Consider the following 57,671-nt stretch of genomic DNA (forward strand, 5'->3'; position numbering starts at 1 on the left):
AGAAGTGAAACATCATCGCGCCAATGGTAGTGTGGCTCCGGCCATGTGAGAGTAGGTCATCGTCAGCTCTCTATTCCTGAATCGCCCCTCAACTTAATTGTTGAGGGGCTTTTCTTTGTCCAGAAGTTGCGGTTCAATACCTATTAGTTCCTACATTATCAACAAGTGTAGAATAGTGTATGATATGCTGTTGATTGAGATATTATTACTAGATTTTCAGGATAATAGATCATTAGTATTACAAGGAAGATTCCGTGGATTGTAAGAATATAAAGTTAATTTTAGCTATAGTATTTATCGTTATAACCTCAGCCCTTAGCTTCGTAATTGGGGTTAGTGTAGGGGTTAATTCTGACCAAAGCTTTTTAACGGAAGTAATTATTCCTTCTTTAAGTGCAATGGGAAGTTGGGTTGCAGGACTCGGTGCTTTGGCGGCAGTGTTCACTTCACTTTGGCTAGCTGAACAACAAAAAAAGATTAACGGTGAGAATCTTACAAGTGTATTTGATGTTTTTGTCTTTCTACCAGATATGACAGAGCGATTAGCTGTCAAGGTTACTTCAACTGGTAACAAACCAAGTAATCTAAACTCACTTTCTATTTACTCTAAAGATTCAGATGTTGCTTTAATGGTTGCACAATTAGATCATAATGGTAATCAGCTCCCGATGCAATTATCCTATGGACAGGAAACAATATACATACTTCCTTCAAATACTGTAGATAGTATTAATGACTATGTTCAAAAAAACTGTTCTGGGTCTTATGAAAATCTAATGCTATCAGTTAATACATCAATAAATAGTTTTAATATTCCTTTTAATGAAAAAGTAATTGAGTATTTAGAGGTAAGTGGTACTAATAAGTGATTTAACCAACATAAATAACACTTGGTTTTTGTTTCTTCGTCGCTTAATTCATCTAACTAGTATTGAATTTTTGACTAGGTGTTATAATTTTAGGGATTAATTATCATTGATTTTTTAACTAAATATGCTTTTTTAGCTCCGTATGCAACTACTTTTGGTGTCATTGTTGCTGTTTGGCAAATAATTCGAAGTAACATACAGCAGAGAGTGATATTCGAGGATTCAATTAATAAAGAGTATCGTAATATAATTCAACGTATACCTTACAAAGCATTAATTGACGAAGAGCTTTCTCCTTCTGAAATATTTAGTACTAATAATGAAATATACAATTATATAGATTTGTGCAATGAACAAATCTATTTACGCATGTCTAATCGAGTGAGTAAAAAAACTTGGGAAAATTGGCAAGATGGTATGAGTACAAATTTTGCTTTGAAAGCATTTAATAATACTTTGACTGAAGTATTCGAAAAACTATCTTCTAATTTCAATAATTTACGAAGAGTTCAGGCGTTAGGTTTTAGAACTGACCCTAAGAAATGGAAGAACATATAATAAATTACTTAAACTGACAATTTTTTTGTTATCGCTCCTCGATTGTATTCCAATATTTTTGCTGGTTAGCAGGACGTTAAATATAAACCCTTCTTCTAAAAGCCTCTAAGACTAAAATCTCACTTTTAACTAACAAATCTGAAATATTTATTGTCTATTAGCGGGCTCTTTAAAGTTTTTAAAGAGCGGTAATCCAACAACTATAACTATCTAGGAGAATCCTATGACAACCTCAAAAGTAACTTATCAAGGCGATTTGCGTACTAGCGCCATTCATTTGCAATCAAACAATGAAATCATTACCGATGCCCCAACAGATAATCAAGGCAAAGGTGAGGCGTTTTCTCCTACTGATTTGTTAGCGACCAGCTTAGCCAGTTGTATGCTGACGATTATTGGTATTAAAGCGCGTGATATGGAGATTGATATCGCAGGTACTACGAGCGAGGTGACCAAAATAATGGCTGCTGACCCAAGACGTGTCAGCGAAGTACATATTGCCATTACTTTTAATCAAGAGTTAGATGACAAGACGCAAAAGATATTTTATAACACCGCGCTGACTTGTCCGGTTGCTAAAAGTATCCATCCTGATATTATTCAAAGAGTGACTATTAATTATAAAAACTAGTAACCTCTATAAGGGTGATTGATATGGCTAGCAAAACCTTACTTATCGTCGCACATGCACCGTCGCCTAATACCAAAAAATTGGCACAAGCGGCTTACGATGGTGCCAATCATCCCGATATAGATATCAATGTCATACTCAAATCTCCCCAAGATACCCAGCCTGAAGATGTGCTAGCAGCCGATGCGCTGTTATTAGGGACGACTGAGAACTTGGCTTATATGGCAGGACTGACCAAAGATTTCTTTGATCGCTGTTATTATCCGGTGTTAGAGAAGAAGCAGGGCATGCCGTTTGCGTTATATATTCGCGCAGGTCATGATGGCACGGGCACTAAGTTTGCTATGAAAACGATTACTACCGGACTGCGTTGGGAATGGATTCAAGAAGCGCTGATTTTACAAGGTGATTGGCAAGAGGGATTTACTGAGCAAGTCGAAGAGCTGGCGATGACACTGGCAGCTGGGCTAGAAGCGGGTATTTATTAGTGCTTAATCTTTAATTTATTGATACTTGGTTGGTAATTTATATCCCGTTGCTATTTAGTTATTATCAAGATAAGAGGTTTTATGGTTAATCGTAGCTCAGATAATAAACAGTCTACTCTTACGGCTGGACTGCCATTCTCTCAAGCGTGTGAAAATAATCAGCAGCCGATTCTAGAAATCTTACAGCAAGAGTTGCAAGACTTTACTCATGTGTTAGAAGCGGGTTCTGGAACCGGTCAGCATAGTGTCTATTTTGCACCACGATTGACGCATGTAAACTGGCAGACCAGTGATGTATTCGCTCATCATGCGACTATCAACGCTTGGCATGCTGCTTATCCTGCGCCTAATTTATATGCGCCGCTTACTTTTGATGTATCGTGTGATTCGGTGCCGATAAATAAGGCTGTTGCTGTGCCTTATGATGCAGTATTTACCGCCAATACTTTGCATATTATGTCGTGGTCTTTGGTCAGCAAGTTATTTGAATTGGTCGGCGATATGCTACCTTTAAATGGTAAGTTCATCGTTTATGGACCCTTTAACGAAAATGGCCGTTATAGCAGTGAAAGTAATCGTCAATTTGACCATAGCTTGCGGCAGCGTGATAGCAACAGTGGTATTCGTCATCTAGAAGACGTGATAGCTTTGGCAAATACACATCATCTAGTGCTATCTAATACCTATATGATGCCGGCTAATAACCAGATATTGGTCTTTCAAAAGCAATCTTAATGCATATTAGACTCTAGAAAATGTGCTTTAACAATGCCAACTTACCCTTATTGATAATGTCCATTCTATTTATCCGCTAAAAAATTCAAAGTGGCGCTGTTAAGAGTGCCTAATTCCTCAGCATAAACGCCTATTAATATACCTTTGCCTGTAATCTCAATAACAACCTCATTAACGCCTCGTTATAAAGGCGTATCTTCACGCAGTGACAACGCGTTTCATGCTTAACCAAATATCAACACGCTTAACGATATATGTGACATACCTGCCGTAGTTTTTGAGTAATATAATTGATGAGCTTAAGTGTCTTAATATTTAAAAGCTTTTTCATCTTTTAAAATCAGCCGTGCAACACAGAAAATTAAACGACATATGAAGTCAAAACCATCTCTAAGGATATAAAACTGTGTTAGCGCTTATTAAATGGGCTATCTATCGCTCATTTTTACTCATTAGCTAGGATATTTTATGAATAATAATATTGATCATACCGACCCCGCTAAAGATATGAATACTGAACGCGGCAATGGCGGTGAAACCCATCAGCGTGCCGATGGCGATACTAAAGCGATGACGACCCAACAAGGCGTGGTCATCTCTGACAATCAAAACTCCCTGAAGGCGGGCGCACGTGGTCCAACGCTATTAGAAGATTTTGTTTTACGCGAAAAGATTAATCACTTCGACCATGAGCGTATTCCAGAGCGTATTGTCCATGCACGCGGTAGTGCTGCCCATGGTTATTTTGAGTTGACCGAATCGTTAGAAGAATTTACCACTGCTAAGATTTTGACTGAAACAGGTAAGCAAACGCCATTATTTACCCGTTTTTCTACGGTTGCTGGTAATAAAGGCTCAAAAGATACGCCGCGTGATGTGCGTGGTTTTGCGGTGAAAATTTATACTGAAGAGGGCAACTGGGATATCGTCGGTAACAATATGCCGATTTTCTTTATTCAAGATGCGATGAAATTTCCTGATTTTGTTCATGCGGTAAAACCAGAGCCGGATCGTGGTTTCCCGCAAGCGGCCTCTGCCCATGATACTTTTTGGGATTTTGTCTCGCTTAGCCCTGAGACCATGCACAATGTCATTTGGCTGATGAGCGATCGCGCACTGCCGCGTAGCTTGGGGATGATGGAAGGCTTTGGTATTCATAGCTATCGCTTTATTAATAAGGACGGCAAGAGTACCTTTGTGCGTTTCCATTGGAAGCCGGTACTTGGCGTGCAGTCGCTGATTTGGGATGAAGCGGTTAAAATCTCTGGTGCAGATCCCGATTATAATCGCCGTGATTTATTTGAATCGATTAATAATGGCGATTATCCAGAGTGGGAATTTGGCGTCCAGCTATTTACTGAAGAGGAAGCCAATGAGTTTCCGTTTGACCACTTAGATGCCACCAAGCTGATTCCAGAAGAAATGGTGCCAGTACGTATCGTAGGTAAAATGGTGTTGAATCGCTATCCGGATAATTTCTTTGCCGAAACGGAGCAAGTGGCATTCTGTCCATCGCATCTGCCACCGGGTATCGACTTTAGTAACGACCCTTTATTGCAAGGTCGCCTGTTTAGTTATTTAGATACGCAGCTGTCGCGTTTGGGCTCACCAAACTTTGCGCAAATTCCGATTAATGCGCCAAAATGTCCGTTTGCTAATAATCAGCAAGACGGTCATATGCAGATGCACGTACCAAAAACGCGCGTCCTTTATGAGCCACAAAGCCTTGACCCAACAAGGCCGCGTGAAAGTATTAAAAAAGGCTTTGAGTCGTTCCATGAGCAGCTAGATGATGGTGTCAAAGGTCGCGTGCGCGCTGAGAGCTTTGCCGACCATTATAGCCAGCCGCGCATGTTCTACCTTAGCCAAACGCCAACTGAGCAAGCGCATATTGCCTCAGCCTATGCCTTTGAGCTGGGTAAAGTAGATACCGCCCATGTTCGTACGCGTATGCTTGGCCATCTGCTGAATATTGATGAAGATTTGGCACAGCGTGTTGCAAAAGCATTGGGTATGGAATTGCCAGAAGCAGCAGAGCCTGCTGCGCCGATACAAGATATGGCGACTTCTGATAAATTACAAACGATTGGCTTGACGCCTAAAACCCTAAAAAGTCGCTTAATTGGCATTTTAGTCGCAGAAGGCTCAAAACACAGTGAAATTAAGAAGTTTGAAGAGGCGGCGAAAGCGGCGGGCGCTCGTGTGAAAATCGTCGCGCCAAGTAAAGAGGTGGTTTTAGACGATGATACTCGCATACAAGCCGACGAGCGCGTAGCTGGTGGTCCGTCAGTGATGTTTGATGCGGTGGTCAGTATCATTATGCCTGAGCAAGCAAAGAAGCTGGCTAAAGACAGTGCCACTCTTGATTGGTTTAATGATGCTTATGCGCATTGTAAAGCCATTGCTTATTGCGGGGCGACCGATGAATTTATCTTAAGTAAATTGCCAATTGAAAAAGATGCTTTTGTCACGCCACTGGCTGAACTTGATAGCTTTATCGAAAATGCCAAATCGCGTCTATGGGAACGGGAGCCAAAAGTGCGTGACTTGGCTTAATTGATAGTTTAGCTTAATAGTTAGCTCTTTTAATAATAAAAAACTCAGCCGCTAGTCATAACTAGGTGCTGGGTTTTTTATTATCTCCGCGCTTTAAATGTCCAATAAAAGCCATATAAACTATTTATCTATAGTCAGAAGCGTTCACTCAAAGTCATTTATTTTAAAGGGATGGGCGTTATACTAAAGGACGAATTTTCATTTTATTAGTAATAAAGTGAATAAAACATATCGTTAATACGTCACTGGTTTGCTAGTGGAAGGACAGGAAAGCGGTCAAGGAAGATAAATGAGTTTATGTCATATCGTACGCTTGGATGGGTATATTCAAAGTAGCTATCTCGCGGTTTATCCAGATAAATTGATGCTATTAGACGGCTGCTGTCGTCCTGATGTGGCGCTGGTGCTGGGTTATATTAAAAATACTCTTAAACGCCCAATCAGCGATTTAAAAGTAGTGGTCGTCACCCATATGCATCCAGATCATGCGGGCGGCGCGCACAAACTGCGTACGGCAACTGGCTGCTTGATCGTCTCTGCTGCGAAAGAGAGCCAGTGGTACAGCGGTGTTGGCGGGCGAGTTATGCATCTGGTGGATATCGGTTTAGCGCATTATGTGGCCAGGCGGCAAGGGCGTGCTATTACAAGGCTGTGGTATAGCGCGCATCTGCAACCTGATTTGACGGTTGGCGATGGTGATACGATACCCCAGTTTGACGATTGGCAAGTACTTGAAACGCCCGGGCATACGGATCGTGATTTATCCTTGTTTCATCTGCCAAGCCGTCAGGTGTATACCGCTGATTTAATCATTAAGCTGCGCCATAAATTTGTCGCGCCATTTCCCATTTATGATCCTAAAGTTTATATTCAGTCGCTACAAAAGGTAAAAGATTTAAAACCGTCAAATGTCATGATGGCGCATGGTTGTGAGTTGGGTATTGATGCCGCTACTTTTGACAAGCTGATTGCTAAAGCGCCTAAATATCGGCGGACCATTAAAGATACCATTAAGCATAAATTGCTTTGGCGACAAAATGACGGTTTTAGCCTTCGTAAGCGTAAACGTTAAAAGCTAAAACGTTTACGCTATAAACTACAGCTGTAATAAAAGATTTAGCCAAAAAAAGCATAAAAAAAAGCCCAATCATAAAATGACTGGGCTTTCCTAAAGATGGTGGGCCGACCGCGACTCGAACGCGGGACCAATTGATTAAAAGTCAACTGCTCTACCAACTGAGCTATCGGCCCTGAAGAGTGTATAAAAAAAGCGCTGCTTTTTTAACTCTGCAAGAGAATTTACATTTTCGTAAATTCTGTAAAGCATTCTAAAAGAAAGCTTCTTAAAACTTATTACGCTACTACCGAATAGGGTAGCATACATGATAAGGGTAATACTAAAGATGGTGGGCCGACCGCGACTCGAACGCGGGACCAATTGATTAAAAGTCAACTGCTCTACCAACTGAGCTATCGGCCCTGAGAAGCGTTAAAAAATTGCATGACAATTTTAGCTTCGCAAGATAAATTTCCTTAAAGGGAAATTTATTAAAACCAGACATCAAAAACAATGTCTTAAAGCTTCATTTCTTTATCTATTCATGAATCAATATCAAAAGAGACAATAAGCTTGTTTACCCGTTTAGATTATTTGTATCTCTAAACGTGAGAGCACATTATATATATAATTATGACAATTACAACCCCGAATGCTAAAAAAAGTGCAAATCCATGCAAATTAATCATATTTTTTTAAATTTAAGGATTAATTGGCTTTTAGAGACTTTAAAAACCTATTAATAGGGCGTTTTCAACTTTGTTTTTTGACGTTTACCTTTAGCGTTAGTCCTAAAATTATTCTAATCTCGAGAAAGTGCTTCTACTGGATCTAGTTTGGCAGCATTACGAGCAGGTAAGAAGCCGAATACAACTCCGATAAGCGTTGAGCACACAAAGGCGGCAATAATAGAGGTCGATGAGTAAATGACTTTAAAGCTATCGCCGCCGACACGGTTAATCAGCTCACCGATGGCAAATGCCATGCCTATACCCAATAAGCCCCCTAAAATACAGACCAAAACGGCTTCAATGAGAAACTGCTGCATGATATCGCTTTGACGGGCACCGACGGCCATGCGTACGCCAATCTCATTGGTGCGCTCGGTCACGGAGACTAGCATGATATTCATCACGCCAATCCCCCCGACAATTAACGAGATAATAGCGATAGAAGATATTAATAACGTCATGGCAGCTGTGGTAGATTCAATGGTTTGACGAATAGAGTCGGAGTTACGGATGCGAAAATCATCGGTGCCATGACGGCTCGTCATTAGCTCCGCGATGGCAGATTCAGCGGCAGCAGAGGAGATATTATTGTCAATCAGCGCCACAAAGCTCTCAATATAGGCACTGCCTATCAGCCGCGACATCATGGTGGTATAGGGCATATATAACGTGGGCGAATCGACGCTGCGACGAAAGCCACCATCGTTTGGCTCTAAAACCCCAATCACACGCCCAGGGACGCTACCTATCAGTAATACTTCGCCAATCGGATTGGCATTGTCAGGAAAAAAGGTCTTATTGGCATTATCATCGATAATGATATCTTGGGTACGGCGCAAGATGCTTTGCTCATCGAAGCCTTGACCTAGTGCCAGCTTCTCACCGCTGACATCAAGATAATCTTTACCGACGCCGCTGATACTGGCGGCTTCTTGGATATTACGATAGCGCACGTTCATATTGCTATTGAGCTGCGGGCTGACACTGACCACATAAGGCTGGTCAGCGACCGCTTGGGCGTCTTGTGGGGTTAGGTTGTCATCGTTGTACTGCCGCCTAGGGTCGCCGTAGGGATAGCCGTCGGTAACAGTAATGGTATTAGTACCTAAGGAGCTGATATTGGATAATATCTGCGCTTGAGAGCCTTTGCCAAGGCCAACTACTGATACCACCGAAGCAATACCAATGATAATCCCTAACATCGTCAATAAAGTGCGCATTTTATGGGCGCGCATGGCAAGTAAGGACATTTTAAAGGCTTCAAATAAGCGGTCGATAAAGCTGCTAAAGGCGCTTTTACGGTGCTTATCTATCATCGCCGCTGGCTGGGCTTCTGCTTGCTGATAATCTTCGTTTTTATAGTCGGCGATGATATAACCGTCTTTAATTTCAATGACGCGCTCAGCTTGGGCGGCAAGGCTAGGGTCGTGGGTGACCATAATAATGGTATGACCTTGCGCGTTTAGATCTTTGAGGATTTGTACGACATCTTCGCCGGATTTGCTATCTAGCGCGCCTGTTGGCTCATCGGCTAAGATGATATCGCCGCCATTCATTAGCGCCCTTGCGATAGAGACACGCTGCTGCTGACCGCCTGATAACTGGCTTGGGCGATTATTGACCTTATCCGCCAATCCTAAATCTGACAATAGTTTTTCGGCACGCTCGCTGCGCGCTTGTCCATCCATCCCTGCATAGACTGCCGGTACAGATACGTTGTCGCGGGCATTGATATCGCCCAATAGATGATAGCGCTGAAAAATAAAACCAAAGTGCTCACGGCGCAGTTTTGCCAGCTCATCTGCATCTAGGCGGCTGACCGATTGACCAAATATTTTATAATCGCCCGCAGTTGCTTGATCTAAGCAGCCCAAAATATTCATCAAGGTTGATTTGCCTGAGCCTGATTGTCCAATGATAGCGACCATCTCGCCTTGATTGATGGTCAAATTGATATCGTGCAACACACGAATTGTCTGCTCGCCAGCTTTAAACTCTCTAATCAGTCCTTTGACTTCCATCAACGGCGTATCAGTTACATTAGAAGTTAGGTCTTGGTTGCTCATTTGCTATCCTGCTTATCTCAAATCTTAAGTCATTATCAAAGCCAAAGCTGATGTTTTGCTAGCGACGATTTTATTTACAGCGGTTTTCTAGCACCTTTTAAATATTAAAACGGTCGACCGCCTCTGCCACCTTTACTGCCTTTGCCACTATCCGGTCCTTCTTCGCTTAATATAACCTCATCGCCTTTATTAAGACCGCTTAAGATTTCAGCATTGACGCGGTTATTGATACCGACTTTAACGGTTTGCTCGACCACTTCGCCATCGGCTTTAAGCACACGCACCATGGCCATAGTTGCAGCCGAGTCATTGTTAGCATTATCGTTGACAGTATTATTAGCAGTGAGTGACTCTTTTTTAGCCTTGCTGGATTTTTTAGATTTACCGGCAGGCTGTAGGGCAGCAGAGGGGATAAGTAGTGCATCTTTTGCTTGATTAATAACGATATACACTTGCGCGGTCATATCGATGCGAAAGCGGCGCTCGGTATTGGGCACTTCGATATAACCGACATAGTAGATGGCGGCATCGGTCGAGCTGGTATCGCTGATTTTCTCAGGAGCCGGTTCAATGGCTTTAAGGGTCGCATCATACTTTTGGTCGGGATTACCGATGATATTAAAATAAACAGGCAAGCCTGCTTTGACGTTAATGACGTCGGCTTCAGAGATTTGCGCATTGATACGCACGGTCGATAAATCGGCTAAGGTAACGATGGTCGGTGCAGTTTGGTTGGCGTTGACCGTCGTCCCTTGCTCAGTGGTCACCGAGACTACCGTCCCTGACATTGGCGCGCGAATGGTGGTATAGCTTAAATCTTCCTGCGCGGTGCTAACGTTGGTTTGAGATTTACGTAATGCCGCCTGTTGGCTATTGATATTCGCCTCGGTAGTCGCTATTGCGGCTTTTGCTGTCTCGATGGCAGCGCGCGCATTGGCGACCGATGCCTGTGCGGTGGCAACCTTTGTCGCTTGCGTATCATAATCCTGCTGCGATATCGCATCGATAGCCAGTAAGCCTTGTAGGCGCGAGAAGTCTGCTTGTGCTTGTCTGAGCTCAGCTTGACGGCTGGCAAGATCCGCTTGCGCACTTTTCAGGCTTGCCTGACGGCTTAGCGACTCGGCACGGGCACTTTGTAATGCCGCTTCACTTTGCTCAAGGCTCGCTTGCTCATTGCTTAAATTATTCTTTTGGGTAACCTGATCAATCTGCGCAATTAAATCGCCTTTTTGCACTTCATCACCGACTTCAACAAACAGCCGCGTCACTTCACCCGAGACCTGCGCACCAACATCGACGGTATTTAACGCCTTAACTTTACCGGAGGCCATGACGTTATTTTCGATATCGCCAATCTCAGCGGTCGCTGTTAGATAGTTGGGTGTGGTTTCTTTTGGTTTAAAGGTTTTATAGGCCAAAGCCCCTAAAGCTATGATGACGAGGGCAATAATGCCCCATTTAATAGCAGACTTTTTGCTCATTTTGCGCATGACAACAATCCAATAACAGTTAAATCAAGTGTAGCTATAGTAGAGGCTTGCTGGACAAAAGGGAATGGCAATTAGTTTGCGAAACGTTAAGAGGAGAAATAGTGGTAGTAATAATGCGACAAATTGCAGACAAAAAATAACCCTATAAAAAGGGCTAGATAAGAAAAAGTGATGTTTTATCTTTAATAAGCTACGCCGTAGAGTTAATAATAAATAAAAGAAATATATTAGATTATGACGCGGGACAGGAATACGTTTTTTTTGCTTGCTGTGCCTACGCCGACAGAGGCTGCAAAAAACTCATTCCTATCCCGCTATCTGCTTTTTTATTGAAATCAGTATATGCTTGCCTGATCATTTAATGTGCTTGAAATAACCTTAGCCCTGATAGCTCAAGCGCTGCTTGCAGTAATAACTCCCACGCTGGCTGGCGCACTAAGCCCTTAATCGCTTGGTCACATTTATAAAGCAGAGCAGGCCATGCAGCAGTTTGAGCTTTTGAATGGCGGCGGCATGCTTGCTGGTATAAGCCTTGCTTACTACGCCAAATGCCAAGCGCTTGCGGGTCTTGTCCGTCCATCAATTGCATAATCTGCCGCATGTCTTTACTAATCGCCCATAAAACCAAGGTGGTTGGCTCATCAGTCGCTTTTAATTGAAAGATGATTTTAGCAACTTGGGCGCTATTGCCAGCAAGCATCGCATCGGATAAATCAAATACACTGAACTGGGCATCGCTGACCAATGCCGCTTGCAAGTCATTAATATCTAATGCCACGTTTGTCATAGGCGGGCTAGAATTATTATCAAGATTTGCACTATGGCTATGATGACTGTCACTGCTACTATTTGCCATCAATTGCGGCGCAAATAAATACGATAGCCGCCATAAGGTTTGATAAGCACTGAGCAAATGATGCTCGGTATGTGACATCAGTAACTGCCAAGCTTCTTGCGACAATGTTAAGCCAAACTGCTGGGCTTGTATCTGCAATAACTGCTGACGCTGCTGCTCATTATACAAATTGCAGTCGATAACGTGACCATATTGCGCAAATGGCGCAAACCATTTGCTGCTTTGCGCGCGTTTATCCTGCTTTGGCGTGAGCCATAACAAGCTATGACTATGAGCTCCTGTCTGTGCATCGACGGCAAAACGTTCTAACTCGGCAATAACGGCTTTATCAGGTTTATGGTTACCTGTCACGATAAGCGCGCTAGCATCATCGAATAAAGACTGACTGCCAAGCTCTGACAATACTTCCTGCCAGCTCTTTACTGACACCAGCTCGATACGTTTAATGGCGTAATTCTGCGCGCGCCAATGCGGACGCAGCGCATCGATAAGCCATTGACTGAGTAAGGGCTCATCACCGTGTGCCAGCCACAAGCCTGCTACTGCAACGGAAGGTTGTAGCAGTTTTGGATAAGCTTGTATAAAAGTATCTTGCATAGAGAGAATGACACAAGGTTATGAATAGGGGAGTAACGCTGCCATTGTTTTAAAAAGTACTTCAAATGAAAAAGCACTTTAAATAAAGGCAGCGTTATTAAGGTTATTTTTTAACAATGATATTGTTAAAACATGAATGTTTAAAAATGAAAAAATAGCAACCTTAAGATTGCGGTACGATAACAGCAGTAGATGCTGAACCTTTACCATTTTGCATAGCTGGTTTGCCACTGTTAGGGGCAACCTTAGGCAGCGCAATCGCCACATATTGATCGGTAATTCGGCGCGCTAAACTGTCGTAAAGCCAATCACGAATTTGCTCGCCCTGCTGATCATCGGTACTCACCGATGCCTCATTATATTGATAGCTGCGCTCAACTTGGATAGGGTTGGTCAGTGTCACAGGTTTGCCATTCTCTACGCTTTGATAGCTGACATCAGCTGACATCACCAAGCGGATTTCTGTCAAGACACCAACCAGCTCATAACGCTTAAAACGGACATTATTAACCGTAATTGCTGCAATGGTTTCTGCGCCCGCTTTTTGGTTATTGCTGGCCACATCAGCCAAGGTCATATTATCAATAACCTCAACACCCAATGATTGTAGACGGCGTGTTAGGGGACGTTTCAATGGAAACGAGGTGCGATTGTCTTCGATAATTACCGCTGTCTTAGCAACATCAAATAGCATGGGTGCATCATAGCCGCGTAGCTGAAAACCGCAACCACTGAGACTGGCACCTGCACCCAATACCGCAAATATTGGCAATGCTGTCAGTAGCGCTGTTAGCAGTTTTTGGGTGCCTGATTTACGAATCATGCTGCTTTTTCCGTCTGATTTTGCTTGATGTGCCTGCAAAGCTCGGTGCTTATACGACATAATCGCTATCCTTATTTTGATAAGAAGACCTAAAACGCACTGTCTAAAAATGCTGGGTTTAAAACACTAGGTTTGAAAACGCTGCATTTAAAAGCGCAACGTCTAAAAACCCAGTTTTTAAAAACATAACGTTGAAAAGGTCTAGCCTGCAACCACAATATTAACCAGTTTGTTCGGTACGACGATTTCTTTTTTAATCTCGCCAGTAAGGAATTTTGCCACGCCTTCAAGCGCTTTTGCTTGCGCTTTCAGCTGCTCAGGATCGCTATTAGGCGCGACATCCATTTTACCGCGCATTTTACCGTTAACCTGCACCACCATCGTAATCATGTCTTGCACTAGAGCGCTTGCATCGACTTCTGGATAGTTTAGGGTGACGGTATCCATTCCTAACTGCTCAAGCAAATGCTCACCGATGTGCGGCGCGTATACCGATAGGATAATCAATAAATCAATCAGTGCTTCATGCTGGACTTGCAGGTCTTGCTCACTGTTTGCCTTAAAGTTACTCAGCTCGTTAGCAAGCTCCATTAGGCTAGAAACTGGTGTATTAAGTGCTAGGCGTTTACCCAAATCACTATCAATTTTACCAATCGTTTCATGGGTCTTACGGCGTAGGGCTTTTGCTTCTTTGCTTAAGTTATCCGTATTGAGTGCTTCACTATTTAGCGTATCAAGATTTAAATTTGCGTCGGCAAGTGCTTGCATATGCTCGGTCGCAATGCGCCATACTTTTTTCACAAAGTTATAAGGACCTTTTAACGCGTCATCTGACCATTCTAGCGTTTGGTCAGCAGGTGCAGTAAATAAGGTATATAAACGCACGGTATCCGCGCCATATTTATCAATGGTAATTTGTGGATCGACACCGTTATTTTTTGACTTCGACATTTTTTCGATTTTACCAATCGTCACTGGCTGACCATCTGATTTTAAAATGGCTTTAATCGGCTGACCACGCTCGTTAAAGTCAATATCGATGTCTTTAGTAAAGTAATAAGTGGTACTGCCATCGCTATTCACGCGGTAGAACGTGCCGGCAAGTACCATACCTTGGGTCATTAGATTGGCAAATGGCTCATCACCTGAGACCAAGTTTTCATCGCGCATCAGTTTATGGAAGAAGCGCGCATAAAGCAGATGCATAACCGCATGCTCGACACCGCCGATATATTGGTCAACCGGCAACCATTTATTGGCGGCAGACTTATTGACCATATTAGTCGTATCGTGTGGGCTGGCAAAGCGCGCATAGTACCAGCTTGACTCTACAAAGGTATCAAAGGTATCGGTTTCACGCTCAGCAGGATTGCCACATTTAGGACAAGTGGTATTGACAAATTCTGGGATATTTTTTAGTGGATTACCGCGGCCGTCAGGGACGACGTCAGTTGGTAGGACAACCGGCAAATCTTGCTCTTCAACTGGTACGGTACCGCAATGCTCACAGTTGACCATTGGGATAGGGCAGCCCCAATAACGCTGGCGAGAAACACCCCAATCGCGCAGACGGTATTGGATTTTTTTCTTCGCAAGTTGTTGTGGCTCAAGTTTAGCAAGCATGGCTTCAAACGCTTGCTCGAAGTCCATGCCGTCAAATTCGCCTGAATTGACTAAGGTATTGCGTTCGGTATAAGCACGGTTGCTTTCGGTATTATTTGCCTTTGCATCGGCTTCTACTTGATCAAGATACCCTGCAGGAATGTCAATCACTTGCTTAATTGGCAAATTATATTTGGTGGCAAACTCATAATCGCGCTCATCATGGGCAGGAACCGCCATCACCGCACCTGAGCCATAGCTCATCAGTACATAGTTGGCAACCCATACTGGCACTTCTTCGCCAGTCAATGGATGGGTCACCGTCAGACCTGTATCCATACCGATTTTTTCAGCTTTGGCTAAGTCCGCTTCAGCAACCGAACCTTTTTTGCAAAGGGCACAGAATTGGGCAATCGCTTCATTATGCTCAGACGCATACTGTGCCAACGGATGCTCGGCAGCGACTGCGACATAAGTCACACCCATCAAAGTATCAGGACGAGTCGTGAACACATCTAAGGTATTGGTTTCGCCAGCCAGCTCATAAGGGAAATGGACTTCCATACCGGCACTACGACCAATCCAGTTACGCTGCATGGTTAGCACTTCAGATGGCCAATGACCTTCTAACTGGTCTAAATCATCAAGCAGCTCATCAGCATAATCGGTGATGTTAAAATAATACATTGGGATATCGCGCTTTTCGACTGCCGCGCCACTACGCCAACCTTTACCATCAATGACTTGCTCATTGGCTAATACGGTATTGTCGACCGGATCCCAGTTGACGGTGGCAAGCTTTTTATAAACCAAGCCTTTTTTGTATAACTGTAAAAACAACCACTGCTCCCACTGATAATACTCAGGGCTACAAGTGGCAAATTCACGTGACCAATCAATAGACAAACCAAGCAATTTAAGCTGCGCGCGCATACTGTCAATATTGGCAAACGTCCATTCGGCAGGCGGTGTTTGATTGGCAATCGCGGCGTTTTCTGCTGGCAGACCAAAACCATCCCAACCCATTGGCTGCATGACTTCATAGCCTTTTAGGCGATAATAACGGCTCAGTACATCAGAGATAGTATAGTTACGCACGTGACCCATATGCAGCTTACCGCTTGGGTAAGGGAACATCGACAGCATATAGCGACTTGGTTTGTCGCTTGGCTCATTACTTACTTCAAAACGCTTGTCAGTTGCCCATTTGGCTTGCTGCGCCGCTTCAATAAGTTGCGGCTGATACTGGGCGTTATCGATAGAAATATTATTGGTATGGGTAGTATTAGCAGTTTCTGCTGTCACGGCGTTGCTCATAGTTGGCTCGGAATAGGTTGTTACAGATAAATTGGGTAAAATTTTACAATGCCATAGCATAGCGTAATTTGGCAAAAATTGCGACGATATGATGGGGTGTTTGCTCACCGTAAAGGCGATAAATCTGCAAAGTGAATACGCTTATGAATGTTTTCGTCGTCATAAACCAAATGCTGATGTCTGTTAGGTATAATAAACAAAATAATGATCATTGATTTGGAGTTTTTATGACCATCACTATTTACGGTATCAAATCTTGTAGCACCATGAAAAAGGCGTTTACTAAGCTTGACGCGCTGGGCGTTAGCTATGATTTTCACGATTATAAAAAACAAGGCATTGATAAAGACAGCGTACAGCGTTGGGTAGATGAGCTAGGTATCGATAAAGTATTGAATAAGCGTGGTACGACATGGCGTAAACTCACCGATGAGCAAAAACAAGCCGCTGATGAAAAGGTCAATAACGCCATTGATTTGCTGATAGAAAATACCAGTATGATTAAGCGTCCAATAGTTGAAGGTCAGCTGGCAGATAAAAATAATGGTCAGCCGATACTATTATGTGGTTTTAATGAAGCTGAGTTTGAGGCGGTTTTTTTTATAAATAAGTGCTCATAAAAAAGCTATCAGTTTGGCAAATTATAAATTATTATTAGAATTAAGTTTGCTGGCTCATCATGTTCACGGACGAGGATAAGATTATGAGAAAATTAATATTGATAGCAGCGTTTGCGTTAGCGCCTTTATTAACTGTCACCGCGCAAGCTGCTGATACGTCAACCAAAATTACCTTTGCTAAAGACAGCTATTGCGGTAATTTTAGTGGCAACCTTAAAAATGGTAAAGTATTTCGTTTATGGTTGCTGCCTGATCAAAACTTAGTGATTCGTAACGTCGGTGACGACCAAATCAGTGTCGCTTATGTCTCAGGGCCAGATGGGCGTTTGAGCGGCGATCGCTATGAAAATGAAAACTCTTATATCACCCAGCGCAAAGGCAATCACCACATGAAAGTGTATGGCAACAGTAGCCATAGTAACGTAGAGTTTTGCGCTTATTAAACGATTCTAAATTAAGCAGCTTTGATAAATAAAAACCCCGAACTTGTAAACCAAGCTCGGGATTTTTTCATAAACTATTACAGCTATTCGTTAAGTAAGTCTAAATCACGACTGATAAGTGTACCAACCCCTTTATTGGTAAAAATCTCCAACAGCGTCGCATGCGGCACACGACCATCAACGATAACGGCACTTTTTACGCCGCTACGTACCGCATCAAGCGCACATTGAATCTTAGGAATCATACCGCCTGAAATCGTACCATCTTCAATAAGGCTATCGACTGTCTTTGGCGTTAATCCAGTCACGACTTCACCGTCGCGTCCCAATACCCCTTTGATATTAGTCAGTAGCATGAGCTTTTCAGCTTGCAAAAACTCTGCAACTTTACCGGCGACCAAATCGGCATTGATATTATAAGTATTGCCCTCTTCATCGACGCCAAGAGGGGCGATAACAGGGATAAAATCAGAGGCAATCAGCATATTAATCACGTCTTTATTGACGCTGACCACATCACCGACAAAGCCCAAATCGACCGGCACGGCAATACCATCTGTGCCGATTTTTTCCATCATTAACTTTTTAGCTAGGATTAAATTGGCGTCTTTACCCGTCAGACCAATCGCGCGTCCACCGTGCTTGTTGATTAAGCTAACGATAGATTTATTGACGCTACCGCCGAGTACCATCTCGACGATATCCATCGTGCTTTTGTCAGTCACGCGCATACCGTCGATACGATCAGATTGACGACCAAGCTCTTTTAACAGATTATCCACTTGTGGACCACCGCCATGTACGACCACAGGATGCATGCCAACGGTTTTTAATAAGACGATATCACGGGCAAAGGAGCTTTCAAGCGCAGGGTCGGTCATGGCATTGCCGCCGTATTTAACTACAATGAGCTTATCAACAAAGCGTTGAATATAAGGCAGCGCCGTGGTTAATACTTCTGCGGTAATTTTGGCTTCATCCAAATTAAGCGTCATGACAAGCTCCTAAAAGACAGGGTTAAGCGGTGGATTAATTGAGGGTTTCTGTTTCTGTGTGGCGTTCTCTAATAAGACGTTCTCTAATAAAATAAATGGTAAAAATCAGTTAAATACTACCTATTCAGCAACAATAGCCAAAATTTGCGTGGCTAAATGCTCGTTAAATGGGCGGCATAAAGCGGCAAACCTTGTTTGAATATCGGTAAGGTCGGCGATGCTATCACCGGCGAAGCGCACGGTCAGATTGTGACTGGTATTTGATTGACGTAATACGCCAAACCCGCGGGCAAAATCCAAACGTACTCCATCGATACAGCTGAGCTTAGTGCCTAATGGCAATAAGGCTTGCGCCTGATCTAAAGTCATATATTGGTTTTTAGCCGAACAAGTACAAATTGATGGCGTACAGCTAATGATTGCTTGTGGGTCAGGTTGGGTAATAGAAGCTGCTGATGTCACATGAACCAATTGCTGTAAATACTGGCAGAATCTTGCCAGTTGCTGCACGATGGAACAGTCGGTAAGAGCGGTTTCTGGTAGCGGTAAATAATGGTCAGCCGTACTGACGATAACGGGTAAATTATCAATGATATCAGCTAAGTTTCTCGCACAATTCGGCTTAGCAGGCAGTGGTTTAGCTAACCAATGCAGCAGTCTTAATGCTGCATAAATGGCATCATCATAAAGAATAAAGTAGCCATCATTAAAAATAAAATGCCCAGATAATTCACCGGCAAAGATAATTTGACCGCCAGAATTCTGTATTTGTTGCCGCATCAGGCTGCTACCTGTTTTACTAATCACAGGCGTTGCGCCAAGCTCAGTAATAAGCTTTGGTAAATGATGGCAGCATTTAATATCAAAGAGCACTTGAGCGTTTGATAATGACTCATTTAAAGGCTGAGGGCGCTGATTGACAGCTACCGTTGCCAACAGATAAAGCAGATGGTCAGGTGTGACGACTTTGCCCCGATTATCGACCACCATTAACCGATCGCCATCACCATCAAAGGCGATACCTATATCTGCTTGATGCAAAAGCACGCTTTGCTGCAACTGCTTAAGACGCTGCGGCTCAGTAGGATCCGGATTGCCGGCGGGAAAGTCACCGTCTGGCGTATCATTAAGCATGATGACACTTTGGCAAAAATGCGTAAATAAAGGCTTAGCAATATTGCTAGTCGCACCGTGCATACAATCAATGACTACCACCAAATCAAGTTTGGAGAAGGGTAGTTGGCTATCTTCTGCGGTCTGATTAAGAGGCTGATTATTATGTTGATAAATTTGCTTAAAAACTTGCGTAATGGCGTCGCTATAAGCGCTTGCAACTTGCTGAGCAGATAACTGCTGTTGTTTATGATAAATGGGCTTAGCAATACTGTCCAAAGACGGGTTTTGCGCATTATCAATACCCAGCTGATGATATAGCGCCTCAATGTCTGCGCTGCTAGGCGAGATATGATTGACTAGCCATTTAACCCCTAAAATATCTTTAGCAGAATGGCTGGCAGTGACAATAATGCCATGTCCCTGATATTGCTCCGCCCAAAAAATCATCATAGGCGTGGTCACTAAGCCAAGTTGAATGACTTGTATACCTTGCTGAGACAAAATATGAGCAAGTACCTGCGCAATGGTATTGCTATCACAGCGCACATCATAACCAATCACGACAATGGTTTTTTCATTAGTGCTTTGGCGATTGTTTTCACTGCTAATTTTGCTATTTTTTGCGCTATGTTTTTTACTATCAATATTTTGCTGAAGTTGATAAAGATGAGCAAAAGCGTGCCCCAATGCGTGAATAAAGTCATTGGTAAACTGCTGGCGCGAACCACGAATATCATAAGCACGAAATAAGGATTGCTGCGCAGCAAAAGACGGCATCGCTTACTCTCCTTATTGTCGTGATTGTTAAGTTATCATGATTGTTAAATTAGTATGATTTTTAGATTGTCATCATAATCAACAATTAAAATGGTAAATCAGTACGGACTACTGACGACCAGAGTGGCCAAAACCACCAGCACCGCGTGCGCTGGTATCACTAAATTCTGCCACTACTTCAAACTCAGGGCGAGCAACCGGTACAACCACATATTGCGCCATACGCTCTGCAGGATTTAGCACAAAATCTTCATTACTGCGATTCCAAATACTGACCATCAGCTCACCTTGATAATCGGCATCAATCAAGCCGACCAAATTACCCAAGACGATACCATGCTTATGACCGAGACCTGAGCGCGGTAAAATCATGCCAGCAAAGTTAGGGTCTTGAATATAAACCGCAAGTCCGGTACCAATCAAATGCGTCGCACCGGCTTTAATCGTCAATGGCTCGTCAATGCAAGCACGCAAGTCGATACCTGCGCTGCCATCGGTTGCACGTGTCGGTAGCGAGAACGCTTTATCTTCAGTAATTTTAGGGTTTAATACTTTAACTTGTACAGCTTGCATAACGCACTCACTTAACGATGTAATGGTGTTGTAAACAGAATGAATCACATTTTTAACTGTTAGGTTTTAAATGCTTAACAACAACTATTAATAGAAATAGCTGCTGATTGTTAACTTTTAGTTTTCAGATTTTCATAGGCGATTGACTAAAGAATCAACACGCTCGCCAAGCCCAAAAACGACATAAAGCCGACAATATCGGTCACGGTGGTTAAGATAACCGAGGCGGATAGCGCAGGGTCGATGTTCATCCGTTTAAGCATTAGCGGAATACTAATGCCTGAAACGTTGGCGGCGGTCATATTAATCGCGATAGCAAGCCCAATGACAGCGCTGATTTTAATGTCATGAAACCACAATTGGGCAATAAACGCCATGATTATCGCCCATATGATACCGTTTATCGCCCCAACCCACAGCTCTTTATTCAATAACCATAGGCGGTTTGAACCACCGATTTGACCCATCGCCATACCACGAATGACGACGGTAAGCGTTTGCGAACCTGCAATACCGCCCATACTGGCAACCACGGGCATTAATATCGCCAGCGCCACGACCTTTGCCAGTACGGCTTCAAACTGACCAATCACTGCGGCGGCTAAGAGCGCGGTGCATAAATTAATACCAAGCCAAATACTGCGGCTTTTAGCACTGGTTAGGATGGGCGCAAACAGCTCTTCATCTTGGCTGACGCCAGCAAGGTTTTTCATGGTGCTATCGACATCATCTTGGATAATCTCCATGATATCTTCGCCATTTAACTGACCGACCAGCTCGCCGTGACTGTTAATCACAGGGGCAAAGCGAATGTCTTCTGAACGGAAAATCGCTGCCGCATCTTGAATGTCTAAGCGGTCATTGATGGTAATGGCCGCATCAATTAATGCCGATACTAGGGTACGTTGGTCATGTTTAATCAAATCGACCAAACTGAGCAGCCCGAGTAATTGCTGGCTTTGGCCGACGACCAATAGCTCTTGGCTCTCGTCATCGAGTAAATCGTCATTTTCTCGCAGCCAGTTTTGTACTTCTGCTAGCGTAATATCGTCTCTAATCTGAATAAGATCAGGATCCATATAGCTACCAACTTCCCAGTCGGCATAGGTATCGAGCTTATTGACCTGAATGCGAATATCTTCATCTAGAGTTGCCATCACCGAGGTGCGCACACTTTCGGTAACGGTATCTAGAATCTCGGAGATATCTTGCGCATCAAGGTCTTGGGTAAAAAGTGATATCTCTTTTGAAGAGACGTTTTCTAACAGCGGCTGGCGTGTATCAAACTCCAGCTCTGCAAGCACTTCGCCTTTGATATCTTCTGGTACTTGTGCCCAAATCAATAAGCGATTTTGGCTAGGAAACGATTCTAATAAGCTGGCAATCTCATATTCTGATTGCTTGGCTAAAAACTCGGTAATGGCCTCATAGGCTTTATCCGCGACCAACTCTTGCAAATACAGCAGTTTATATTCGCCGTTAGATTCCGCCGGATTGTAGTCTCCCTGTCGTGTCGATGGGCGTTCAGCATTCGGCGTCGAGGTGGGCATAAAGGTTCCAAGTTTTTAAAAGGTATTAATATAAAAATTGAGCTTACCGCTCATGTAAAGAGCGGTAAGCATGATATCTTTTAAGTTTTAAGTTTTAAGTTTTAAACTTAGCGATTACCTAATAAAGCACGAATATTGGCCAAGTATTCATCAGCAACTTTTTCAGGGTCTTTGCTGGCTTTTTTCTTTTTCGCTTTGGCTGGCCAGTCGATATGATCTTCTGGCAATTCATCTAAAAAGCGTGATTCAGACGTCACGCGCATCTGACCACCTGCGCGGCGCTGGGTGGCAAGCGTCAATGTCAGCTCACGACGGGCGCGGGTAATGCCTACATACATCAAGCGGCGCTCTTCTTCGACCGTCTCGCTTAGGATAGAGTTGCGGTGCGGTAGCATCTCTTCCTCAAGCCCCATGATATAAACGAAATCAAACTCCAAACCTTTTGCCGCATGTAAGGTCATGAGGTTCACTTTATTGGTATTTTCTTCTTCTTGCTGCTGCTCGAGCATATCGAGCAATACCAGCTTACGAATGATGGTATCAATAGTGCGGTCTTCGTCTTCTTCGGCGCGATTAATCAGCGATTGAATACTGGTATATAGCATGTCGATATTATCGATACGATTTTTTTCTTGTTGTGGCGTTTTAGAATCGCTACGGACGAAGTCAATATAACCGGTTTCATCAATCATTTGACGGACGATTGGCACGGGGTCGGGATGCTGATCGAGCTCACGGGTATAATGCCCAATAAAATCGCCAAACTCCTTCAACGTCCCATACGCTTTAGACGGCAAGACATGAGCAAGCCCGGCATGCGTACAAGACGCCAATAACGAGATGCTATGCTCTTGTGAAAATAAACCAAGCTTTTCAAGGGTTGCTGGTCCCATCCCGCGCTTCGGCGTATTGATAATCCGTAAAAACGCACTGTCATCTTCAGGGTTAAGAATCAAACGCAGATAACCCATGATGTCTTTAATTTCACTACGAGCAAAGAACGACTGACCGCCAGATAACTTATAAGGCACTTGCAGCTGACGAAGTTGTGCCTCTAGCATGCGTGCCTGAAAGTTACTGCGATAAAGAACCGCATATTGTTCCCACTCATTACCAAAACGCAGTTTATGAGTGACAATCTCTTTTGCCACGCGCTCGGATTCATCATCGTCATTACGGCAATTAATAATGCGAATTTTTTCGCCTTGACCTTTATCTGACCAGAGTTTCTTTTCGAATAAATGCTCGTTATTGGTAATAACGGCGTTGGCAGAGGTCAAGATACGCGTGGTTGAACGATAATTTTGTTCAAGCATGACGATTTTAAGCTTAGGAAAATCTTCTTTCAGTAATCCCATGTTTTCAGGTTTAGCACCGCGCCACGCATAGATAGATTGGTCGTCATCACCAACAACGGTAAAGCGTCCTTGTGGTCCGACCAGATATTTAATCATCTCATACTGGGCGGTATTGGTATCTTGATATTCATCGACGAGCAAGTAACGAATACGGTTTTGCCATTTATCACGCAGCTCTCTATTTTCACGTAAGATTTTGGTTGGCAAAACAATCAAATCATCAAAATCAACGGCATTATAAGCACGCAGATTGCGCTCATATAAAGCATAAAGGGTGGCAAAAATCATATCTTCTGGATCGTCCAAAGTTTCCATCGCCTTGTCCGGCTCAATCAGATCGTTTTTCCAATCAGAAATCATTTTTATCGCTTTGCCGACCAACTCACGACTTTCCGCACCGCTTAAATTGTCACGCATCATCAGCTCCATCAACAGACGTTTGCTGTCGTCGCTGTCCATGATGGAGAAGTTACCTTTAAGCGGCGTATGAGTCAGTTCATAACGTAAAAACTGTAGCCCAAATTGGTGAAAGGTAGACACCGTCAGCCCGCGAGTTTTTTCACTTGGCAGCAATTTACTGACCCGGGCTTTCATCTCGCGCGCCGCTTTATTGGTAAAGGTCACCGCGGTAATGCGCTCGGCTGGCATGTTGCATTCTTCAATCAGATAGGCAATTTTACGGGTAATCACCGATGTCTTACCAGAGCCGGCACCTGCTAGCACAAGCAATGGACCAGATACGTAGAGCATCGCTTCTTGTTGTTTGGGATTAAGTTGACTCATAAGGTGACCTGTAAGACAAAAGCAAAAAAGTAAGCAAAAGGAGGCGAGCTTCGATATTAACAGCCGCTAAGTTCAATCAGTACTGCACGTATTACGCAAATCGATAGCGCAACATGACAACATAGCATTATAGCTTGTTGCCTCATCTCGATATCAAAATATGGCGTCGGTAAGATTATTCAATCCGTCTGTTAATTTAGCTCATGGCAGTTAATATTTTGTGACAATTAACCATAACCGCTGTCGTTAAAATAGCTGCCGATATTACCATGAAATTCGGTGGGTCATTATAAAGCAAAAACCCCATCTTTGGGTGAGGAGTTGAAGGATGAGTGCCGAGTAAAAAAGCGTTTGGATTTCGTGACTTACACTATATATACCGGCGCCTTTTTAGAAATATGGATTTGGGCTTAATATAAGGTAACGTGTATATCATAGTTTATGGTAAAAAAAACATATTTTTTTTGCAGAGAAAATGACCGTTCAATGCAGTTAAAAACTAGCTTTTGATTGCCGATATGCGTATAGTACGTAAATAATTTATGCCAGTTGTCACGTCATTGTTGACTACGTGTAATGAGCTATTAAATCAATTAAGTAAACACCGAATATGATATTGATTTAATACGTTGATCTTACGTTGTTACAAGATGCGTTGGGCGACCAGCCTTTTTATCCGTGTACAGAGCGGAACATCTACAGTTGGTCACGTCTGACATCGTCGTCAATAAGCTTGATAATTGGTTGTTACCAGCACAGTAGCTATAATAGTCATTGATTTATACAATCACTGAGTTATTTAAACAAATTTACTCAAATAAAGTGACTCAATGACAGTTACTTTGTGTTTTCGTCTGCGTTACGCCTGTCGCCATTACCACCATTATCTGTGAGTATTTGCGGTGCGCTTGACACTCGATTGGGTGAGGAGCACGTATTATCATGTCTGCTTTTAATTGGTCAGCAATCGCTTTTATTTTAGCCGCCATTGGGCTAGTTGTATTTATGCTGGTCGTTCCGCGCTTACTTGGCGGTCGCTCTCAGGGCTCACAAAAAGAAGAGATATTTGAAGCGGGTGTTGTCGGAGCTGGCAACGCCCGCATTCGTTTGTCTGCCAAATTCTATTTGGTGGCCATCTTTTTCGTTATTTTTGATTTAGAAGCGCTGTATCTATACGCCTATGCGGTTTCCGTTCGTGAGGCTGGCTGGCTTGGCTTTGTCGCTGCCGCGATATTTATCACTATCTTGATTATTGGCTTGGTATACGAGCTTAGTCTGGGTGCGATGAACTGGGCACCGGCGGATAAACGCCGTAAGCAACCTCGCTTACATGCGGCTCCGGCAGGTTTCAATTTGGCAGACATCACCAAATTTGATGGCGTTGATGAGCTGATGGTTGATCCGACGGGTAAAATACCGGCGCAATCTTCAGGGCAAATTAATGTCTCGAACAACATTGAGACCAATCGTCGTCATTTGCAGAATATCGATCATATTAATACCACAGGTAATATAACCTCCGTGGATTTTGCCACCTCTGCGCAGCCCAATAAGGTCGAACGCTAATTGCTTATAGCTAGATTGCTTTAGCCTTATTCCAGTATGTCAGCACGATTAATTTATTCATAATAGAAGTTATGGCGCTCGTAGTGGCAATCTGATTGCCGCATGGCGCTTAAAATAAAGGTTGTATGTTATGAAATACACATTAACAAAAGCCAACCCTGATGCAGATACCTATCCTGCACAGACTAGTCAAACGGTCAATGACCCGCTCGAAGACGAAGTCAATAAAAACGTCTTTATGGGTCGTCTCGAAGACCTTGTTCATTCAACAGCAAACTGGGGGCGCAAGCACTCACTGTGGCCATTTAACTTTGGTACCTCATGCTGTTATGTCGAATATGCAACTACCTTAACTGCGGTTCACGATTTATCACGCTTTGGTGCCGAAGTTATTCGCGCCTCGCCCCGTCAGGCGGACGTGATGATTGTTGCTGGTACTTGCTTTGTAAAAATGGCACCGGTTATTCAGCGTCTATATGAGCAAATGCTTGAGCCAAAATGGGTCATCTCAATGGGTGCTTGTGCCAACTCGGGCGGTATGTATGACATCTACTCAGTGGTGCAAGGCGTAGATAAAATCATTCCTGTTGATGTCTATGTACCCGGTTGTCCACCGCGTCCAGAAGCCTTGATTCAAGGCTTGATGCTGCTGCAAGAGTCGATTACTAAAGAGCGTCGTCCGCTGGGTATTCATGTCAATGAGCAGGGTATCTATCAGCCGCAAATGACGCCTGAGCGTGACCGTAAGCAAGCGGACCGTATCGCTGTGAAAAACTTGCGTAGCCCAGATAGTATTTAAACAGCAAGCATGTAGCCAAACTGTATGTGAAAAAGCAGTATTTAAGCATAAGGTATTTTATGTGCTTGTTTGGCTTAATAATTCATAATCCGTAAAAATGCTCAGTACGCATATATTCATCGTAGTTCAGTTATGATCAACATAGTTCAGTTGTGTTCAACATAGCTTAATTATGATTAATGAAGGAATACATCATTCATGGTCACGGTAGTCGAAAACATAGATCCTAAGATTAAGCCTGTCCCAGCGGTTATCACCGAGCTTGAGCAGAAGTATGCCGGTAAGTTTGTCGTACAGCACACGGTGGATGAGATTCCAACGGTGTGGGTTGCGCGTGCCGACTTATTAGACGTTCTATTATACCTGCGTAAATTGCCAAAACCTTATGTCATGCTATTTGACTTATCAGCGATAGATGAGCGCTTGCGTCAACATCGCCAAGGGTTGCCTGACAGCGATTTTACGGTGTTTTATCATTTGATGTCGCTTGAGCGCAATAGCGATGTGCGTATCAAAGTCGCGCTAAGCGAAGACGATATTAATGTACCGAGCGCGACCAAGATTTGGCCAAATGCCAACTGGTATGAGCGTGAAGTGTGGGATATGTTTGGTATTGTCTTTACAGGTCATCCGCATTTAACCCGTATCTTATTGCCAAAATATTGGGAAGGTCATCCACTGCGCAAAGAATATCATGCGCGGGCGACTGAATTTACCCCGTATTTCTTGAATACCGCCAAACAACAATACGAGCAAGAAAACCTGCGCTTTGTCCCTGAAGAGTGGGGCATGAAGCGCTCGGGTCGTGATGAAGACTTTATGTTCTTGAACATCGGTCCTAACCATCCATCCGCTCACGGTGCGTTTCGTTTGGTGCTACAGCTTGATGGCGAAGAAGTCGTCGATTGTATCCCCGATATTGGCTATCACCATCGCGGCGCCGAAAAAATGGCTGAGCGTCAAACGTGGCACTCATTTATTCCTTATACCGACCGTATCGACTATCTCGGTGGTGTGATGAATGAGCTGCCGTATATCATGTCGGTTGAAAAGCTTGCCGGTATTACCATTCCACCGCGCGCTGAAACCATCCGCGTGATGATGAGTGAGTTTTTCCGTATTACCAATAACTTGCTGTTCGTCGGTACCTTTATTCAGGATGCCGGTGGTATGACGCCAGTATTCTATATGTTTACCGACCGCCAAAAAGCTTATGACGTCATCGAAGCCGTAACTGGTTACCGTATGCATCCTGCGTGGTTCCGTATCGGCGGTACAGCGCACGATTTACCGCGTGGCTGGCAGCGTTTGGTTCGCGAGTTCCTAGAATGGATGCCAAAACGTCTGGATGAATATGTCAAAGCAGCGCTGCAAAACAGTGTGCTTAAAGGTCGTACCCAAGGCGTTGCGCAATATAATACCAAGCAAGCATTGGCATGGGGCGTTACCGGTGCAGGTCTACGTGCAACAGGTTTAGATTTTGATTTACGTAAAGCACGTCCGTATATGGGCTACGAGAATTACGACTTTGAAGTCCCAGTCGGCTATAACGGCGATGCTTATGATCGCTGTATGGTAAAAGTCGAAGAGATGCGCCAGTCGCTACGTATCATCCGTCAATGTATGGATAACATGCCGCAAGGTCCTTATAAGGCGGATCATCCATTGGCAGTACCACCGCCAAAAGACCGTACCTTGAATGACATCGAAACCTTGATTAACCACTTTATCTCCGTTTCTTGGGGTCCTGTGATGCCAGCGGGTGAGTGCACCACGATTGTTGAAGCCACCAAAGGCTTAAACAGTTATTACATCACCTCCGATAAAGCGACGATGAGCTATCGTACCCGTATTCGTACGCCGACATTTGCGCACCTGCAGCAGATGCCATCGGTGATTAATGGCTCATTGGTATCCGATGCCATTATGTATTTGGCATCGATTGATATTGTGATGGCCGATTGTGACCGCTAAATGTTAGCCGTAATGCATTTATTATCATCTTTTATCAATGCTAAATGCTAAATATTAGAAGTTAAGTATTAAAAGTAAGACACGTTCATTAACATGTTATCGCCAAACTGGCACACCAAAACGCTGTCATTGCGCCATGCGCGCAACCTTAACAGTGGGCTGAGTGAGGAAAGAAAAAGATTATGAGAATTGTTTCCGATAAAATGCCAAAAGTAGATGTGGCAAGTATCTTAACCGCTGAAGAAATTGCGGCTATCCATGAGTTTATGCATCATTATCCCCATCCACGGGCAGCGTCTTTAGATGCACTAAAAATCGTGCAAAAGCGTAATGGCTGGGTCGATGATGCACAAGTCAATGCCATCGCTAATATCCTAAATATTCCTGTGACCGATATGGATGGGGTGGCAACCTTCTTTAACCGTATTTATCGTCAGCCAGTCGGTCGCAATGTCATCCTTATTTGTGATTCAGTGGCTTGTTATCTAACCGGTTACGAAGCGCTGGCCGCTGAATTAAAAGCGCAGCTGGGCATCGACTATGGTCAGACCACCGCTGATAACCGCTTTACGCTATTGCCGATTTGCTGTTTGGGCAACTGTGACAAAGGTCCTGCTGTCTTAATTAATGAAGACACCTATGGTCCTGTGCAGCCCACCGAAGTCGCCCAATTGTTGGAGCTATACGCATGAGTTTAACGATTTCAGAGCAGATTGCTCGTCGCGGTCAAGGCAAAGCGCCAAGCCAATTAAATGACCAGCGCATTCCTGTCTATGGCGATAAAGCAACCGCAACTAGTGAAACCAAACCGCTTACATGGCGCCTCGCCCATCACGATGCGGTATTGGATTTAGCCACTTATGAATCACTACGCGGTTTTGAAGCCTTAAAAATGGCTTTAAACCAATCGCCAGCCGACACTTTAAATACCATTAAAGAAGCAGTGGTCAAAGGTCGTGGCGGTGCAGGTTTCCCCGCCGGTATTAAATGGTCGCTCATGGCACCACCCGATGGCGGTCCACGTTATCTCGTCTGTAATGCCGATGAGATGGAGCCGGGCACTTTTAAAGACCGTCTCTTAATGGAGCGCCTACCGCTACAGCTTATCGAAGGTATGCTGATTTCTGCCTACGCGATTGGCGCGACTGCCGGTTATATCTTTATTCGCGGTGAGTACATTTTAGCAGCTGAGCGTCTAACGGCTGCGCTTGAAGAGTTGCGTGCCAATAATTTGGTCGGCGACAATATCTTAGGGTCTGACTTTAGCTTTGATTTGCACGTCCATACCGGCGCTGGTCGTTATATTTGCGGTGAAGAAACCGCTTTGATTAATTGCCTAGAAGGTCGCCGTGCCAATCCGCGTACCAAACCACCATTTCCACAAGTGGCAGGTGCATGGGGACGTCCAACCGTGGTTAATAACGTTGAAACCTTACATAACGTTTCAGCGATTATTTTGCATGGTAGTAAATGGTATCAAGACTTACCAAAAGCCAAAGGCGTGGTCGAAACCCCAGGTACTAAGCTGTTTGGTTGTTCAGGTCTGGTCAATGATCCCGGTCTATGGGAGCTACCATTTGGTTATACAGCGCGCGAAATTATCGAAGATTTTGCTGGCGGTATGCAGGAAGGTAAAAAGCTCAAAGCTTGGCTACCGGGTGGCGCATCAACCGACTTTTTAACCGCTGACCATTTAGATACCGTTGTTGATTTTGACACCATTCAAAAAGCCGGTAGCCGTATGGGTACTGGGCTCATCATGGTCGTCGATGAAGAACAAGACATGGTGCCATTACTGCGTAACCTTGAGATTTTCTTCCAACGTGAATCGTGCGGTTGGTGTACGCCATGCCGTGATGGTCTACCGTGGGGCGTAAAAATATTGACTGCTATCAATGATGGTCAAGGTCAAATCGGTGACGTTGAGAAATTAGAAGGCTTAACCCGTGATTTATGGATCGGCAAAACCTTCTGTGCCCATGCGCCGGGTGCGATGGAACCACTGATGAGTGCAATTAAATATTTCCGTCCTGAGTTTGATCAAAAAATTGCGCAGGCGGTTGGTGAAGATGTCATTGAGGCTGCAGCCAATCAACAGCCAGAAGTGAAATAAGGAGAGCGGCATGGCAGTCATACATATTGATGGAACCACTGTCGAAGTAGATAGCGCAGATAACTTGCTGCAAGCATGTTTATCACTCGGCATTGATGTGCCGTATTTTTGTTATCACCCCGCCTTAGGTTCAGTCGGCTCTTGCCGTCAGTGCGCGGTTAAGCAATATCAGTCTAAAGAAGATATGGAAGCGGGTCGCGGTCGCCTCGTGATGTCATGTATGGTCGCTCCGGGCGATGATATGTACATCTCGGTCACCGATGATGAAGCCAAAGCATTTCGTAAGTCGATGGTTGAGCTGTTGATGGTCAACCATCCGCATGACTGTCCAACTTGTGAAGAAGGCGGACATTGTCATTTGCAAGACATGACCTATATGTCAGGTCATAGCCGTCGTCGCTATCGCTTTACTAAGCGCACTCATCACAATCAAGAGCTTGGGCCGTTTATCGCTCATGAGATGAACCGCTGTATCGCTTGCTATCGCTGCGTCCGTTTTTATAAAGACTATGCGGGCGGCGAAGATTTGGGCGTTTATGGCTCAAATGAGCGCGTTTATTTTGGTCGTGATAAAGACGGTCAGTTCGAAAGCGAGTTCTCTGGTAACTTAACCGAAGTGTGCCCAACCGGTGTATTTACCGATAAAACCCACTCTGAGCGCTATAACCGTAAATGGGACATGCAGTATGCGCCAAGCATCTGTCATGGCTGCTCAGCCGGTTGTAATATCTCTCCGGGCGAGCGTTATGGTGAATTACGCCGTATTGAAAACCGCTATAACGGTGAAGTAAACCGTTATTTCTTATGTGACCGTGGTCGCTTTGGTTACGGTTATGTCAATCGCGAAGACCGTCCAACGCAAGCGCTCGAACGTATCAATGATAAGCACGTTAAAATCAATATCGATTATGCGTTAGACGAAACCATCAAACGTATCAAAGATAAAAAAGTCATCGGTATTGGCTCACCACGTGCCAGCCTTGAGACCAACTTTGCGCTAAAAAATATGGTCGGTTTTGATAACTTTTCAACCGGCCTTAACCATCAGCAGCAAGCATTGGTTAATAAATGTATTGAAGTATTGAGCACTGAGGGAATTTATAACCCGGGTATGACGGATATCGAAAGCCATGATGCGGTATTGGTGCTAGGTGAAGATATTACTCAAACCTCATCACGTGTGGCGCTGTCGATTCGTCAAGCAGCAAAAAATGAAGCCATTAAAATGGCTGCTGCGACCAAAACGCAATCGTGGTTGGCCGAGCCAGTCAAACGTATTGGTCAAGGTGTACAAAGTCCGGTATATGTCATCGATGTTATCCAAACTAAGCTAGAAGATATCAGTAAAGTCAGCGTCGTTGCGACACCTGAAGATATTACTAAGCTTGGCTTTAAAGTCGCCGATGCGATTGCTGATTTTGCTGATGATTTAGCAGAAATCGCAGAACCAACGTCAGATAGTGATGACGATGCTAATGTTGATGCTATGCAAGCATTGGCACAGCAAATTGCTTATGACTTGATTCAAGCCGATAAGCCGTTGGTGGTTTCGGGTACTAGCTTATCATCGACTGCTTTGATAGAAGCAGCAGCACAAATTACCCAAGCATTAAGCCAAAAGCGGGCAGCGATTAAAGCGACTGAGCAGCAGCAAGTTGAGGCGCATAATGCTCTAGTTCGTGATAAACAGCTTCGTGATGAGCAGGTTGCAGCCGCTGAAGCACAAGCAGCAACCCCTCAGCAAAGCGAAGACAAAGACTTATCTGCTAAGCCGAACAAACCTGAAACCGGCGTTGATACAGAAGCGCAAGATGATGTCGAGCGTAAACCGGCAACCAAGCTTGAGCTAAAAGAAGTTAATAAACAATACCATGCGCAAGCTGGTATTTATTTAGCGGTTCCTGATGCCAATAGTATTGGTGTCTGTATGCTTGGCGGTCAATCAGTCGAAGAGTTATTAGCCACTGATTTCGATGTGGTCATCGTTGCTGAAAACCAGTTAACCGATGCCATTGATGCGCATAAATTAACCCAGTTATTGACTGACAAAACCGTCATCGCCCTTGACCATCAGCTCCTTGATTGGCATAAGGATGTCGATATCGTCTTACCGGCCGCTAGTTTTGCGGAAGCGGACGGTACGCTTATCTCTGCTGAAGGTCGTGCGCAGCGCTTCTTCCAAGTTTATGATAACGAATATTATCATCCGATGAGCAGTATTAAAGAAGGTTGGCGCTGGTTACATGCCGTCCATAGCAGCTTAGAAGGTCGCGATGTCGACTGGACACAGCTTGATGATGTCATCAATGCCTTGGTTGCTACTCATCCTAAACTTGCTGGTATTAAGGGCGCTGCTCCTGATGCCGATTACCGGATGACCGGTCTAAAAATTGCCCGTCAGCCGCGTCGCTACTCAGGTCGTACTTCTATGCGTGCGCCGGTATCTGTGCATGAGCCGATGCAGCCAAAAGATTTGGATACCGGTTTAACCTTCTCAATGGAAGGCTATAGCGGTAAGCAAACGCCAAGCTCGATGATTCCTTTTGCCAATGCGGCAGGTTGGAACTCACCGCAAGCGTGGAATAAATACCAAGATAAAGTCGGTGGTAGCCTCAAAAATGGTGATCCAGGCGTCCGTCTGTTTGATCAATTAGAGCGCTTAGCCACGCGTCAATATGTTGCCCCAGAAGTTACTTCGGTGACGACCACGGATATGCAGCAAGGGCAAGCAAAACTGGTACCTATTTATAACCTTTATGCCAGCTCTATGATGGCATCACGTAGCCCCGTCGTTGCTGAGCAATTACCGCTAGCAACATGGCGCGTCGGTATTGATGATGCCAAAGACTGGGGTCTTGCAGCGGGTGATTATTTGGCGATTGAGATTGATAAACAGCAAATTACCTTACCCGTTGAGCTCGTTGGTTATTTAGCAGAAGGTTGTATCGGCTATCCGGTTGGGCAGGTGGATATCATCCATCCGTCAATGCCAGCATCGGTACGTAAAGTTGATGCGCCGGTGACGATGATGGGCAGCATGGCGACTGATAGTGCTTTAACCGCCAATACCAATAACCGCGCAACACAAGTAAGCAGCGCGCCGACCACCACACAGGAGGTGTAATATGCAAGTTACCCGTATTATCCCTGATGTGCCAAGCTTTTTGGCTGGTATGATGACCTTTGATACCTGGTCGATACTCTTTATGGTCGTGCAATCGCTGGTCATCTTTTTGGTGGTCGTCATTGTCGCGGCAATGATGATTATTTATGAGCGCCGCATGCTTGCACTCTGGCAAGACCGTTACGGTCCTAACCGTGTTGGTCCGTTTGGCTCGTTGCAGCTGGTTGCTGATATGCTCAAAATCTTCTTTAAAGAAGATTGGACGCCAAACTTTACCGATAAGTTTATGTTTACCTTGGCGCCAGCGGTTGCCATGTTTACCGCTTTGGCCTCTTTTGCCATTATTCCTATCTCGCCATCCCTTGGGGTTGCTGATTGGGATATCGGTATTTTGTTCTTCTTTGCTATGGCTGGTATTGCTGTCTATGCGGTGATGTTCGGTGGCTGGGCATCTGCTAATAAGTTCTCTTTACTTGGCGGCTTACGTTCTGCAGCGCAAACCATCAGTTATGAAGTCTTTTTAGGCTTATCATTGATGGGCGTTGTTGCCTTAACAGGTTCATTCAACCTACGTGAAATCGTTGAATCGCAAGTTGACGGCTGGTATATCATTCCGCAATTCTTTGGCTTTTTAACCTTTGTCGTTGCTGGTGTTGCTGTTACCCATAGACATCCATTTGATCAGCCGGAAGCCGAGCAAGAATTGGCCGAAGGTTATCATGTCGAATATTCTGGCATGAAGTTTGGTATGTTTTTTATCGGTGAATATGTCAACGTCGTACTGATTTCTGCGTTGATGACTTGTTTGTTCTTCGGTGGTTGGCTTGCGCCGTTTAATTTAGATATTCCGTTTATTCCACCAGCTTTTTGGTTCATGATTAAGACACTATTCTTTATGACCATGTTTATTTTGGCTCGAGGCTCACTCATGCGTCCGCGCTATGATCAGGTGATGAACTTTGGCTGGAAAGTCTGCCTGCCGGTAACCTTGATTAATCTGTTGGTTACTGCTGCAGTCATTTTGATTTTTTCCCCAACGTTATAGTCATTACTAGTAGCCATCACTGATGAACTAGGGTAAAGCTGATAAGGATAATAATCCCATGTTTACTACTATAAAAAAGACCGTCATTGGTATGTTTACCATTGTCCGCAGTATGTGGATGGTCAATAGTCATGCAATCAGGCCACGCGACACCATTCTTTATCCAGAAGTGCCGGTACCTGTACCGCCGCGCTTTCGCGGACGTATCATCTTGTCTCGTGACCCTGATGGTGATGAGCGCTGCGTCGCTTGTAACCTATGTGCTGTGGCATGTCCGGTCGGCTGTATCTCACTGCAAAAAGCAGAACGTGAAGATGGACGCTGGTATCCAGAGTTTTTCCGCATCAACTTTTCACGCTGTATCTTTTGTGGATTGTGTGAAGAGGCGTGTCCGACGACCGCGATTCAGATGACCCCAGACTTTGAGATGGGCGAATATGTCCGCCAAGACTTGGTTTATGAAAAAGAGCATTTGCTGATTTCAGGACCGGGTAAATATCCCGATTATAACTATTATCGCGTGACGGGTATGGCGGTAGCAGATAAACCAAAAGGCGCGGCACAAAACGAAGCTGCACCGATTGATCTAAGGAGCTTGCTACCATGATGAATATCTTAAATAGTCCTGAATTGGCAGGGTTTTATGCGCTGGCAGCGGTGGCAATATTTGCCAGCTTGCGCGTGGTGACCCTCGCCAATCCAGTGCATGCTATTTTATCGATGATTGTGTCGTTACTGGCCATCTCAGGTATTTTCTTTGTATTAGGGGCGCCTTTTGCTGGTGCGCTTGAAGTGGTCGTTTATGCTGGTGCCATTATGGTGCTGTTCGTTTTCGTTATTATGATGCTAAATCTCGGCATGAGTAATGATGAGCGCGAAGAGCGCTGGCTTGATGCCAAAACTTGGGCGGTACCGACGGGGCTAACGATTATTATCGCGGTTGTGCTGTATGCGATGATTGGTCTTAACCATGATGATGCGGCGATGATTGGCGGTACGACGATTTCAGCCAAAGCAGTAGGTACGGCGCTGTTTACCAAGTATATTATGCTGATAGAAGTGGCGGCATTGCTCTTATTAGCCGCTTTGGTTGCCGCCTATCATTTGGGTAAAGAGTCTATTGACGATGAGATTGTCGGTAATGCAAGTCAAGGTAATGCAAGCCGAGGTGCTAGCCAAGCAACCAATCCAAATGTCGCCAGTATCAAACACTACGATGATAACGGCATGCCTATAGATACTGATGCAGTAAACATGGCTGAACCATACGAATATAAAGATGTTGACCCGCATGACTATGTTGGCAAGAAAGTCGGCATGAAAGCAGGTACGCAGGTAGGTGTGAATAAAGTCACGCGCAAGGAGTCGGACTGATGGTACTAGCAGCGAGCGTGGCACAGGAGGTTGCGAATGTGCCGTTTGCCCACGAGGTAGCAGGCTTAGTGCAGCCGGTTGCTGAGGCGCAAAATGTACTGGGTATGATACCCATGAGCCATGGATTGATTTTGGCCGGTATTTTATTTGCGATAGGTCTGTGCGGTGTCATGGTAAGGCGTAATTTCTTATTTATGCTGATGAGCCTTGAGATCATGATGAATGCGACGGCTTTGGCATTTGTGGTCGCAGGTAGCCGCTGGGTTGATCCAGATGGACAGATTATGTTTATCTTTATTCTGACTTTAGCAGCGGCAGAGGCGGCCATTGGTTTGGCAATATTATTGCGGTTTTATCATCAGCGTGGGCATCTTGATGTCGATAGCGCCAATGAGATGAAAGGATGATGTCATGAGTTTATTACCATTAACCTTTATATTCCCGCTCGTTGGCTTTTTGATTTTAGCCTTTATGCGCGACAAGTTAAGCGAGCAGGTAGCAGCGATTGTCGGTGTCGGTAGCATGCTGCTATCAGCACTTTGTACGCTGATTGTCAGCTATACCTTTTTAACAAGCAACCCTGCCGGTACGGTCATCGAGATTCCATTATGGACTTGGTTTCAAGTCGGGGATTTTGCGCCAAGTTTTGGTCTAAGCTTTGATGGCTTAGCATTGACGATGACGGGTGTTATTACCGGTATCGGCTTTTTGATTCATCTGTTTGCCGCATGGTATATGAAAGGTGAAACAGGCTTTGCGCGCTTCTTTAGCTATATGAACTTATTCGTCGCCAGCATGTTATTGCTGGTATTGGCGGATAACTTGTTCTTGCTCTATCTTGGCTGGGAAGGCGTTGGTATCTGTTCTTACTTGCTGATTGGTTTTTACTACCATGACCGTGCGAATGGTCGAGCAGCAATAAAAGCCTTTACCGTGACCCGTGTTGGTGATGTGTTCTTAGCATTTGGTTTGTTTTTATTATTCCGCGAATTTGGTACGCTTAATATTCAAGAGATTATTACCCGTGCCCCGGAAGTATTTGATATCAATAATCCAACCATGATTCTAACTACCATGATGTTGGTTGGTGGGGCGATGGGTAAATCAGCGCAGCTACCATTACATACATGGCTGGCTGATGCAATGGCAGGTCCAACGCCAGTATCGGCATTGATTCACGCGGCAACCATGGTTACTGCGGGTGTTTATCTGATTGCGCGTCTACATCCCTTATTTCTCCTCACACCGGGCGTCTTGTTGTACTGGGTTGGGGCAGTGGGTGCATTGACGCTCGTCGTTGCTGGATTTTGTGCGCTGGTACAAACTGATATTAAACGTATCCTTGCTTATTCGACCATGAGCCAAATCGGCTATATGTTCTTAGCATTGGGCGTTGGCGCATGGCAAGGGGCTATCTTCCACTTGATGACCCATGCTTTCTTTAAAGCCTTGCTATTCTTATCATCAGGTGCGGTGATTCTTGCGGTTCATCATGAGCAAAACATCTTTAAGATGGGCGGTTTGCGCAAAAAGATACCGTTAGTATTTTGGTGCTATATCGTCGGTGGCGGTGCGCTTGCGGCGATACCTTGGGTTACGGTTGGTTTCTATTCTAAAGAAGCGATTCTGTGGGAAAGCTACGCAACCGGTCACCAAGTTTTATTCTATATGGGCGTATTCGGTGCGTTCTTAACCGCGCTTTATACCTTCCGTATGATTTGGATTATCTTTTTTGGTGAAGAAAAAACCCCTGCGCATAAGCTATCTGGTGTGTCATATTGGCTACCGCTGACAGTATTGCTGGTATTATCAACCGCCGTTGGTGCGTGGATTACGCCACCATTACAAGGCGTATTGCCAGAGAGCGTTGGGCACTTATTAGAAGTGGCTGGTCAAGCACATGACAAACATACGGCGGAATATATCGCCATGGGCGCCATGCTTGCTGGTTTGATACTCGCAGCATTCTTATATGTCGTCGATAAAGGTCGCATGTTGACCCGCTTTAAGCGCACTTCTATAGGCGCAGCGTTATATCATTGGTGCTATCACGGTATGGGCTTTGATGCGCTATACGATATAGTTTTTGTAAAACCCTTTTTGTTCATCGGCCGCTTATTTAAAGCCGACCCTATCGATAAAACGTGGCTGTTATTACCTAAGCTGGCATCTGCTGGTAACAAGGTATTGTCTGCGACGCAAACAGGGTCACTTCGAGGTTACGCTGCAAGCTTTGGCTTGGGTGTGGCTGTGCTGTTGGTGCTGGTAATGATGACGGTGGTATAAGATGATTGAGTTACAACAAACGTGGATGCTGCCAGCATTAATCGCAATTCCTTTTATTGCAGGGTTGCTCTGTTGGTTGGTCGAACGCTTTAATAAACGTCTACCGCGCTGGATTGCTTTAATCGGTATGACGTTGACCTTTGCCTTGTCACTAGTGCTGTGGCATTACGGCGATTATAGCGGTATGAGTCAGCAAGTGATTGCGCCAGATGCAAATGTGCCATGGGTCGCTGAATTCAGTGTGCCGTGGATACCAAGTTTTGGTATCAGCTTTCACTTAGCCTTAGATGGCTTATCGCTATTGATGGTTGGCTTAACAGGTCTGCTTGGTATTGCGGCCGTTGCCTGTTCGTGGAATGAGATTCAACGCCGTGTTGGTTTCTTCCATCTAAACTTGCTCTGGAGCTTGGGCGGCGTTATTGGTGTTTTCTTAGCCATTGATATGTTCTTATTCTTCTTCTTTTGGGAGATGATGCTGGTTCCAATCTACTTCTTGATTGCCATTTGGGGTCATGACGTCGTTGGCAAAACCAAAGAATATGCCGCAACTAAGTTCTTTATTTATACCCAAGCATCTGGTCTTATCATGTTGGTCGGTATTTTGATATTGGTCATTATCAGCTACGCCCAAAAAGGGGTGGTGAGCTTTAATTATAATGACTTGCTCGGTACGTCACTTGGCGGCTGGGAATATCCGATCATGCTGTGCTTCTTTATTGGCTTTGCCGTGAAGTTGCCGATTATTCCATTCCACGGCTGGTTACCTGACGCGCATGCGCAAGCACCAACCGCAGGTTCGGTGGATTTGGCCGGGGTTTTGATTAAGACTGCTGCTTATGGTTTGATTCGTTTCGTCTTACCATTATTTCCAGCAGCGTCACAAGATTTTGCCCCGATTGCCATGACCTTGGGTACCATTGGTATCTTCTATGGCGCGTGGTTAGCCTTTATGCAAACTGATATGAAGCGCTTGCTTGCTTATACCAGTATCTCGCACATGGGCTTTGTGGTATTGGCAATTTATGCAGGAACCTTACTCAGCTTACAAGGTCTGATGATTCAGATGCTTGCGCACGGTCTAAGCTCAGCGGCACTCTTTATAATGGCAGGTCAGCTATATGAGCGTCTACATACACGTGATTTGACCTTGATGGGCGGTATGTGGGGTCAGTTCCGTTATTATGCGCCGATACTGATGTTCTTCTGTGCCGCTTTATTGGGTATTCCGGGCACAGGTAACTTCATCGGTGAGTTTATGATTTTATTTGGTGCCTTTGCTGATTATCCGGTGTTTGTGGTCTTGGCGACATTCAGCTTGGTATTGGCAGGTTTATACTCGCTTATCTTAATTCATAAAGCGCTATTCGGTACCAATAATATTAAAGAAGTGGCGTTACAAGAAACCAAGTTACATGGTTTGCCGACGCGTCCGTTAAAAGATTTGGGCAAACGTGAGCTGTCTTTATTATTGATGCTAGCGGCGGGGTTGGTCTGGCTCGGACTGTATCCACAACCGTTCCTTGATACCTCAAGTCACGCGATGCAGTGGATTAATAACGCCTATATATACAGTCAAGTAACACAAGTAGATGCCTCGCAGCTGCTTGATGCAATGGAGGCACGTTAAGTCATGAACGATTTTACGATGAATGATTTGATGGGGCTGCTGCCTTATGCACCAATCATAGCGGTAGTCATTACGGTATTGGTGGTGATGGTTGCCATCACGATTAAACGCTCTCATATGGTGACCGGTACTATATCGGTCGTTGGTCTGAATATCGGTCTGTTTACCTTACTTGGACAAATGGCAGGCATTATCGATAGTGGGCCTTTAGTACCAACGGCGGAGCAGTTATTTGTTATTGATAACTTCGCCCAGTTTAATATGGTGGTTATCTTTATCTGTGCATTGGCCTGCTTTACGCTGTCTTATGCCTATTTAGCTGATTTAAAAGATCATAAAGAAGAGCTGTATTTATTGATGCTGCTATCGACCGTTGGCGCCTTGCTCATGGTCAGTGCTCAGCATTTAGCCTCATTCTTTATGAGCCTTGAGATGCTATCGATACCGTTATACGGCATGCTGGCATATACTTATATGCGTAAACGCTCGCTTGAGTCGGGGTTGAAGTATTTGGTGTTATCAGCGACGGCATCGGCAACACTACTAATGGGTATGGCGTTTATTTATGCAGAAGTAGGCTCGCTTGCCTTTAAGCCTATCAGTATGACGTTGGTCGATCTCTTTGAGTCGCCGCTGTTGATTTTAGGGGCTGCAATGATGATGTTTGGTATTGCCTTTAAATTGTCGGCAGCACCGTTTCATATGTGGACGCCAGATGTTTATGAGGGCGCACCAGCACCTATCGCTACTTATTTAGCTTCGGTATCAAAAGTGGCAATGATGGCATTGGCAGTTCGTTTCTTAATTGATACGTCGTTATTGGCACTGCCATCGGTACAGATGCTGCTTATGGTCATGGCAACCTTGTCGATCTTGGTAGGTAACTTACTAGCCGTTCGTCAGACTAGCCTTAAACGTCTACTCGGTTATTCGTCTATTGCCCATATGGGTTATGTGCTTATCGTGATTGTTAGCATTGGTTCTGCCGCTGATAGTATCTCAAGCATGTATATGGCGATTTATGCCTTTACCTCTATTGGTGCCTTTGGTGTCGTAACCTTGATGTCGAGCCCTTATCGCTTGGCTGGTGAAGCCGATGAGCTGACCCATTACCAAGGGCTATTCTGGCGTCGCCCAATATTGACCGCTGTGATGACCATCATGATGTTGTCATTAGCAGGTATTCCATTGACCGCAGGCTTTATTACCAAGCTATTTGCGATTCTTGCCGCCGTACAAGGTACCAACTGGTTCTTGGCTGCGATGATTATCTTGGGTAGTGCCATTGGTCTATTTTATTACTTACGCGTTATGCTCACGCTATTTAAACGTCCAAAACAATTTATTGAATTTGACGTCTCGAAGCAGTGGGGTCTACGTACCGGTGGTATTATGGTCATCGCTGTCACTGCTATCATTGTGTTCTTCGGTGTGTTACCGAACAGTATGATTGAATGGGCAAGTTTGGCTCGTATATGGTAATGGCATTATAAATGTGAGTTAAGTATCAGTATTAATGTCAGGTAAGACGCCGCATTCTTATGGCGCTGCTTATCTGCTGTTACGGTTAGAAAACCAAGGTGCGCCAGCTTTATGATAAGCTTGGCGCATCTTTTAGTTTGACCCCTTTAAAAATTCATAAAAATAGCCATCTACACTAGAGTAGCCATAATTATTAATAAAAAAAGAAGGTAAGTCATTATTATGAGTGACAATATTCAAAAAGTAACGGTGCTCAGTAAAACCACGTGGACGCCCAACCTATTTAGCTTTACCGTCAGTCGTCCGGATAGTTTTAAATTTACCGCTGGGCAATTTGTGCGTTTGGGCGTTAATCCCAGTCAATTAAAATACTATAAGCAGTTGAGTGCAGTAGCTGATACTGATGATGACGATGAAGACCTGAACGAAACACTAAATGAAGATATCTTCCGCGCCTATTCGATTGTATCGTCACCCTTTGATGAGGTATTAGAATTCTTCTCTATTGTCATCCCTGATGGCGCTTTTACTTCGCAGCTGCAACACCTAGAGGTAGGCGATGAGCTGTTATTAAACACCATGCCATTTGGCTTTTTAACCTTGGCGCGTTATCAAAAACCACTACCAAAAGACTTATGGTTATTGGCTACAGGTACGGGTTTAGCACCATTTTTATCAATGCTGCAAGATTTAAAGACATGGGAAGATTACGAGCATATCATCCTTGCTTATAGTGCGCGCTCAACAGAAGAATTGGCATATATCGACAAGATTGAAAGCTTACAAGAAGACTTTGGCTCCTTGGTTGATAATCCAGCCAAGTTGATTTTTATACCCATCGTGACTCGTGAAGCTGTCGAAGGTGCTTTGACAGAACGTCTGCCAAAACTCTTATTAGATGGAACGCTACAAGAGCGCGCCGGTATTGCCTTAGATGTCGATAGCACCCACGTCATGCTCTGCGGCAACCCAGAAATGGTAGAAGATACCAAAGAGACGTTAAAGAGCTTAGGCTTGGTGATGAATCGCCGCGGCGAAGGCAATATCGCAGTAGAAAACTACTGGTAGTCTTGTGATTGTCCTGAATCTACTATAGACGGGCTTCATTAAAAAAGCGCTGACCTTTAAAGACAATTGTCTTTAAAGGTCAGCGCTTTTTTATGGATGGCATATAGTTCGCTTGTATTTCAATATAGGCAATATTTTATAAAATGAACACAGTGCTGCTGGTATAAATTTTGCGCAGCCTCTGTCTGCGTAGGCACAGCAAGCAAGAAAAATTTATACCAATAGCACGTTAGAATATTCGTACTTATTTTATTTGGGACTGGTTATATAAGTTTAAAATTGATTTTAGACCTGACTTGGCTCCGTAGCATCCGCAATCGGATTGATAGGACCTTGCATCAGCTGTGGTTCATCTTTATCACTAATGATATCTTCGTTAGCACTACTGGCTAGTAGGTCACGATAATTGATTTGCGTTTTAAGCACCAGTTGTTCTTCTTCAAGCTCGCCGTAATTGACCTGTACCTTATGTAAGGTGCTGATGATTTTCTTATTCTTTTTCAGCCAGCGATTGATATCAAGGTAGATGATTTCCTCTTTGGCACGGGCAATATTGATATAAGACAAAATAAAGCCCAACGGGTCTTTTTTCAGCACGCTATGATAAAACCAGATAAAAAGCTTGATACCTTGGCGCTTGATAAAGGATTCGCAGCGTAGATTAAGGACGTCGGTATAAGTCTGCTGACCAAACACAAGGCGCTGAACGTTGCGATCAAGCTGTACATGAACCAAGCTAAAATTACTCGCCACTTCCGCATAGATACCGCCAGCATCGACAGTACAATACAGGCGAAACCAGTCATCATGTATCTCAACGCGCAGCTCTAAAATGGCTTTGACATTGTCTGTGACAAACTTTTGTAGGGCATCGTTGACGTAAGTTTGGGCAACCGGCAAGGATATTTCATCCTCAAGCTTATCCGTGGTTTTGTTATAAATGTTTTTAATCGCTTGGGTAAGACGCTCCCAGCCATCACTAAATGACTCGTCAAAACGGTAGCCAATATTTTCAAAGAATTCATCAAAACTGTCTGAATCATTCATATTGTCCATATTATCAAAGTTACTCAAACTTATTATCCTTATAATGATGGGGGTCGTCACGTAAGCGTGAAACTGCACCTGTGTTTATATTTCATATTATGCAGGCACAAAATTCGTATTTGCTAATAGTTCACTTATAAAACAGTATATATGAAAAAGGTAGCGTGCAAAATGAACGTCTAGGTTTTGTCTGATTGAGCAGGCTTGCTATTTGCTCTAGCTGATGCGATGTAGTTAGAGAGTACGCTGCACTTAATATGCAGTAGTTAATATAAAACCGTTAACTTAAACATCAGCTGATAGATAAGCAAGTAGCAAGTTAAGAGCCGCAGTATACGGTTGTGCTAGCGACACAATTCTTTGTCATGTTATGATAGCGCCGGCATTGGTCGACAGACGCTTATATTATCATGCTTCCTGCCAATAGCCCTTATATTCATTAGTTGAGAACAACTGTGGCCTCCATTAAAGACTCGCAAAGCTACCATTTTTCAGCGCAAGCACCTAAGCGTGATGTCGGCTTGCCGATGGCGATTGTGATTGCCGTCAGTGTCCACGCGCTGATTATTTTTGGGATTAGCTTCTCGATGGGGCAAGACCCTGCTGGCATGATGCAAGACGTTGCGAAAGCGCTGACCGATAATATGCAACCAAATGAAGATGCGCAATTTATTGCCAATGCCTCACAAGAAGGCGGTGGCACGGTGCAGGAGCAATTGCGCCAAGAAACCGACCAGAGCAGTCCATTATCTGCTGAGCAAATGAGCGAGACGCAAGATGTGATTAGCTTGCAGCGCCAAGTCCGTCAGCAGCGCTATCAAGAAAGCTATCTGCGGACGACGCTAAGTTGGCGTGAAGCAACCGTCGAGTCTGATAACGATAGCAAGCAAGAACAAGATGACATGAAGGCGCAAGAAGAGCGTCTGCGTAAGCAAATTGCTACTTTAGAGGCGCAGCTGTCTCAGCGTCAACAGCTGTATGCGACCAAGTCTAAAGTCGTGACCGTCGATAGCAATTCGACAACGCGCGGTGCGGCAGCGGACTATATCAATACCTTTCGTGAGCACGTCGAGCGCGTCGGTAACTTGCAATATCCTGCCCAAGCGCGCGCTCAAGGTATCACGGGTGAAGTGCGCTTAATGGTCGTCATCGGTAATGACGGTAATATTAAAGCCATTCGTTTGCTTGAGAGTTCGAACTCAACGATATTAGATGAGGCCGCCAAACAATCGGTCAGACAAGCAGCGCCATTTGGTAAATTTACCGAAGATATGAATGATATCGTCGAGTTGCGTCTGATACGTACGTATCGCTATAGTGATAAAGTGGACATCACTTATTAAGCCCATTGAGAGCTAGAAATATTTTATTTGGCTTTAATTTCGCTTTGAACTTTCATTTAGCTTTAAACAGCCATAAGCATCATATTTATAACAAAGCGTTTATAAAAATACATTTTTAAAAATTAGTAATAGAGTAAAGAGTCAGTATGGAATTTTTAGGTTTTACCCTTGATATAGCCAGCTTAACAGAGAGTGCTTTGAGCATTGCGCTTAAAATTGCTTTTGCCTTAGTGATATTTATTGTTGGGCGTTGGTTGGCAAAAAAAATCGTAACCATCAGCAATCGCATTATGTTACGTAGCCGTTTAGAGGCGACGGCGGCTAACTTTTTAAGCCGATTATTATATGGCTTATTGTTGGTTGTCGTGATTTTGGCAGCGCTGAGTAAAGTTGGCGTACAGACCACGTCGGTTGTCGCTATCTTAGGCGGTGCAGCGGTAGCGATTGGTTTGTCACTGAAAGATCAGCTATCGAATTTTGCCGCTGGTATCATGATTGTGACTTTTCGCCCGTTTGTCCGCGGCGACTATGTACAGATTAGCAGTTATACCGGTACGGTGACCGAAATCACCTTGGTCAATACCCATTTAACGACCATTAATAATCACGATATCATCATTCCAAATGGCGATATTACTACCTCAGCGGTGATTAACTATACCGCTTTACCCAACCGCCGCGTCGATATTACAGTCGGTATTGGTTATGATGCCGATATCAAAACCGCCAAAGATATCATGCTAAATTTGGCAAAAAATAATCCAATGGCGTTTACTGATCCTGCACCCGTGGTACGCGTGACCAACTTGGGCGACAATTCAGTCGATTTAACCTTGAATGTTTGGACCACCAACGATGACTGGTGGTCGATGCAATGCGATTTATTAGAACAATTCAAAAACGCCCTTGATGATAATGAAATTGACATTCCATTCCCGCAGCGCAGTGTGCATGTCAAAGGCTTAGATCAGATGATTAACCAGATGGATCAAGCACAAAAAACCATGTTAAAAAAGAGTTAAAGAAGGGTTAAAAAAGGGCTAGAGACAAGCTAAAGATAAGGATTTGGCAGCGCTAATCCTGCCAAAATATCAATCTCAAAGCTTTCCATCTCATCTTGCTCGGCTTGTCCGAGCTCATGGTCAAAGCCGAGCAAGTGCAGCACACCGTGTATTAATAAATGGCTAATGTGCTGATTGACAGTCTTGTTTTGCTCAGCAGCTTCACGAACCACTACGCCATGACAAATCACCAGCTCACCTAGCGGTAGCGTTGGCATCAAGCCAATGATTGCCGCTGGTAAGTCGCTTGGGTAGGATAGAATATTGGTAGCATAATCTTTGCCGCGCGCCTCTAAATTAAGCTCTTGCCCTTCCACTGCATCCGTAATATAGATATCTAGCGCTTTCGATTTTTCTTGCCATACTTCAGTATCGATATCGGCATAATAAGGTAGCGTCAGACCATTTTTAATACGCTCATCTATATTATCCAAAGTCGCCATCATGACCTTTAATAAGTTTTCGCGATTATAAAAGCTCTCAAGTATATCGTCCTCAATACTATCGGCGGCGCTGATATCAAGTACAGCTAAGCTGTCATCATTATCAAACGTGTTATTCAAACTGTCATTAAAACTACTACTAAAATTATCATCAACATTATTGTCAGTATCATTCTGTTCAGCTTGGCTCATGCCATTATCCTTTTTTTTATCAATTTAAAATATTCAACAATAAATATCTAACAGTAAAAAACCGGATATCAAATCCGGTTTTCTTGCCATATTTTCTTAAGTTTTCTCATATAGCTATATTCAGATAGCTTATAGCTTAGCGGCTGCATCGTTTATTGCTTGTTTGCGCTCTTGCTCTTTCATGCGCTCAAACTTACGCTTCTCTTGCAAGGCGAGTTGCTCTTCATCAAAGACATCATAAGCTTCAACAATTTTTTGTACCAATTGATGGCGCACGACGTCTTTTGAATCAAACTTGGTGATATGAATCTCTTCAATCCCGCTTAAAATTTCCATCGCTTGTGCCAGACCAGACTTACTACCGCGCGGTAAATCGACCTGCGTAATGTCACCGGTGATAACCGCACGTGAACCAAACCCTAAGCGCGTCAAAAACATTTTCATCTGTTCAGGCGTGGTATTTTGCGCTTCATCCAAAATGACAAATGAGTTATTCAAAGTACGACCACGCATATAAGCAAGCGGGGCGACCTCTATGATTTGCTTTTCAAGCATTTTGCCGACTTTATCAAAGCCAAGCATCTCATATAGCGCGTCATATAAAGGACGCAAATACGGATCGATTTTTTGCGTTAAATCACCCGGTAAAAAGCCTAATTTCTCGCCAGCTTCTACCGCAGGGCGCACCAGTAAAATACGCTCAATCTCATTGCGCTCAAGCATATCGACGGCACAAGCAACGGCAAGATAGGTCTTACCAGTACCGGCAGGTCCAATACCAAACGACACATCAGACGATAAAATATCTCTCACATAACGCTGCTGATTGCCACCGCGAGGAATGATTTTACCATTACGGGTGCGCAGGCTAACTGGCGTAAAGTCACTGGCAGCATCCAAGTTGTCTGCATCTTCCTCGTCAGCCAATTCTTCATCGGCTGCTATATCTTCATCGCGTGAGATACTCGATTGGATGATTAAGTGCAGCTCTTCTGCGCTGATATCTTTGGTATTTTGCGCTTCATCGACCAGCTTATAAATAATACGTTCGCCGCGCTCAACACCCAATATATCGCCGCTCAGGCAAAAGTCACCTTGGCGTTGGCTGATTTTAATATCGAGGCGTTCTTGGATATATTTCATGTGGTTATTATATTCGCCGAGCACGGTTTTAAGCTGTGCTGGGGTCAACGATTCGAACTTTATACGGCGGCTCATGGAATCAGTCAAGCGATTATCCTTGTATTTGGTTGCCCGCGGCTATGGCCAATTTTCTATGGTTTAGTTAATAAATTGCGATAGATTAACGGGCTTCAGAGATAAAATAATTAATTGTGTTTCATTGCTTTTAAATAGTTTTTATAACGTTTGTTGCTCTTATGACGGTTGCTTAGCTGATAGAAATTAAAATGACGGTAAATGGCTGATAAAAATGGTTATTCGTAAAATGACTGGTAATAAGTAACTATCCTGCCTTCATTATGGTAGATAGATTTTAAAATTCAAGCGATATAAGGAAGGTAGCGCTCTGTTTTTGTATGGCGATTGCAACTACTGACTGCGTTTTTGCTGTTTTTAATGTTGAGTCATTTTAAAAGCCAGTATTTTGTAGGTTTGAGCTTTCTAAGATACAGGCTGTTTTTAGATAATAAGTGAAAATCAGAAATGCTATACACTCGCTGAGGATACTGTCAAGAGCACGGCATGCGCGGTAATTTGTGGTAATCTATTGCTTAGATAAGACAGCTATAAAAGCCAAGCTGAAAAGCGGCAGACAACGATAAATTTTCTAAAAAAATAACATTTTTGAGTGCGTATTCATCACGTCTAAACGCGTGTTAAAAGGATCATATTAGGAATAATAACCATGCAAAATACTGAAGCAAATTTGTCAAAATCTAGTCATATTAAATCTAGCCATATTAATAAAGCGGCTATGACTGAGCAGCAAGTACTTATCGCGGGCGGCGGGCATGTCGGTTTATCGTTTGCATTGTTACTTGCCCATCATGGTATCGCCAGTACCTTGCTGGAAAAAAACAGCTATCCAACCATCAGTCCTAATGATGATGCTAAGCGTAGCCATTATTTAGACAGTCGCAATACCGCGCTATCACGGCGTACGGTACAGATTTACCAAGAGATTGGGCTATGGGATGAGCTGCAAAGCCATGCTTGCCGTATTGATGCGGTACAGATCAGTGAGCAAGGCAGCTTTGGACGCGCGCAATTAAATAAAGCCGAGGAGCAGGTCGAATCATTTGGACAAGTGATGGAAAATGCGTGGCTTGGACGTAAGCTGTTATTGGCGGCTCAGCAAGAGCCGCTGATTACGTTGATTGATAATGCCAATGTGATAGCAGTTAGCCAACAAAGCGATGGCGTGACGCTAAGCTTTAGCTATTACGGTGAAGAAGAGCATGAGCAGCAATTGCAAGCCAGCGTATTAGTCGCTTGTGATGGCCGTGACTCTACCGTACGTCAGCTATTAGGTATTGGCACCACCACTTATGATTATAAGCAAACCGCTATTGTTGGTGTGGTAGAGACCGATCAGCCGCATCAACATATTGCCATTGAGCGCTTTAGTCCGGCAGGGCCGCTTGCGGTGTTGCCATTGACTGATCCAGAAGGTAACGGCAATGATGAGTACCAAAAAGGTTATAGACGCTCGGTAGTTTGGGTTTGTCCAACGGGTGAAGAGACACAATATCTAGAAGACGATGCGCATTTCTTGGCGACCTTGCAGCAAGCCTTTGGCGAGCGCGCTGGTACGTTTAAAAAAGCCGGTCGCCGTGGTGCTTATCCATTAACGCGGGTATTGGCGGACAAACAAGTCGATGGTCGCTGCGTCATCATGGGTAATGCAGCTCACACCTTACATCCGGTCGCTGGACAAGGGTTTAACCTCTGTATGCGCGATGCCCATGTACTGGCGCAAATGATGAGTCAGCAAGTGCTAAAAGGCGAAGATATCGGCAATCCTACGTTGCTCAAGCGCTATGAAAAAGCCCGTCAAACCGATCAAAAACGCGTGATTCGCTTTTGTGATGCCGTCGTACATGGCTTTACGCATCCAAATCCAGTAGTGAAGCTGGCACGTAACGTGGCTTTGGTTGCCTTTGATAAACTGCCAAATATTAAGCCATTGATTGCCAACTATGCGATGGGCTTGAAGTCGTAGTTCAACATACTGGTAAGTTATTAAGCAAATAAAATCTATAATTTCAGCTGCTGCTAAACCACATAAATATGAGCGGATAGCTTGAATAATGCGACAAAGGATGTTTTATGAAAAATAACCATACGCTCATTATCGGCGGCGGTATCGTCGGTGCAACCCTTGCGCTAAAACTGGCGCAAGCTGAAATGCCAGTGACGCTCATTGATGCGCGCCCGCAACGTGATGAATCAGATTGGCAGCAGGTGCTTGGCAAGCGGGATGCGCGTGTTTATGCATTAAGTCTTGCCAGTATCAACTTACTTAAAGATGTGGGCGCTTGGCAAAAGATAGCGGCATCAGAGCGCAAAGCCGATTATTCGCAAATGCAGGTTTGGCAGCTAAACGGTCGTGGCGAGTTACTGTTTGGTGATAGTGATGATGCTAATAATAGTAATGACAGCAGTAACAGCAATCAAAACTCTGAGCCAAAAATGCTCGGTAGTATGGTTGAGCCCGCAGTTATCGAATATGCATTATGGCAGCGTTTAACTGCCGTTGATGTCAGCCAGTATTTAACTGTTATCGATGGGCAAAAGGTTGTCGATATGGACTGGCTTGGTAGCGCGCAAGGTTACCGTGTGACCTTAAATAATGGCAGTGTGTTTGACGCGCGTTTATTGGTTGGTGCTGACGGTCGCGGCTCGTTTGTGCGTAAGCAGGCGGCAATTGAGCTAGATGTACTCGATTATAAGCAAACGGCGATTTGCTGCGCCATTCAAACTGACAAGCCGCATCGAGCAACCGCCCGTCAAGCCATGCTACCAACTGGTACATTGGCATTATTACCACTTGCTGATATTACTGATGAAGATAAAGCCAACCCGCAACATTGGCAGTCGATTGTATGGACACTGCCACGCAATCAAGCATTGGCATTGTTAGAAGAAACCCCGCGCTATATCGCTGATAAATTGGCTGCTGCTAGCAATTATGAGCTGGGCGCTATTCGCGAGATTGAATCCATCGCCAGCTTTCCGTTAGCAGCGCAGCAAGCAAAAAGCTACGTCGCGGATAACTTAGTATTAATCGGTGATGCCGCGCATGGCGTGCATCCGCTGGCAGGTCAGGGGCTGAATTTGGGCATGCTCGATGTGAAGGCATTAAGTGAACAACTCACCCATGACTATGCGCGTAGCGGCAATAAGCTCTGGGGCACGAACCAAACCTTGCGTAGCTATGAGCGTCTGCGTCGTCCGCATAATAGTTTAATGATGCACAGTTTTTCGGCGCTTAATTGGCTGTTTGCAGGCTCGCTTGCGCAGATGCGTCCGATTCAACAACTTCGTAATGAAGGTATGTATCGCGTGAGCAAAATCAAACCCTTGATGCGCCTGTTTGCTAAGCAGGCGAGTGGGGTCTAGGGTTTAAACTGAACGTTTTATATGAACTTAGGATGGCGTATGAAAAATAATTCATGGATGATGATAGGCGTGGTAATAGCTAGTTTTATGTTAGCTTCCTGCCAATCTGTACCCAAAAACACCATAATCAATAAAAAGGCAGACAACACACCTAAAGTCATGATAGAGCCACATGCAGATACAGACAGTGATGGCGTCCCTGACATTATAGATAATTGTCCGAACACTCCTAAAGGGGTAGTGGCGGATGGGTATGGCTGTCCAGTAGCGGTGAGTTTAATCGATTATCTTACAATGGAGCTACGAGTTTTCTTTGAGCAAAATAGTAATGAGCTACGAATAAAGTACTTGCCAGAAGTGGAAAAAGTAGCGGAAAAAATGCATAGCGATCCTGAGCTGGTGGTAGTCTTGTCTGGTCACCTCTCGGAACCTGAAGCTGCGCAAATATCAGTAGGTATAGACGGAAAAATGAATCAAGTAAAAGCTGATAAACGTCCATTAGGACGTGAGCGGGCACAGGTAATAAAAACTGCTTTGATTAACAGAAATATAGCTGCTGATAAAATTTATACGTTTGATTGCGCTGATAGTATGCCGATTGCACCTAACGATACTGAGGAAGGCGCGTCAATGAACCAGCGTATTTATGGTAAAGCGTTAAAGGCAGATGATTTTTATACCGGCAGTGATAATGAGCAATCACTCACGTACTATAAAGAATTTTGTCAGCAATTTTAAAGGAAGAAGACATGACCATGCTATTAAGAAGTATGCTTGTTGTTTCAATCAGCGTCTTAACGCTATCGGCATGTCAAACGTCTGACTTGTCTAAGCAAACAAGCCAAACTATTAAGATACCAAATATAACTGTTAATTTAGATAGCGATGGTGACGGTGTACTTGATGCTATAGACGAGTGTCCTGAAACGCCACCTAACGTAGTAGTTGATGCTAAAGGCTGTCAAATAATAATTGAGGGAGGCGACGCGCTTGAAATGGAGTTTAGTGGGTTTTTTCCGCCAATGAGCAGTCAATTACCTGCTATTTATGATACAGAATTTTTAAAAATGGCAGAAAAAATCAACGAGTATCCAGAAGCCAGTGTTTTTATTTTTGGTCATGCAGCTACAAATGAAATAGATGAAGATGCTTTAGCTACTCTTGGTTTCGATGCTTTATCGCGCAATCGAGCGCTTATCATCAAAAATACTTTAGTCTTGCAACATAATATTGATGCTAAGCGTATCCGTACTTATGAGTGTTCAAATAAGTTATTGGTTAAAGAGACAGATTATATAAACTCTAGTTTTAAGGCACTCAATTTAAAAGGTCTTGAGGCAAAACAACGCCGCGCAACTTTAATGGCAAGTAGTAACGTGAGTGACTTAATGAATCTTGAGTATGTCTCTTACACCAGAAAATATGGTGAATATGCCAAGCACTGTGAACCTTTCGAATAATAACGACTGATTTTCATCAACCGTTAAAAGTTATCCTTACCCCAACGCCGAAAACAGCACCATCAGCACCGGCGAGACAATATTAATAATAAAACCAAAGCTAATCGCCAGCGGCACAACTTTTAGACCACCTGATTGTTGAATAATCGGTAAGGTAAAATCCAAACTGGTCGCGCCACCAAGACCGACCGCTGCTGATGGATATTTGCGCATAAAGACGGGAATAAATAATAGCGCAAAGAACTCACGTATTAAGTCGTTAAATAGAGCCACACTGCCCCAAACGGCGCCATAAGCATCGGTCATGATAATCGCTGACAGTGAATACCAACCAAACCCTGATGCCAGTGCCAAACCTTTCGTCCATGACACATCGGTAAACATCAGCGCAAAAACAAGTCCGCCAACCAGAACGGCTAGTGTAAAGATAATACTCATCTCTACGCCGCGTTTATTGAGCAGTACTTCTTTAAGGGTAATGCCCGAGCCTTTTAAGCCAATGCCAACCAGTAAGATTAATACCATCAGCATTGCGGTCATGGTGTTTTCAGGTGGCATATAATCCACGGGTAAGAGATAGCCAATCACCATGCCAATTACCACACAAATTACTTGTGCCAAGCTACCACGAATACTGACACGGTGCTCTTTAGATTTTACGCTGGGCTTTTTGGCATGCCACGGGCGCAAATGATCAAATAACATCAGGGCAAACAAACCACTGCCAATTGTCAAAATCGATAGGATGGTCACATATAGGGCGATTTCGCCTATTTGACTGCCCAGCCCTTCGACTTGTGACAGCTCGATACCGATGAGTGTTAAGATGACATAAACCAAGTACGACAAGCCTTTATCAGCAAGCTTAGTCATTTTGGGATTGGAGGGGATGGCAAAGCCAATAAACATTGGCATTAAGACCAAAACAAGGGTAATCAGGCTTTGCATGTCGGCAGACTCGTCATTTTTAAACAAGGCGTTTTTGGGAGGGCATTTCTAAGAAGTTGGGGATTGTATCATATTAGCTCGTAAATACGGCTATCAGCACATCATATTCATCGCAAAATATGACGGTTGTTTGAGTAGTAAATGACCTCTAAATGGCTGGTTATTCTTTACCTGACAAACTTTTGTTGTTACATTGAAGGCATCAAAGGTTTTGGCACGTATTATGTCGCTATATCAACTCAAATCTCAATTCCAAGATCAATTGCGTCCTATAAGCGATACTCTAGCTGGGCAAGGTGTTACCGCCAACCAAGTGACGGTTTCAGCAGTATTGTTGAGTGTGGGAACGGCCTATGTGATAGCTAAGCCCGCAACCAAAAATCAAGCGCTATGGCTGTTAATGCCGTCATCATTGTTTGTGCGTATGGCGCTCAATGCTATCGATGGCATGATGGCGCGCGAGCACGGACAGGCATCCAAACTTGGTGCAGTGCTCAATGAAGTGGGTGATATTGTTGCCGATACAGCATTATTGGCCAGTCTGTTGCCGCATATTGATAATCAAGAAACGCCCGTTGGGCTGATAAATACCGCAGAAAATCTATCTCACAGTCAGCGCCATATTGTCGGTTTGATTGGTCTTAGTATTGGTACCGAGCTACTGGGTATAGCCAGTCATACAGCTCTAGGTAATCGAGCCAACCATGGGCCATTAGGCAAAAGTGACCGTGCTTTTTTGCTGGGTGTGCTTGGCACCTTGGTTGGTGTCAAAGTACCGTTATCGCTATCACCTATAAGAATAGGGCAACTGTGCCTACTGACAGAAGCCTTGCTCTTAAAAACTTGCCTCAATCGCTTGCGTTATATGGCGAATTTATACGTAATGCGTAAACCGCCAGTGCCTAAATCAACACTGAACGCCTTAAGTAATTGTCATCATTCAAACATTTCCAACCATGTTGAATTTTCTCCTAGCGTCATTGATGGTTTCATCGCTCATAACGCTTTACCTCATTCTTCTACTAATGCTTCTCTTTTGGAATCCAATATTATGTCAGCGACCTCTAACAATGCAGAAAATAAAATAAATCTGCTTAACGATAGTAATCATAAAGACCCATCCCAAAAGACGTCATCAAAGAAACTCTCATCAAAGCAGCCTTCATCAAAGCAGTCCTTACCCAAAACTATTCATGGTGAAAGCAGTTATAACGCTTATGATGGCACGGCAATATATTATCGTTACTGGCTGACGATGCCTTTAGAGGCTATAAAACAAGCCAGTCAGCAACACACACAACAGCGCCTAGTCATTCTGTTACATCGTGGTCATGAGCATTCAGGACGATTAGAAGAGTTAGGACAGCAGTTTGCAGCGGCTGGCTATCAGGTATTTGCTTGGGATGCACGCGGTAATGGGCGCTCAGGCGGTATCAAAGACCATGCCGAGAGCGTCACCGAGCTAGAGCGCGATTTAAACGACTTTGTGCGATTGGTCGTTGCTCAAACTGGCATTGCCATTGACGATACTCTACTCATCGCCAGTAGTATCGGTGCGGTACTCGCGGCAGCATGGGTACATGATTACGCACCCAATATCCGCGGGATGATTTTGGGTACACCTGCATTGAAGATTCGTTTGTATCTACCCTTTGCCATACCATCGTTAAAGGTGGCACGCGCACTTGGTTTGATGTCACGCGTGAGCAGCTACGTCAAAGCACAAGTATTGACCCATGATAAAGACGCACAGCAAGCCTACAATGCCGACCCGCTTATCTCCAATAGTATCTCGACTGACTTGCTCATTGATACTCATGTGACGGGTCAACGCTTGCTCGATGATGCTGGTGCCATTACCGTGCCGACGTTTGTATTGTGCGCAGGCAAGGATTATGTGGTCGATAAGCAGGCTGAACGCGATTTTTATGACGCGATTAATACGACTAGTAAGCGTTGGCAATTATATCCAGACAGCTATCATGCTATCTTTCATGAAACCAATAAAGCAGACGTCTTCGCTGATTGTATTGAGTTCGCTGAGCAGGTATTCAGTACGGACGTTAAAGCGCCTGATTTGAGCGCCGCTCATCTAAACAGTGCCAGTAAGGATAAGGTTGACCGTTTAGCGATTAAGCCTTTTAATCCAAGTTTTGCACTTACGCGCTTTGCGATGCAAAAATTTGGTCATGTCAGCGATGCCATTGCTACTGGACTTGTGCATGGCTTTGATTCTGGTCATTCGCTCGATCATGTCTATTACAATCAGCCGAGTGGTCAGAATAAATTTGGTCAGGCAGTCGATAAATTTTACTTAAACAATATTGGTTGGCAAGGTATTCGTATCCGCCGTGAGCATATATTAGAGCTAGCACGTCAAGCTTTAGCAGATATTGAAGATAAGAACCAAAGTAGCGCTAAGTTATACCAACCAAGATTGCTAGATATTGCTAGTGGGCATGGCTTTTATGCGTTTGATTTATTGACAGAGTTTACAGACTTGCATGCTGAGCTACGTGATTATGAGCAGCATAATATTCAAGCTTTACAGTCGAAAGCGCAGCAGCTAGAAATTGCTGATCGCGTGATTGCCTGTCAAAAAGATGCTTTTAACCCTGCCAGTTATATTAATGAGCAGAAAGAGACTGGCAGTGCCGATGAAACAAAATTCGATATCGCCATTGCCTCTGGTGTTTTTGAATTGTTTTCTGACAATACGCTACCAACGACGGCTTTGGTAGGCATTTACGATAGTTTAAAATCTGGTGGTTATTTGCTTTATACCAATCAGCCTTGGCATCCTGAACAAGAATTTATCAGTAAAACCTTAAACAATCATCGTGGCAGCGATTGGGTGATGCGTTGTCGTTCACAAGCAGAGATGGATCAGTTGGTTGAGAAAGCTGGCTTTCAAAAAATAGCGATGCGTATCGATCGCTTTGGTATTTTTACCGTGTCATTGGCAATTAAAGTCGCCTCAACCAATCATGAATAATACGCATGCCAAACCCTATGAGCGTGTACAGCTTTTTTCAGGGGGCGGTTCACGTTTTGGCTATTATTTAGGTAGCTATGCGGCATTGGTGGCTCATGATTTGACGCCGGATATGATTGTTGGCACCTGCGGTGGTAGTCTATCGGCTTATTTGGTTAATTTAGCGCCCGATCCCAAGGATTTGCAGGAGCTCATGTGCAGCCGTGAGTTGTATCGTGTCATTACTGCCATCAGACATGTCGCGCCAGCCGAAGCAAGTAAGCGATTAAAAATACGTTGCATGACTCAGGCTTTCAAGCGCTGGCGACTCACAAAACAAAAAGCTAACGGACAAAGACAGCAGCAAGCAGATAACTATGAGCGGATTTTAGATGAATTACAGCAGCTAGCGATATTTCGAGTCGATAATGAGGAACAATGGCTTGACGAGTTGTTTGGTTTTTCTCTCAAGCACAATAATAATTTGTGTAATCCTACCGCGCCAGAGATAGCCATTATCGCCAGCCGCCTGTATCCAACAGCTAATCAAGGGACTACTGCTAGTAATTC

The 57,671-nt window shown here is 44.1% G+C and carries 44 protein-coding genes and 2 tRNA genes (1 of these 46 running past the window's edge); 30 read left to right on the top strand and 16 right to left on the bottom strand.

Going from position 1 to position 57,671, the window contains the following annotated elements; genetic code table 11:
- Positions 1–254: 254 nt before the first annotated feature.
- The 6 genes from ACP7AA_RS08620 (at position 255) to ACP7AA_RS08645 (ending at position 6,909) form a co-directional block, all read left to right on the top strand.
- Complete coding sequence (locus ACP7AA_RS08620; RefSeq protein WP_426223286.1) at positions 255–869, top strand: hypothetical protein; 615 nt, start codon at positions 255–257, stop codon at positions 867–869.
- Positions 870–1,650: 781 nt separating this feature from the next.
- A complete protein-coding gene (locus tag ACP7AA_RS08625; RefSeq protein ID WP_426223287.1) occupies positions 1,651–2,058 on the top strand; it encodes an OsmC family protein in 408 nt (135 codons plus the stop codon).
- A 23-nt stretch (positions 2,059–2,081) separates the two neighbouring features.
- On the top strand, positions 2,082–2,546 hold the full coding sequence (locus ACP7AA_RS08630) for a flavodoxin family protein (protein ID WP_426223288.1): 465 nt from the start codon (positions 2,082–2,084) through the stop codon (positions 2,544–2,546).
- A gap of 81 nt (positions 2,547–2,627) precedes the next feature.
- Positions 2,628–3,281, top strand: a complete 654-nt coding sequence (locus ACP7AA_RS08635) for a DUF938 domain-containing protein (protein ID WP_426223289.1) — start codon at positions 2,628–2,630, stop codon at positions 3,279–3,281.
- A 468-nt stretch (positions 3,282–3,749) separates the two neighbouring features.
- The gene (locus ACP7AA_RS08640; protein WP_426223290.1) at positions 3,750–5,837 is read left to right on the top strand and encodes a catalase; all 2,088 of its coding nucleotides are present in this window, start codon (positions 3,750–3,752) and stop codon (positions 5,835–5,837) included.
- 289 nt (positions 5,838–6,126) lie between these two features.
- A complete protein-coding gene (locus tag ACP7AA_RS08645) occupies positions 6,127–6,909 on the top strand; it encodes an MBL fold metallo-hydrolase (protein ID WP_426223291.1) in 783 nt (260 codons plus the stop codon).
- 103 nt (positions 6,910–7,012) lie between these two features.
- Here ACP7AA_RS08645 and ACP7AA_RS08650 read toward each other — a convergent pair.
- From ACP7AA_RS08650 to leuS, 7 genes are all read right to left on the bottom strand, one after another.
- A tRNA-Lys gene (locus ACP7AA_RS08650) sits at positions 7,013–7,088 on the bottom strand.
- A gap of 153 nt (positions 7,089–7,241) precedes the next feature.
- Positions 7,242–7,317, bottom strand: a tRNA-Lys gene (locus ACP7AA_RS08655).
- A 379-nt stretch (positions 7,318–7,696) separates the two neighbouring features.
- On the bottom strand, positions 7,697–9,691 hold the full coding sequence (locus tag ACP7AA_RS08660; RefSeq protein WP_296173636.1) for a MacB family efflux pump subunit: 1,995 nt from the start codon (positions 9,689–9,691) through the stop codon (positions 7,697–7,699).
- Positions 9,692–9,795: 104 nt separating this feature from the next.
- Positions 9,796–11,181 carry an efflux RND transporter periplasmic adaptor subunit gene (locus tag ACP7AA_RS08665; protein ID WP_426223292.1) on the bottom strand — a complete coding sequence of 462 codons (1,386 nt, stop codon included), beginning with the start codon at positions 11,179–11,181 and terminating at the stop codon, positions 9,796–9,798.
- A 358-nt stretch (positions 11,182–11,539) separates the two neighbouring features.
- Complete coding sequence (locus tag ACP7AA_RS08670) at positions 11,540–12,634, bottom strand: DNA polymerase III subunit delta (RefSeq protein ID WP_426223293.1); 1,095 nt, start codon at positions 12,632–12,634, stop codon at positions 11,540–11,542.
- A 163-nt stretch (positions 12,635–12,797) separates the two neighbouring features.
- Complete coding sequence (gene lptE, locus ACP7AA_RS08675) at positions 12,798–13,517, bottom strand: LPS assembly lipoprotein LptE (RefSeq protein WP_426223294.1); 720 nt, start codon at positions 13,515–13,517, stop codon at positions 12,798–12,800.
- A gap of 141 nt (positions 13,518–13,658) precedes the next feature.
- Positions 13,659–16,376 carry a leucine--tRNA ligase gene (gene leuS, locus ACP7AA_RS08680; RefSeq protein WP_426223295.1) on the bottom strand — a complete coding sequence of 906 codons (2,718 nt, stop codon included), beginning with the start codon at positions 16,374–16,376 and terminating at the stop codon, positions 13,659–13,661.
- Between the two features lie 227 nt (positions 16,377–16,603).
- Here leuS and ACP7AA_RS08685 point away from each other — a divergent pair, with 227 nt between their 5' ends.
- A complete protein-coding gene (locus tag ACP7AA_RS08685) occupies positions 16,604–16,996 on the top strand; it encodes an arsenate reductase (protein ID WP_426223296.1) in 393 nt (130 codons plus the stop codon).
- An 83-nt stretch (positions 16,997–17,079) separates the two neighbouring features.
- On the top strand, positions 17,080–17,439 hold the full coding sequence (locus tag ACP7AA_RS08690) for a hypothetical protein (RefSeq protein WP_200662861.1): 360 nt from the start codon (positions 17,080–17,082) through the stop codon (positions 17,437–17,439).
- A gap of 83 nt (positions 17,440–17,522) precedes the next feature.
- On the opposite strand, the gene argB is transcribed toward ACP7AA_RS08690, so the two are convergent.
- The 5 genes from argB to ACP7AA_RS08715 form a co-directional block, all read right to left on the bottom strand.
- On the bottom strand, positions 17,523–18,434 hold the full coding sequence (argB, locus tag ACP7AA_RS08695) for an acetylglutamate kinase (RefSeq protein WP_426223297.1): 912 nt from the start codon (positions 18,432–18,434) through the stop codon (positions 17,523–17,525).
- A gap of 120 nt (positions 18,435–18,554) precedes the next feature.
- Entirely contained in the window at positions 18,555–20,327 is a 1,773-nt protein-coding gene (locus ACP7AA_RS08700) for a phosphomannomutase (protein ID WP_426223298.1), read from the bottom strand.
- Between the two features lie 108 nt (positions 20,328–20,435).
- Complete coding sequence (gene dut / locus ACP7AA_RS08705; RefSeq protein ID WP_149489623.1) at positions 20,436–20,900, bottom strand: dUTP diphosphatase; 465 nt, start codon at positions 20,898–20,900, stop codon at positions 20,436–20,438.
- A gap of 146 nt (positions 20,901–21,046) precedes the next feature.
- Positions 21,047–22,450 carry a magnesium transporter gene (gene mgtE / locus ACP7AA_RS08710; RefSeq protein ID WP_296173609.1) on the bottom strand — a complete coding sequence of 468 codons (1,404 nt, stop codon included), beginning with the start codon at positions 22,448–22,450 and terminating at the stop codon, positions 21,047–21,049.
- A gap of 107 nt (positions 22,451–22,557) precedes the next feature.
- Positions 22,558–24,591, bottom strand: coding sequence for a UvrD-helicase domain-containing protein (locus tag ACP7AA_RS08715; protein ID WP_426223299.1), 2,034 nt, complete (start codon positions 24,589–24,591; stop codon positions 22,558–22,560).
- A 942-nt stretch (positions 24,592–25,533) separates the two neighbouring features.
- Between ACP7AA_RS08715 and ndhC the strand changes: the two genes are divergently transcribed.
- The 14 genes from ndhC to ACP7AA_RS08785 all read left to right on the top strand — a co-directional run bounded on the left by ndhC (position 25,534) and on the right by ACP7AA_RS08785 (position 43,049).
- Entirely contained in the window at positions 25,534–26,157 is a 624-nt protein-coding gene (gene ndhC, locus ACP7AA_RS08720) for an NADH-quinone oxidoreductase subunit A (protein ID WP_426223300.1), read from the top strand.
- 130 nt (positions 26,158–26,287) lie between these two features.
- Positions 26,288–26,956, top strand: a complete 669-nt coding sequence (locus ACP7AA_RS08725; RefSeq protein ID WP_201562543.1) for a NuoB/complex I 20 kDa subunit family protein — start codon at positions 26,288–26,290, stop codon at positions 26,954–26,956.
- Positions 26,957–27,154: 198 nt separating this feature from the next.
- The gene (gene nuoC, locus ACP7AA_RS08730) at positions 27,155–28,930 is read left to right on the top strand and encodes an NADH-quinone oxidoreductase subunit C/D (RefSeq protein WP_201562541.1); all 1,776 of its coding nucleotides are present in this window, start codon (positions 27,155–27,157) and stop codon (positions 28,928–28,930) included.
- 182 nt (positions 28,931–29,112) lie between these two features.
- Entirely contained in the window at positions 29,113–29,622 is a 510-nt protein-coding gene (gene nuoE, locus ACP7AA_RS08735) for an NADH-quinone oxidoreductase subunit NuoE (protein WP_201562539.1), read from the top strand.
- On the top strand, positions 29,619–31,043 hold the full coding sequence (nuoF, locus tag ACP7AA_RS08740; protein WP_201628728.1) for an NADH-quinone oxidoreductase subunit NuoF: 1,425 nt from the start codon (positions 29,619–29,621) through the stop codon (positions 31,041–31,043). The genes nuoE and nuoF overlap by 4 nt, the downstream gene beginning before the upstream one ends.
- Positions 31,044–31,053: 10 nt before the next feature.
- Positions 31,054–34,167, top strand: coding sequence for an NADH-quinone oxidoreductase subunit NuoG (gene nuoG / locus ACP7AA_RS08745; RefSeq protein WP_426223301.1), 3,114 nt, complete (start codon positions 31,054–31,056; stop codon positions 34,165–34,167).
- Between the two features lie 49 nt (positions 34,168–34,216).
- A complete protein-coding gene (nuoH, locus tag ACP7AA_RS08750) occupies positions 34,217–35,212 on the top strand; it encodes an NADH-quinone oxidoreductase subunit NuoH (RefSeq protein WP_298909792.1) in 996 nt (331 codons plus the stop codon).
- Between the two features lie 58 nt (positions 35,213–35,270).
- Positions 35,271–35,819 carry an NADH-quinone oxidoreductase subunit NuoI gene (gene nuoI, locus ACP7AA_RS08755; protein WP_079691073.1) on the top strand — a complete coding sequence of 183 codons (549 nt, stop codon included), beginning with the start codon at positions 35,271–35,273 and terminating at the stop codon, positions 35,817–35,819.
- On the top strand, positions 35,816–36,586 hold the full coding sequence (gene nuoJ, locus ACP7AA_RS08760) for an NADH-quinone oxidoreductase subunit J (RefSeq protein ID WP_426223302.1): 771 nt from the start codon (positions 35,816–35,818) through the stop codon (positions 36,584–36,586). Before nuoI ends, nuoJ begins: the two co-directional genes overlap by 4 nt.
- A gap of 98 nt (positions 36,587–36,684) precedes the next feature.
- On the top strand, positions 36,685–36,993 hold the full coding sequence (nuoK, locus tag ACP7AA_RS08765; RefSeq protein ID WP_045445153.1) for an NADH-quinone oxidoreductase subunit NuoK: 309 nt from the start codon (positions 36,685–36,687) through the stop codon (positions 36,991–36,993).
- Positions 36,994–36,997: 4 nt separating this feature from the next.
- Positions 36,998–38,872 carry an NADH-quinone oxidoreductase subunit L gene (gene nuoL / locus ACP7AA_RS08770; RefSeq protein WP_426223303.1) on the top strand — a complete coding sequence of 625 codons (1,875 nt, stop codon included), beginning with the start codon at positions 36,998–37,000 and terminating at the stop codon, positions 38,870–38,872.
- 1 nt (position 38,873) lies between these two features.
- The gene (gene nuoM, locus ACP7AA_RS08775; RefSeq protein WP_201625252.1) at positions 38,874–40,499 is read left to right on the top strand and encodes an NADH-quinone oxidoreductase subunit M; all 1,626 of its coding nucleotides are present in this window, start codon (positions 38,874–38,876) and stop codon (positions 40,497–40,499) included.
- A 3-nt stretch (positions 40,500–40,502) separates the two neighbouring features.
- Positions 40,503–41,981, top strand: a complete 1,479-nt coding sequence (locus tag ACP7AA_RS08780; RefSeq protein WP_426223304.1) for an NADH-quinone oxidoreductase subunit N — start codon at positions 40,503–40,505, stop codon at positions 41,979–41,981.
- 222 nt (positions 41,982–42,203) lie between these two features.
- Positions 42,204–43,049: a ferredoxin--NADP reductase gene (locus ACP7AA_RS08785; RefSeq protein WP_426223305.1), complete on the top strand. Its 846-nt coding sequence runs from the start codon at positions 42,204–42,206 to the stop codon at positions 43,047–43,049.
- Between the two features lie 285 nt (positions 43,050–43,334).
- Here ACP7AA_RS08785 and ACP7AA_RS08790 read toward each other — a convergent pair whose 3' ends face one another.
- Complete coding sequence (locus ACP7AA_RS08790; RefSeq protein ID WP_201625283.1) at positions 43,335–44,105, bottom strand: hypothetical protein; 771 nt, start codon at positions 44,103–44,105, stop codon at positions 43,335–43,337.
- Between the two features lie 446 nt (positions 44,106–44,551).
- Here ACP7AA_RS08790 and ACP7AA_RS08795 point away from each other — a divergent pair, with 446 nt between their 5' ends.
- Complete coding sequence (locus ACP7AA_RS08795; protein ID WP_426223306.1) at positions 44,552–45,439, top strand: energy transducer TonB; 888 nt, start codon at positions 44,552–44,554, stop codon at positions 45,437–45,439.
- Positions 45,440–45,585: 146 nt separating this feature from the next.
- A complete protein-coding gene (locus tag ACP7AA_RS08800) occupies positions 45,586–46,461 on the top strand; it encodes a mechanosensitive ion channel family protein (protein WP_426223307.1) in 876 nt (291 codons plus the stop codon).
- A 29-nt stretch (positions 46,462–46,490) separates the two neighbouring features.
- Here the strand turns inward: ACP7AA_RS08800 and ybeY are convergent, their stop codons facing one another.
- Positions 46,491–47,135 (bottom strand): rRNA maturation RNase YbeY, encoded by a 645-nt coding sequence (ybeY, locus tag ACP7AA_RS08805; RefSeq protein WP_426223308.1) that lies wholly within the window; start codon positions 47,133–47,135, stop codon positions 46,491–46,493.
- 129 nt (positions 47,136–47,264) lie between these two features.
- A complete protein-coding gene (locus ACP7AA_RS08810; RefSeq protein WP_201628913.1) occupies positions 47,265–48,353 on the bottom strand; it encodes a PhoH family protein in 1,089 nt (362 codons plus the stop codon).
- A 718-nt stretch (positions 48,354–49,071) separates the two neighbouring features.
- Between ACP7AA_RS08810 and ACP7AA_RS08815 the strand changes: the two genes are divergently transcribed.
- The 4 genes from ACP7AA_RS08815 (at position 49,072) to ACP7AA_RS08830 (ending at position 53,179) form a co-directional block, all read left to right on the top strand.
- Positions 49,072–50,319 (top strand): UbiH/UbiF/VisC/COQ6 family ubiquinone biosynthesis hydroxylase, encoded by a 1,248-nt coding sequence (locus ACP7AA_RS08815; RefSeq protein WP_426223411.1) that lies wholly within the window; start codon positions 49,072–49,074, stop codon positions 50,317–50,319.
- A gap of 107 nt (positions 50,320–50,426) precedes the next feature.
- Positions 50,427–51,719, top strand: coding sequence for an FAD-dependent monooxygenase (locus ACP7AA_RS08820; protein ID WP_426223309.1), 1,293 nt, complete (start codon positions 50,427–50,429; stop codon positions 51,717–51,719).
- A 39-nt stretch (positions 51,720–51,758) separates the two neighbouring features.
- The gene (locus tag ACP7AA_RS08825) at positions 51,759–52,457 is read left to right on the top strand and encodes an OmpA family protein (RefSeq protein ID WP_201620008.1); all 699 of its coding nucleotides are present in this window, start codon (positions 51,759–51,761) and stop codon (positions 52,455–52,457) included.
- A gap of 11 nt (positions 52,458–52,468) precedes the next feature.
- Positions 52,469–53,179, top strand: coding sequence for an OmpA family protein (locus ACP7AA_RS08830; protein WP_201620009.1), 711 nt, complete (start codon positions 52,469–52,471; stop codon positions 53,177–53,179).
- A gap of 36 nt (positions 53,180–53,215) precedes the next feature.
- On the opposite strand, the gene ACP7AA_RS08835 is transcribed toward ACP7AA_RS08830, so the two are convergent.
- Positions 53,216–54,127 (bottom strand): lysine exporter LysO family protein, encoded by a 912-nt coding sequence (locus ACP7AA_RS08835; RefSeq protein ID WP_426223310.1) that lies wholly within the window; start codon positions 54,125–54,127, stop codon positions 53,216–53,218.
- A gap of 223 nt (positions 54,128–54,350) precedes the next feature.
- Here ACP7AA_RS08835 and ACP7AA_RS08840 point away from each other — a divergent pair, with 223 nt between their 5' ends.
- Positions 54,351–57,122, top strand: a complete 2,772-nt coding sequence (locus ACP7AA_RS08840; protein WP_426223311.1) for an alpha/beta fold hydrolase — start codon at positions 54,351–54,353, stop codon at positions 57,120–57,122.
- Positions 57,115–57,671, top strand: the 5' end (the start) of a protein-coding gene (locus tag ACP7AA_RS08845) for a patatin-like phospholipase family protein (protein ID WP_426223312.1). 646 nt of this gene lie beyond the right edge of the window; 557 of the gene's 1,203 nt are visible here — the first part of the coding sequence; it begins with the start codon at positions 57,115–57,117; the stop codon falls past the right edge of the window. Before ACP7AA_RS08840 ends, ACP7AA_RS08845 begins: the two co-directional genes overlap by 8 nt.

The organism is Psychrobacter sp. DWR1-2-3 (assembly GCF_049896465.1).
Classification (GTDB): Bacteria; Pseudomonadota; Gammaproteobacteria; order Pseudomonadales; family Moraxellaceae; genus Psychrobacter; species Psychrobacter maritimus.

Excerpts from the sequence above, each read along its gene's own strand:
- ACP7AA_RS08670 (WP_426223293.1), bottom strand. The coding sequence starts at position 12,634 with ATGCAAGATACTTTTATACAAGCTTATCCAAAACTGCTACAACCTTCC.
- leuS (WP_426223295.1), bottom strand. The coding sequence starts at position 16,376 with ATGAGCAACGCCGTGACAGCAGAAACTGCTAATACTACCCATACCAAT.
- ACP7AA_RS08660 (WP_296173636.1), bottom strand. The coding sequence starts at position 9,691 with ATGAGCAACCAAGACCTAACTTCTAATGTAACTGATACGCCGTTGATG.
- ACP7AA_RS08685 (WP_426223296.1), top strand. The coding sequence starts at position 16,604 with ATGACCATCACTATTTACGGTATCAAATCTTGTAGCACCATGAAAAAG.
- nuoM (WP_201625252.1), top strand. The coding sequence starts at position 38,874 with ATGATTGAGTTACAACAAACGTGGATGCTGCCAGCATTAATCGCAATT.
- ACP7AA_RS08630 (WP_426223288.1), top strand. The coding sequence starts at position 2,082 with ATGGCTAGCAAAACCTTACTTATCGTCGCACATGCACCGTCGCCTAAT.
- nuoC (WP_201562541.1), top strand. The coding sequence starts at position 27,155 with ATGGTCACGGTAGTCGAAAACATAGATCCTAAGATTAAGCCTGTCCCA.
- mgtE (WP_296173609.1), bottom strand. The coding sequence starts at position 22,450 with ATGCCCACCTCGACGCCGAATGCTGAACGCCCATCGACACGACAGGGA.
- nuoH (WP_298909792.1), top strand. The coding sequence starts at position 34,217 with ATGATGACCTTTGATACCTGGTCGATACTCTTTATGGTCGTGCAATCG.
- ACP7AA_RS08815 (WP_426223411.1), top strand. The coding sequence starts at position 49,072 with ATGACTGAGCAGCAAGTACTTATCGCGGGCGGCGGGCATGTCGGTTTA.
- nuoL (WP_426223303.1), top strand. The coding sequence starts at position 36,998 with ATGAGTTTATTACCATTAACCTTTATATTCCCGCTCGTTGGCTTTTTG.
- argB (WP_426223297.1), bottom strand. The coding sequence starts at position 18,434 with ATGACGCTTAATTTGGATGAAGCCAAAATTACCGCAGAAGTATTAACC.
- ybeY (WP_426223308.1), bottom strand. The coding sequence starts at position 47,135 with ATGAGCCAAGCTGAACAGAATGATACTGACAATAATGTTGATGATAAT.
- ACP7AA_RS08830 (WP_201620009.1), top strand. The coding sequence starts at position 52,469 with ATGACCATGCTATTAAGAAGTATGCTTGTTGTTTCAATCAGCGTCTTA.
- ACP7AA_RS08820 (WP_426223309.1), top strand. The coding sequence starts at position 50,427 with ATGAAAAATAACCATACGCTCATTATCGGCGGCGGTATCGTCGGTGCA.
- ACP7AA_RS08825 (WP_201620008.1), top strand. The coding sequence starts at position 51,759 with ATGAAAAATAATTCATGGATGATGATAGGCGTGGTAATAGCTAGTTTT.
- ACP7AA_RS08835 (WP_426223310.1), bottom strand. The coding sequence starts at position 54,127 with ATGCAAAGCCTGATTACCCTTGTTTTGGTCTTAATGCCAATGTTTATT.
- ACP7AA_RS08700 (WP_426223298.1), bottom strand. The coding sequence starts at position 20,327 with ATGCCGTCTTTTGCTGCGCAGCAATCCTTATTTCGTGCTTATGATATT.
- nuoE (WP_201562539.1), top strand. The coding sequence starts at position 29,113 with ATGAGAATTGTTTCCGATAAAATGCCAAAAGTAGATGTGGCAAGTATC.
- ndhC (WP_426223300.1), top strand. The coding sequence starts at position 25,534 with ATGTCTGCTTTTAATTGGTCAGCAATCGCTTTTATTTTAGCCGCCATT.
- nuoG (WP_426223301.1), top strand. The coding sequence starts at position 31,054 with ATGGCAGTCATACATATTGATGGAACCACTGTCGAAGTAGATAGCGCA.
- ACP7AA_RS08810 (WP_201628913.1), bottom strand. The coding sequence starts at position 48,353 with ATGAGCCGCCGTATAAAGTTCGAATCGTTGACCCCAGCACAGCTTAAA.
- lptE (WP_426223294.1), bottom strand. The coding sequence starts at position 13,517 with ATGTCGTATAAGCACCGAGCTTTGCAGGCACATCAAGCAAAATCAGAC.
- ACP7AA_RS08725 (WP_201562543.1), top strand. The coding sequence starts at position 26,288 with ATGAAATACACATTAACAAAAGCCAACCCTGATGCAGATACCTATCCT.
- dut (WP_149489623.1), bottom strand. The coding sequence starts at position 20,900 with ATGCAAGCTGTACAAGTTAAAGTATTAAACCCTAAAATTACTGAAGAT.
- ACP7AA_RS08840 (WP_426223311.1), top strand. The coding sequence starts at position 54,351 with ATGTCGCTATATCAACTCAAATCTCAATTCCAAGATCAATTGCGTCCT.
- ACP7AA_RS08690 (WP_200662861.1), top strand. The coding sequence starts at position 17,080 with ATGAGAAAATTAATATTGATAGCAGCGTTTGCGTTAGCGCCTTTATTA.
- ACP7AA_RS08645 (WP_426223291.1), top strand. The coding sequence starts at position 6,127 with ATGAGTTTATGTCATATCGTACGCTTGGATGGGTATATTCAAAGTAGC.
- nuoI (WP_079691073.1), top strand. The coding sequence starts at position 35,271 with ATGTTTACTACTATAAAAAAGACCGTCATTGGTATGTTTACCATTGTC.
- ACP7AA_RS08715 (WP_426223299.1), bottom strand. The coding sequence starts at position 24,591 with ATGAGTCAACTTAATCCCAAACAACAAGAAGCGATGCTCTACGTATCT.
- nuoJ (WP_426223302.1), top strand. The coding sequence starts at position 35,816 with ATGATGAATATCTTAAATAGTCCTGAATTGGCAGGGTTTTATGCGCTG.
- ACP7AA_RS08785 (WP_426223305.1), top strand. The coding sequence starts at position 42,204 with ATGAGTGACAATATTCAAAAAGTAACGGTGCTCAGTAAAACCACGTGG.
- ACP7AA_RS08780 (WP_426223304.1), top strand. The coding sequence starts at position 40,503 with ATGAACGATTTTACGATGAATGATTTGATGGGGCTGCTGCCTTATGCA.
- ACP7AA_RS08790 (WP_201625283.1), bottom strand. The coding sequence starts at position 44,105 with ATGGACAATATGAATGATTCAGACAGTTTTGATGAATTCTTTGAAAAT.
- ACP7AA_RS08800 (WP_426223307.1), top strand. The coding sequence starts at position 45,586 with ATGGAATTTTTAGGTTTTACCCTTGATATAGCCAGCTTAACAGAGAGT.
- nuoF (WP_201628728.1), top strand. The coding sequence starts at position 29,619 with ATGAGTTTAACGATTTCAGAGCAGATTGCTCGTCGCGGTCAAGGCAAA.
- ACP7AA_RS08665 (WP_426223292.1), bottom strand. The coding sequence starts at position 11,181 with ATGCGCAAAATGAGCAAAAAGTCTGCTATTAAATGGGGCATTATTGCC.
- ACP7AA_RS08635 (WP_426223289.1), top strand. The coding sequence starts at position 2,628 with ATGGTTAATCGTAGCTCAGATAATAAACAGTCTACTCTTACGGCTGGA.
- ACP7AA_RS08640 (WP_426223290.1), top strand. The coding sequence starts at position 3,750 with ATGAATAATAATATTGATCATACCGACCCCGCTAAAGATATGAATACT.
- ACP7AA_RS08625 (WP_426223287.1), top strand. The coding sequence starts at position 1,651 with ATGACAACCTCAAAAGTAACTTATCAAGGCGATTTGCGTACTAGCGCC.